Annotated in this window: 39 protein-coding genes, 1 tRNA gene and 1 pseudogene; 24 read left to right on the forward strand and 17 right to left on the reverse strand. The window is 65.0% G+C overall.

Features of this window, described 5'->3' with window-relative positions; translation table 11 throughout:
• Window positions 1–1,300, reverse strand: a pseudogene (locus KBA48_RS17370) (sensor histidine kinase); the annotation flags it as partial.
• Window positions 1,301–1,462: 162 nt separating this feature from the next.
• Here KBA48_RS17370 and hslV point away from each other — a divergent pair.
• From hslV to KBA48_RS17385, 3 genes are all read left to right on the forward strand, one after another.
• On the forward strand, window positions 1,463–2,023 hold the full coding sequence (gene hslV, locus KBA48_RS17375; protein WP_292908629.1) for an ATP-dependent protease subunit HslV: 561 nt from the start codon (window positions 1,463–1,465) through the stop codon (window positions 2,021–2,023).
• Entirely contained in the window at window positions 2,023–3,345 is a 1,323-nt protein-coding gene (gene hslU / locus KBA48_RS17380) for an ATP-dependent protease ATPase subunit HslU (RefSeq protein ID WP_292908631.1), read from the forward strand. Before hslV ends, hslU begins: the two co-directional genes overlap by 1 nt.
• Window positions 3,346–3,509: 164 nt before the next feature.
• A complete protein-coding gene (locus KBA48_RS17385; protein ID WP_292908633.1) occupies window positions 3,510–4,214 on the forward strand; it encodes an extensin family protein in 705 nt (234 codons plus the stop codon).
• Window positions 4,215–4,340: 126 nt separating this feature from the next.
• Here KBA48_RS17385 and KBA48_RS17390 read toward each other — a convergent pair.
• Window positions 4,341–4,430: transfer RNA gene (locus KBA48_RS17390), tRNA-Ser, on the reverse strand.
• 344 nt (window positions 4,431–4,774) lie between these two features.
• Between KBA48_RS17390 and rplU the strand changes: the two genes are divergently transcribed.
• The 12 genes from rplU (at window position 4,775) to KBA48_RS17450 (ending at window position 17,324) form a co-directional block, all read left to right on the forward strand.
• The gene (gene rplU, locus KBA48_RS17395) at window positions 4,775–5,086 is read left to right on the forward strand and encodes a 50S ribosomal protein L21 (RefSeq protein WP_054165740.1); all 312 of its coding nucleotides are present in this window, start codon (window positions 4,775–4,777) and stop codon (window positions 5,084–5,086) included.
• A gap of 35 nt (window positions 5,087–5,121) precedes the next feature.
• A complete protein-coding gene (gene rpmA, locus KBA48_RS17400; protein ID WP_292908641.1) occupies window positions 5,122–5,409 on the forward strand; it encodes a 50S ribosomal protein L27 in 288 nt (95 codons plus the stop codon).
• A gap of 205 nt (window positions 5,410–5,614) precedes the next feature.
• Window positions 5,615–6,670 (forward strand): GTPase ObgE, encoded by a 1,056-nt coding sequence (obgE, locus tag KBA48_RS17405; protein WP_292908643.1) that lies wholly within the window; start codon window positions 5,615–5,617, stop codon window positions 6,668–6,670.
• Window positions 6,671–6,952: 282 nt separating this feature from the next.
• Window positions 6,953–8,344, forward strand: a complete 1,392-nt coding sequence (gene miaB, locus KBA48_RS17410; protein ID WP_292908645.1) for a tRNA (N6-isopentenyl adenosine(37)-C2)-methylthiotransferase MiaB — start codon at window positions 6,953–6,955, stop codon at window positions 8,342–8,344.
• Window positions 8,341–9,327 (forward strand): PhoH family protein, encoded by a 987-nt coding sequence (locus KBA48_RS17415; protein ID WP_292908647.1) that lies wholly within the window; start codon window positions 8,341–8,343, stop codon window positions 9,325–9,327. Before miaB ends, KBA48_RS17415 begins: the two co-directional genes overlap by 4 nt.
• A 2-nt stretch (window positions 9,328–9,329) precedes the next feature.
• A complete protein-coding gene (gene ybeY, locus KBA48_RS17420; RefSeq protein ID WP_292908649.1) occupies window positions 9,330–10,001 on the forward strand; it encodes an rRNA maturation RNase YbeY in 672 nt (223 codons plus the stop codon).
• A 10-nt stretch (window positions 10,002–10,011) separates the two neighbouring features.
• Window positions 10,012–10,947, forward strand: coding sequence for a hemolysin family protein (locus KBA48_RS17425; RefSeq protein WP_367273842.1), 936 nt, complete (start codon window positions 10,012–10,014; stop codon window positions 10,945–10,947).
• A 138-nt stretch (window positions 10,948–11,085) separates the two neighbouring features.
• The gene (gene lnt, locus KBA48_RS17430) at window positions 11,086–12,687 is read left to right on the forward strand and encodes an apolipoprotein N-acyltransferase (protein ID WP_292908651.1); all 1,602 of its coding nucleotides are present in this window, start codon (window positions 11,086–11,088) and stop codon (window positions 12,685–12,687) included.
• 156 nt (window positions 12,688–12,843) lie between these two features.
• Entirely contained in the window at window positions 12,844–13,293 is a 450-nt protein-coding gene (locus KBA48_RS17435) for a helix-turn-helix transcriptional regulator (protein WP_292908653.1), read from the forward strand.
• 204 nt (window positions 13,294–13,497) lie between these two features.
• On the forward strand, window positions 13,498–14,667 hold the full coding sequence (metK, locus tag KBA48_RS17440; protein ID WP_292908655.1) for a methionine adenosyltransferase: 1,170 nt from the start codon (window positions 13,498–13,500) through the stop codon (window positions 14,665–14,667).
• A gap of 105 nt (window positions 14,668–14,772) precedes the next feature.
• On the forward strand, window positions 14,773–15,483 hold the full coding sequence (locus tag KBA48_RS17445; RefSeq protein ID WP_292908657.1) for a tRNA (guanosine(46)-N(7))-methyltransferase TrmB: 711 nt from the start codon (window positions 14,773–14,775) through the stop codon (window positions 15,481–15,483).
• Between the two features lie 152 nt (window positions 15,484–15,635).
• Entirely contained in the window at window positions 15,636–17,324 is a 1,689-nt protein-coding gene (locus KBA48_RS17450) for a methyl-accepting chemotaxis protein (protein WP_292908659.1), read from the forward strand.
• A gap of 53 nt (window positions 17,325–17,377) precedes the next feature.
• Here the strand turns inward: KBA48_RS17450 and KBA48_RS17455 are convergent, their stop codons facing one another.
• The 11 genes from KBA48_RS17455 to KBA48_RS17505 all read right to left on the reverse strand — a co-directional run bounded on the left by KBA48_RS17455 (window position 17,378) and on the right by KBA48_RS17505 (window position 27,933).
• Window positions 17,378–17,563, reverse strand: coding sequence for a hypothetical protein (locus tag KBA48_RS17455; RefSeq protein WP_292908661.1), 186 nt, complete (start codon window positions 17,561–17,563; stop codon window positions 17,378–17,380).
• A 68-nt stretch (window positions 17,564–17,631) separates the two neighbouring features.
• The gene (locus KBA48_RS17460; protein ID WP_292908663.1) at window positions 17,632–18,513 is read right to left on the reverse strand and encodes an SPFH domain-containing protein; all 882 of its coding nucleotides are present in this window, start codon (window positions 18,511–18,513) and stop codon (window positions 17,632–17,634) included.
• A gap of 67 nt (window positions 18,514–18,580) precedes the next feature.
• Window positions 18,581–19,540, reverse strand: a complete 960-nt coding sequence (locus KBA48_RS17465) for a peptide ABC transporter ATP-binding protein (RefSeq protein ID WP_292908665.1) — start codon at window positions 19,538–19,540, stop codon at window positions 18,581–18,583.
• A 208-nt stretch (window positions 19,541–19,748) separates the two neighbouring features.
• Window positions 19,749–20,708 carry an ABC transporter ATP-binding protein gene (locus KBA48_RS17470; protein ID WP_292908667.1) on the reverse strand — a complete coding sequence of 320 codons (960 nt, stop codon included), beginning with the start codon at window positions 20,706–20,708 and terminating at the stop codon, window positions 19,749–19,751.
• A gap of 10 nt (window positions 20,709–20,718) precedes the next feature.
• On the reverse strand, window positions 20,719–21,579 hold the full coding sequence (locus tag KBA48_RS17475; protein WP_292908669.1) for an ABC transporter permease subunit: 861 nt from the start codon (window positions 21,577–21,579) through the stop codon (window positions 20,719–20,721).
• Between the two features lie 154 nt (window positions 21,580–21,733).
• Window positions 21,734–22,744, reverse strand: coding sequence for an ABC transporter permease subunit (locus KBA48_RS17480; RefSeq protein ID WP_292908671.1), 1,011 nt, complete (start codon window positions 22,742–22,744; stop codon window positions 21,734–21,736).
• Window positions 22,745–22,754: 10 nt separating this feature from the next.
• Window positions 22,755–24,362 carry an ABC transporter substrate-binding protein gene (locus KBA48_RS17485; protein ID WP_292908672.1) on the reverse strand — a complete coding sequence of 536 codons (1,608 nt, stop codon included), beginning with the start codon at window positions 24,360–24,362 and terminating at the stop codon, window positions 22,755–22,757.
• 107 nt (window positions 24,363–24,469) lie between these two features.
• Window positions 24,470–25,948 (reverse strand): FAD-linked oxidase C-terminal domain-containing protein, encoded by a 1,479-nt coding sequence (locus KBA48_RS17490; protein WP_292908707.1) that lies wholly within the window; start codon window positions 25,946–25,948, stop codon window positions 24,470–24,472.
• Window positions 25,949–26,027: 79 nt separating this feature from the next.
• Complete coding sequence (locus KBA48_RS17495) at window positions 26,028–26,534, reverse strand: hypothetical protein (RefSeq protein ID WP_292908673.1); 507 nt, start codon at window positions 26,532–26,534, stop codon at window positions 26,028–26,030.
• A 169-nt stretch (window positions 26,535–26,703) separates the two neighbouring features.
• Entirely contained in the window at window positions 26,704–26,829 is a 126-nt protein-coding gene (gene ykgO, locus KBA48_RS17500; protein WP_029014073.1) for a type B 50S ribosomal protein L36, read from the reverse strand.
• 138 nt (window positions 26,830–26,967) lie between these two features.
• Window positions 26,968–27,933 (reverse strand): methyltransferase domain-containing protein, encoded by a 966-nt coding sequence (locus tag KBA48_RS17505; protein ID WP_292908681.1) that lies wholly within the window; start codon window positions 27,931–27,933, stop codon window positions 26,968–26,970.
• A gap of 444 nt (window positions 27,934–28,377) precedes the next feature.
• On the opposite strand from KBA48_RS17505, the gene KBA48_RS17510 reads away from it, so the two are divergent.
• From KBA48_RS17510 to KBA48_RS17520, 3 genes are all read left to right on the forward strand, one after another.
• Window positions 28,378–28,998 (forward strand): cold-shock protein, encoded by a 621-nt coding sequence (locus KBA48_RS17510; RefSeq protein ID WP_292908683.1) that lies wholly within the window; start codon window positions 28,378–28,380, stop codon window positions 28,996–28,998.
• Window positions 28,999–29,342: 344 nt separating this feature from the next.
• Entirely contained in the window at window positions 29,343–31,109 is a 1,767-nt protein-coding gene (ggt, locus tag KBA48_RS17515) for a gamma-glutamyltransferase (protein ID WP_292908685.1), read from the forward strand.
• Window positions 31,110–31,140: 31 nt separating this feature from the next.
• Window positions 31,141–31,470, forward strand: a complete 330-nt coding sequence (locus KBA48_RS17520) for an SMR family transporter (RefSeq protein WP_292908687.1) — start codon at window positions 31,141–31,143, stop codon at window positions 31,468–31,470.
• Window positions 31,471–31,486: 16 nt separating this feature from the next.
• Here the strand turns inward: KBA48_RS17520 and KBA48_RS17525 are convergent, their stop codons facing one another.
• The gene (locus KBA48_RS17525; RefSeq protein WP_367273843.1) at window positions 31,487–33,166 is read right to left on the reverse strand and encodes an aminotransferase class V-fold PLP-dependent enzyme; all 1,680 of its coding nucleotides are present in this window, start codon (window positions 33,164–33,166) and stop codon (window positions 31,487–31,489) included.
• 313 nt (window positions 33,167–33,479) lie between these two features.
• Here KBA48_RS17525 and KBA48_RS17530 point away from each other — a divergent pair, with 313 nt between their 5' ends.
• The 4 genes from KBA48_RS17530 (at window position 33,480) to KBA48_RS17545 (ending at window position 37,311) form a co-directional block, all read left to right on the forward strand.
• A complete protein-coding gene (locus tag KBA48_RS17530) occupies window positions 33,480–34,142 on the forward strand; it encodes an alpha/beta hydrolase (protein WP_292908689.1) in 663 nt (220 codons plus the stop codon).
• A 90-nt stretch (window positions 34,143–34,232) separates the two neighbouring features.
• Window positions 34,233–35,402, forward strand: a complete 1,170-nt coding sequence (locus tag KBA48_RS17535; protein ID WP_292908691.1) for an FAD-binding protein — start codon at window positions 34,233–34,235, stop codon at window positions 35,400–35,402.
• On the forward strand, window positions 35,402–36,706 hold the full coding sequence (gene glcF / locus KBA48_RS17540) for a glycolate oxidase subunit GlcF (protein WP_292908709.1): 1,305 nt from the start codon (window positions 35,402–35,404) through the stop codon (window positions 36,704–36,706). Before KBA48_RS17535 ends, glcF begins: the two co-directional genes overlap by 1 nt.
• Window positions 36,706–37,311 (forward strand): class I SAM-dependent methyltransferase, encoded by a 606-nt coding sequence (locus KBA48_RS17545; RefSeq protein ID WP_292908693.1) that lies wholly within the window; start codon window positions 36,706–36,708, stop codon window positions 37,309–37,311. Before glcF ends, KBA48_RS17545 begins: the two co-directional genes overlap by 1 nt.
• Before the next feature lie 61 nt (window positions 37,312–37,372).
• Here the strand turns inward: KBA48_RS17545 and KBA48_RS17550 are convergent, their stop codons facing one another.
• The 3 genes from KBA48_RS17550 to efp all read right to left on the reverse strand — a co-directional run bounded on the left by KBA48_RS17550 (window position 37,373) and on the right by efp (window position 39,961).
• Window positions 37,373–38,323, reverse strand: coding sequence for an alpha/beta fold hydrolase (locus KBA48_RS17550; protein ID WP_292908695.1), 951 nt, complete (start codon window positions 38,321–38,323; stop codon window positions 37,373–37,375).
• Between the two features lie 122 nt (window positions 38,324–38,445).
• Window positions 38,446–39,276 carry an inositol monophosphatase family protein gene (locus KBA48_RS17555; RefSeq protein ID WP_292908697.1) on the reverse strand — a complete coding sequence of 277 codons (831 nt, stop codon included), beginning with the start codon at window positions 39,274–39,276 and terminating at the stop codon, window positions 38,446–38,448.
• Between the two features lie 118 nt (window positions 39,277–39,394).
• Entirely contained in the window at window positions 39,395–39,961 is a 567-nt protein-coding gene (efp, locus tag KBA48_RS17560; protein WP_292908699.1) for an elongation factor P, read from the reverse strand.
• Window positions 39,962–40,179: 218 nt separating this feature from the next.
• Here efp and lspA point away from each other — a divergent pair, with 218 nt between their 5' ends.
• Window positions 40,180–40,731, forward strand: coding sequence for a signal peptidase II (gene lspA, locus KBA48_RS17565; RefSeq protein ID WP_292908701.1), 552 nt, complete (start codon window positions 40,180–40,182; stop codon window positions 40,729–40,731).
• A 76-nt stretch (window positions 40,732–40,807) separates the two neighbouring features.
• Window positions 40,808–41,308 carry a DUF3035 domain-containing protein gene (locus KBA48_RS17570; protein ID WP_292908703.1) on the forward strand — a complete coding sequence of 167 codons (501 nt, stop codon included), beginning with the start codon at window positions 40,808–40,810 and terminating at the stop codon, window positions 41,306–41,308.
• The last annotated feature ends 159 nt before the right edge of the window (window positions 41,309–41,467 follow it).

The following is a 41,467-nucleotide window of genomic DNA, read 5'->3' on the forward strand; positions in this document are numbered from 1 at the left end:
CATCCTCGGCCACGAACATCAGCCCGCCAAACGGATGCGGCACCACCAGCGACCGCAGGGTGCGCCCGTCGGGCAGATGGATCAGTTCCTCCATCGGCTCGATCAGCGAGGTGAACAGACCAAGCTGCTGCTTCTTCCAGCGCGGGAAATCCGCTTCTTCCGTCAGTTTGCGCCGGGCGCGCAGATCCTCCAGAACCTCGCCATAGGTCGGTTCGTCGGACAGCCAGCCCGTATCCATGTCCCATAGCCGCGCATAGGCGTGGTTATGGAACTTGATGCGCATGTCAGGGCCATAGATGGCGATGGCGGAGCCCAACTGGTGAAGCACCTCCCCATGCGCGTCGACATGGCGGGTCAGTTCGTCCTTCAGCGTGCGCTCGCGGGTGCGATCCACGGCCAGACCGATCATGCCACCCTGGGGCAGGGGGATTTCCGTCAGTTCAAACAACCGGCGGTCGCCATCGACGACCAGGAACCGTTCCTCGCTTTGCGCCCCCCCCGTGTCCCGCACCCGCTGTGCCAGATCGCGGGGGCCGCCGAACAGACCGCCGCCCGGCAGTTCGCGCCGGGCTTCCAGCACATCGTTGGGCGTACTGTCCAGAAGGGCCGCATAGGCGGCATTGCACCAGTCCAGATCCAGCGACGCCCCCCGCCGCCAGAGGGGAACGGGAAGGGTGGACAGCAGCACGCGCGCCCGGTCCAGTTCCGCCGCCTGGGCGCATTGCTGCTCCTGCCGGCGGACCTGTTCCTGGCCCTGGGCGGTGATGTCGCGCAGCCAGAGAACATGCAGGACGGTGCCGTCGGCGCCCTCGCCCCGCCGGCCGCTGGCCTGGAAGAATTTCGATCCGTCGGCCAGCCGGACATTGATCTGGAAGGGCTGGCCGCTGTCGGTCAGGTGGCGGAAGGATCCGTGCAGGGCGGCGGCGTCGCTGGGGGCCAGCGCCTGTTCCACCTCATCCAGCCGCCGCACCTGCTCCACGCCCAGAAGCGCGCCGAATCCGGGCGCCACCGCAAGGTCGCCGCCGGCCCCCATGGCGAACCAGGGATCGGGCGATGCGTCCAGCAGCGCCAGCAGACGCCCGCTCTCGGCCTTCGCCTCCTGCATGTCCAGCTCGCTGCCCCGGCTCCAGGCCAGCAACCGCAGGAACATGGCCGCGATGGTCAGCAACAGGGCCAGCGTCAGCAGCCCGAGCACGGGGGATTGTGCCTCCCACAGGGGAAGCAACATCCAACCGATCCCGGCCAGCCCCAGCAGGGCCGCACCGGCGATCGCAACGACATGGGCGACAGCGGGCTTCACAAGGCGGTACTCTAGGGGGTGAATTCATGGGAATGCAAGCGGTGGACGGAGGGGGGCGGGAATACGGGTGCGCTCCACCCGTCCGGTGCTTGACGGCGCCGATCGCCTGCCCACATAGCAAGACGTATTTCATTTCCTCTTCCCCATCCTTGAGTGATCCTGATGACCGGCAATCCAAACCCCCACGACCCGATCCAGTGGCATGGCACCACCATCCTGTCCGTCCGCAAGGGCGGCCATGTGGTGATCGCCGGCGATGGCCAGGTGTCGATGGGGCAGACGGTGATGAAGTCCAATGCCCGCAAGGTCCGCCGCCTGGCCGGCGGGTCCGTCATGGCCGGATTCGCCGGTGCCACGGCCGATGCCTTCGCCTTGTTCGAACGGCTGGAAGCCAAGCTGGAACAGCATCCGGGCCAGTTGACCCGCGCGGCCGTGGAAATGGCCAAGGATTGGCGCACCGACCGCTATCTGCGCCGGCTGGAGGCGCTGATGGCCGTGGCGGACAAGGATGTCTCGCTGGTCATCACCGGCAATGGCGACGTGCTGGAGCCGGAGGACGGCATCATCGGCATCGGCTCCGGCGGCTCCTACGCCCTGGCGGCTGCCCGCGCCCTGATCGACATTGAAAGTTTCGATGCCGAAATGATTGCCCGCCGCGCCATGAAGGTGGCGGCCGACATCTGCGTCTATACCAACCATTCCGTCACGCTGGAGAAGATGTGATGAGTGCGACCGCCTTCTCCCCGCGTGAGATCGTTTCGGAGCTGGATCGATATATTGTCGGCCAGAACGAGGCCAAGCGCGCCGTGGCCATCGCGCTGCGCAACCGCTGGCGCCGTCAGCAATTGACGGGCCAGATGCGTGAAGAGGTCTACCCCAAGAACATCCTGATGATCGGCCCGACCGGCGTGGGCAAGACGGAGATCGCGCGCCGTCTGGCCAAGCTGGCCCAGGCGCCGTTCGTGAAGGTGGAAGCCACCAAGTTCACCGAAGTGGGCTATGTCGGCCGCGATGTGGAACAGATCATCCGTGATCTGGTGGAAGCCGCCATCGTCATGACCCGCACCCGCCTGCGCCAGGAGGTGGCCGCCAAGGCCGAACTGCATGCCGAGGAACGGGTGCTGGACGCTCTGGTCGGCGAAAGTGCTTCGGCGGAGACGCGGGCCAAGTTCCGCAAGCAATTGCGTGAAGGCAGCCTGAACGAACGCGAGATCGAAATCCAGGTGGCGGACAATGCCGTTCCCGGCATGCCGACCTTTGACGTTCCCGGCATGCCGGGGGCGCAGATGGGCATGGTCAATCTGGGCGATATCTTCGGCAAGGCCTTTGGCGGCGGACGCACCAAGACCCGCAAGATGAGCGTGTCGGAAAGCTATGACCTGCTGATGGCGGAGGAGAGCGACAAGCTTCTCGATAATGAGAAGGTGGTGGCCGAAGCCATCCATTCGGTGGAGCAGAACGGCATCGTCTTTCTGGACGAGATCGACAAGATCTGCGCCCGCAGCGAACATCGCGGCGGTGGCGACGTGTCGCGCGAAGGCGTGCAGCGCGACCTGCTGCCCCTGATCGAGGGCACGGTGGTGTCGACCAAGCATGGGGCGGTGAAGACCGACCATATCCTGTTCATCGCGTCGGGCGCCTTCCATGTCGCCAAGCCCAGCGACCTGTTGCCCGAACTTCAGGGCCGCCTGCCCATCCGCGTGAACCTGCAGCCCCTGACCCAGGCCGATTTCCGCCGCATCCTGACGGAGCCGGAATGCAGCCTGATCAAGCAGTATGTCGCGCTGTTGAAGACGGAAGAGGTGGAACTGGTCTTCACTGATGACGCCATCGACGAACTGGCACGTCTGGCGGCCGACATCAACCGCACCGTCGAGAATATCGGCGCCCGCCGTCTGCACACTGTGATGGAACGCCTCCTGGAGGAAATCAGCTTCGCCGCGACGGAGAAGAGCGGAGAGGTGATCACGGTGGATGCCGCCTATGTGCGGACGCAGTTGGATGGGCTGTCGCAGAACACCGATCTGTCGAAGTTCATTTTGTAAGGGACTGTCCTTCGGGGTGAAGGGGTGCTCGCAAACGGGCGCCCCTTTTTGCTTGAAGGGGGCGGTGACGGGGAGGCGTGCATGGGGGGCACCACCAAAGACGGTGCTGGTCACCGCGCCTGGTGGCCCCCATATCGCGTCGGGTGAAACGGATATGGATCATCATGCCCCTGCTGTTGGCGGCCGGGGCGGGTTTATATGCCGCCGGGCATTATGGTCGGCTGCAGGAGCTTGTTCCTGCCCGCTGGAACCCTTGGGCACTGCCCGACCCGGCAGAACCGCCGGGCTGGTTCACCAGTTGGCAGCTTGCACGGCTGGCGGATGATGCGCCGGCCTGCCTCGGCTGGCTGGAACGGGCGGGGGTGGCCGTGTCACCGGTGCCCGACCGCGACGGACCGGAACCGGGTTGCGGCCTTTCCGGTGCCGCCACCCTGAACCGTTCGCACCTGCGCTATCAAAGCCGGGTGACGGCCACTTGCCCGGTCCTCGCGGGGCTGGTCCTCTATGAACGGCACGTGTTGATTCCAGCGGCGGAACGCCATCTGGGCAGCAAGCCCGTATCCGTCCGTCACCTGGGCACCTATGCCTGCCGGGCCGTCCGCACTGATCGCGGGGAAGGCGGACGGCGCAGCCAGCATGCCACCGCGAATGCCATCGACATTGCCGCCATCACCCTGGCGGACGGTCGCGAAACCGTGCTGGCGCGGGATTGGGCCGAAGGTGATGGTGCCGGTCCGCGCGCCCTGTTCTGGCGCGACGCGCACAAGGGTGCCTGCGGCATCTTCCGCACCGTGCTGGGGCCGGAATACAACGCCCTGCACCGCGACCATTTCCATCTCGACATGGCCCGTTTCGGCATCTGCCGGTAAGGTGTGTCTTTGCAGGCTTTCAGGGCGCTCCGCGCGGCCCCGGTATATCAGCGCGGTCCATCGCTGGCCGAAAACAGACGGATAACTGTCTTCGGCGCCAGTAATATCAACTATTTTTGGAATAAATGGCGGAGAGGGTGGGATTCGAACCCACGGTACCCTTGCGGGTACTTCGGTTTTCGAGACCGACGCGTTCGACCACTCCGCCACCTCTCCGCATGACCCCGCCGCGCATGATTTCCGGTGGTCGACCGGGGCGCCCTGGCGAAGTGGCGCGGAACCTACACAAACCGTTCGCGGGATGCAACAGTCCTTTTTCATGCCGCCCATACAATATATAAGGAACTCCATGCGGCGGATGGACCCCACCCTTGCAGGGCATGGGGGGCGAAGACTCAAGGAAAAGAGTCGGTTCCTGGTTGACAGCCCGTCTCGGACAGGTATATTCCGCCGCCTCTGGAAACGGAGCCTCTTTGGCTGCCGTATTCCTTTTTGCGGCAGAATGGAAGGGGCCATCCCATTGGCGGGGGTTCCCGGATCTTTAAGAAGTGGTGGTTAGAATGTTCGCAGTCATCCGCACCGGCGGTAAGCAGTACAAGGTCGCGGCCGGCGACGTCATTCGGGTTGAGAAGCTGGCCGGTGAGGCTGGCGCCTCCCTGAAGCTGGACGAAGTCCTGCTGGTCAGCAACGAGGGCACCACCACTGTCGGTACGCCCCTGATCGCCAACGCCGTCGTCACGGCTGACGTCGTCGCTCAGGACCGCAACGACAAGATCATCATCTTCAAGAAGAAGCGCCGCCAGAACTACCGCCGGAAGAACGGCCATCGTCAGGAAGTGACGGTGCTGCGCATCACCGGTATCCAGGCCTGAGCGCCTTTTTGAAGCTTCAGTGAGGAGTTAGATCCATGGCACATAAAAAGGCAGGCGGCTCGTCCCGCAACGGTCGCGATACCGCTGGTCGCCGTCTGGGCGTGAAGCGCTTCGGCGGTGAGCTGGTTCTGGCCGGCAACATCCTGGTCCGTCAGCGCGGCACCAAGTTCCATGCCGGCGAGAATGTCGGCATCGGCAAGGACCACACGCTGTTCGCTCTGGTCCACGGCAATGTCGAATTCAAGACCGGCCTGAAGGGTCGCACCTTTGTCGCCGTCAACGAAGTCAGCTTCGATGACGAGCCGGCTGCTGCGGCTGAGTAAGGTCGTCGTCGGCCCCTGGCCGATGTTCGGAATGTGACGGGTCGGGGGAGCGGGCAACCGTTCCCCCGATTTGTTTTGAGTTTTTGATGTTCCCTCAGGCGCCGGGCGGGCTCATCTGCTCCCTTGGCTTGCGCGACCATGGGGTCGCGGGGTGGCGGTCGCCGCCCTGGGTGCCTCCCGTTTCTGTTGTAAAGTCGGTGCCGCCATGAAGTTCCTTGATCAGTGCAAGATCTATTTGCGAAGCGGTGATGGCGGCCCGGGTGCGGTGGCGTTCCGGCGCGAAAAGTTCATCCCCTTCGGCGGTCCCGATGGCGGCAATGGTGGGCGTGGCGGCGATGTGGTGATCGAGGCTGTGGACGGCCTGAACACCCTGATCGATTACCGCTATCAGCAGCATTTCAAGGCCAAGAAGGGCGACCATGGTATGGGCTCGTCCCGCAACGGTGCCCGTGGTGCCGATGTGGTGCTGCGCGTGCCCGTCGGCACCCAGGTGCTGGACGAGGATCAGGAAACGGTGATCGCCGACATGACCGAGGCCGGTCAGCGCATCGTTCTGCTGAAGGGCGGGGATGGCGGTTACGGCAATGAGCATTTCAAGACCAGCACCAACCGTGCGCCCCGCAATTTCGGCCCCGGCTGGCCGGGGGAGGAGCGCTGGGTTTGGCTGCGCCTGAAGCTGATCGCCGATGCTGGCCTGTTGGGCCTGCCCAATGCCGGCAAAAGCACCTTCCTGGCCGCCGTGTCCCGCGCCCGGCCCAAGATCGCCGATTACCCCTTTACGACCCTGGTGCCCAATCTGGGCGTGGTGAAGGCCGGTGAGGAAGAATTCGTCATCGCCGACATTCCGGGCCTGATCGAGGGCGCGCATGAAGGCCATGGCCTGGGAACCCGTTTCCTGGGCCATGTGGAACGCACGCGCGTGCTGCTGCACCTGATCGACGGCACGCAGGAAGACGTGCAGCTTGCTTATCGCACCATCCGGCGCGAACTGCGCATGTATGGCGGCGGTCTGGCCGACAAGAAGGAGATCGTCGTCCTGAACAAGGTCGACGCCCTGACCGAGGAAGAGATCGAGTTCAAACGCACCAAGCTGCGCCGGTCGGCCAAAAAGCCCGTCTTCGTGATGTCGGGTGCAGCGGGCGAAGGCGTGCAGGAAGTGCTCTACGCCCTGCTGAACATCATCAAGGAAGGCCGTGCCGAAGAGGGCATGGCGGCTGAGGAAGCGGCCTATCGGGCGCGGTATCAGCCGATTGAGGAGTGAGGACGGGAAACCGTCGCTCCCTCACCCTCCCACCCGCTGAAGCGGGCGGGCCCCTCCCTCTCCCGCTATCGTGGGCGAGGGGCGGAACCGGGCATTGTTCATGTCTCCAAAGCTTGGGAGGGTGTGGGGACGGCACCGCCCCCGCCCCATGCAACCCCATCGCCCCCGTCAATCCGTCCTGCGACGTTGACTCTGGCGGCTACATCCCTATCTTGCACCGGTTAAGCGGCTGGCCCTGCCTCCGTGCCCCTTGTCATGCGGAAAGGCCCCGGTTTCGGGGTGATGGCGTTGAAGAAGAAGCTGTTCATCAAGACCTATGGCTGCCAGATGAATGTCTATGACAGCGATCGCATGGCCGATGTCCTGGCACCCCTGGGGTATGAGCCGACGGATCAGCCCGATGGCGCCGACATGGTGATCCTGAACACCTGCCATATCCGCGAAAAGGCATCGGAAAAGGTCTATTCCGAACTGGGGCGCATCCGGCATTTGCAGAATGAAAAGGCGTCCGGGGGCGGGCGCATGGTGGTGGCCGTGGCCGGCTGCGTGGCGCAGGCGGAGGGGGCGGAGATCATGATGCGCGCGCCCCATGTGGACATGGTGTTCGGGCCGCAGACCTATCACCAACTGCCCGAGATGGTGACGCGCGCCGTGCGCGGCGCCGGCGGCGTGGTGAATACCGACTTCCCTGTTGAGAGCAAGTTCGACCTGCTGCCGGAGGAGAGCGCCAAGCCGCAGGGACCGGCGGCGTTCCTGTCGGTGCAGGAAGGCTGTGACAAGTTCTGCACCTTCTGCGTCGTCCCCTATACGCGCGGGTCGGAATATAGCCGCCCGGTGGGCCAGGTGCTGAACGAGGCCCGGCGGCTGGTGTCGCATGGCGTGCGGGAGATCACCCTGCTGGGCCAGAATGTGAACGCCTTCCATGGCGAGGCGGCGGACGGCAGCGTCTGGGGCCTGGGTCGGCTGATCCGCGCCCTGGCGGAAATCGACGGGCTGGAGCGTATCCGTTATACCACCAGCCATCCGCGCGACATGGATGATGACCTGATCGACGCGCACGGGACCGTGCCGCAACTGATGCCCTTCCTGCATCTGCCGGTACAGTCGGGCAGCGACCGTATCCTGGCCGCCATGAACCGCAAGCACACGGGCGATGATTACCGTCGCCTGATCGACCGGCTGCGCACCCGCCAGCCCGATCTGGCCCTGTCGTCCGATTTCATCACGGGTTTTCCCGGTGAAACGGACCAGGACTTTGCCGATACGCTGCGCCTGATCAATGATATCGGCTTTGCCCAGGCCTACAGCTTCAAATATTCCGCCCGTCCCGGCACGCCGGCCGCCGGCCTGGAAGGCAGGCAGGTGGACGAGAAGGTGAAGGATGAGCGGTTGCAGGCGGTGCAGCAATTGCTGAACGCCCAACAGGTGGCCTTCAACCAGACCATGATTGGCCGTACCCTGTCGGTGCTGTTCGACCGCGTGGGCAAGCTGGAGGGGCAGTTGCTGGGCCGCAGCGCCTATATGCAGTCGGTCTATGTGCAGGCGCCGGCCCGGTTGATGGGCCAGATGGTGGATGTGCATGTCACCGGCGCCTTTGCCAACAGCCTGTCCGGCCATGTCGTGACCGGTGAAACCGTTACCCAGGCCGCCCCGGCGGTGGAGGCACACGCTTGACCAACCTGGAACTGTCGTTCGACGATAACCGCCTGCTGCCGCTGCTGTTCGGGGAGCATGGCCAGTTCCTGACACGGCTGGAAAAGCAGACGGGCACGCGGCTGGTGTCGCGCGGCAATGTCCTGTCCATCGCGGGCGGGGATGAATCGGCGCAGGCCGCGCGGGCGGCGATCCTGGCGCTATGGGATCGGGTGAAGGCCGGCATGCCCGTGGGACCGGGGGAGGTGGATGCCGCTGCTCGCCTGGCCATCAGCGCGGACGTGCAGACCAGCGGCAATGCGCTGGCCCAACTGTCCGACCCGCGCGCCGGGCTGAAGACCAAGCGCCGCACCATCACCCCGCGCAGCGCCACCCAGGCAAAGTATCTGGAGGCGCTGGCCGAGAGTGAGCTGGTGTTCGGGCTGGGCCCCGCCGGTACCGGCAAGACCTATCTGGCCGTGGCGCAGGCCGTCAGCCTGCTGATGCAGGGGGCGATTGAGCGCATCATCCTGTCGCGTCCCGCCGTGGAGGCTGGGGAGCGGCTGGGTTTCCTGCCCGGCGACATGAAGGAGAAGGTGGACCCCTACCTGCGCCCGCTTTACGACGCGCTGCATGACATGTTGCCGGGGGATCAGGTCACCAAGCGGCTGGAGACGGGCGTGATCGAGGTGGCGCCGCTGGCCTTCATGCGCGGCCGCACGCTGGCCCATGCTTTCGTCATCCTGGACGAGGCGCAGAATACCACGCCCATGCAGATGAAGATGTTCCTGACCCGTCTGGGCGAGGGCAGCCGCATGGTGGTGACGGGCGACGTCACCCAGATCGACCTGCCCGCCGGTCAGAAATCCGGCCTGCGTGAGGCGTTGACCATCCTGCGTGGGGTGGAGGGTGTGTCCTTCGTGGAGTTCGGGGACCAGGATGTCGTGCGTCACCCGATGGTGGGCCGGATCGTCCGGGCCTATGACGCGGCCGACCGCGCCCGCAAAGCTGCCGAGGGGGCGTGAACATGCCGGATCGGGTCGATATCGCGCTATCCATCGAGGATGAGCGCTGGGAAGCATCGGTTGCCGACGTGGAAATGCTGTGCGAGCGCGCGGCACGATCCGCCCTGGATGCCGCGCACGGGCAGGACCCGGACTGGCTGCCGGTCGGACCCGTCGAGATGTCGGTGGTGCTGGCCGATAATGATACGGTTCAGGAACTGAACAAAAACTATCGTGGCAAGGACAAGCCGACCAACGTCCTGTCCTTCGCGCTCTATGCCGATGGCGGCGGCGAAGATGCGGAAGGCGAGTGGGACGAGCCCGAAGAACAGGATGATGAGGCCGTTGACGAGGCCGATGTGGAATTCCTGTCGCCAGACGACCCGGTTCCTGTAATATTGGGCGATGTGATTCTGGCGTTTGAAACGGTGGAACGCGAGGCGCGCGAACAGAGCAAGCCTTTTGCCGACCATCTGACCCACCTCGTGACCCACGGCGTTCTGCATCTTCTGGGTTACGACCATATCGAGGATTCCGAGGCCGAACAGATGGAACGGCTGGAAACCCAGATCCTGTCGGGGCTTGGCATCGCCGACCCCTATGCCGGGCGCCCGGAAGGAAGCCGTGCGCCTGATGATCCCGGCGGCTCCGCCGCTGATGATCCGGGGGGTGAACCTCCGGACCCGTCCCCTTAACCCCAGAAAGATGATGGCCGACCTCAGCGACAGTCGATCGCCCCGCGAAGACGGGGCGGAAGAAAACGGAACCCTCGCCCAGCACCTGCGTGGCTGGCTGCGATCAATCCTCGGGGTACGCGGCGGTGATACGCTGCGCGACACGATCGAGGAACTGATCGAGGAGACGGGTCCCAAAGAACCCTCCATGGCGGAGGGAGAGCGGGCCTTGCTCGCCAATATCCTGAAGCTGCGCCACCGCACCGTGGCCGATGCCATGGTGCCGCGCGCCGATATTGTCGGCGTGTCCCTGGACATCTCGCTGCCCGACCTGATCAAGCGTTTCTCCGAAGAGGCGCACAGCCGCATGCCCGTCTATCGGGAAGAGCTGGATGACGTGGTCGGCATGGTCCATATCAAGGACGTCCTGGCCTGTGTGGCCGGCGCCCGCACCTTCGACATGCAGGCCATCACGCGGGAGGTGATGATCGTCGCCCCCTCCATGCCCGTCCTGGACCTGCTGCTGAAGATGCGGCAGAAGCGCCAGCATCTGGCGCTGGTGGTGGATGAGTTCGGCGGCATCGACGGTCTGGTCTCCATCGAGGATCTGGTGGAGGAGATCGTGGGTGAGATCGAGGACGAGCATGACGATGCGGCGGCCAGCGCCCTGGCCCCCCGCGCCGATGGCACCGTCGATGTCGATGCCCGCATCCCGGTCGAGGAGTTCGAGGCCCAACTGGGCAATTATTTCGACGCCGACGAACTGGAAGAAGTGGACACGCTGGGGGGCCTGGTCTTTGCCATGGCGGGCCGCGTGCCGTCGCCGGGCGAGGTTCTGAAACACCCGAGCGGTCTGGCCTTTGAAATCCTGGACGCTGATCCCAGGCGTATCAAGACGCTGCGTGTCCATAATCTGGTCATGAACAGCGGTGATGATGCGGACGAGCCGCAGCGGGCGGTTGGGTAACCGTTCGTCGCAAGCCGGATCACGTAAAAACTCGTCCTGACGGCGATGGTTCATGACCATTGCGCCGTCGGGGCAGTTGCCTTGCGCGTGATACGGAGTGTGCATCCTGCCCACCTTCTCCTGCCTGGACCCTGCTTCATGAGCCATACCGCCGTTTCGCCCCGTCTCGCCCTTCTGGCTGGCCGGTTCATCGAGGCGCGGGGGTGGAAAAGGCTGGGGTTGGCGGCCGTGGCGGGGGCGGGGGCGACCTTGGCCCTGCCGCCGGCCCATGCCCTGCCGTTGCTCTGGATCGCCTTTCCTGTGCTGGCTTGGCTGTTGCGTGGGTCCGACCGGGGCCGGACAGACTTCGCCATCGGCTTCGCCTTCGCGGTGGGGCACCATGTGCCCGGTCTGTATTGGATCAGCGCTGCCCTGTTCACCGATATCGGCCGGTTCTGGTTCATGCTGCCCTTCGCGCTGCTGGGATTGCCGGCCCTGTTGGGCCTGTTCCTGGGCGCGGGCACGGCGGCCTATGGCTGGGCCCGGCGGCGCTTCGGCCTGACGGGCTGGGCGGAGGCGGTGGCCCTGGCGCTGGCCTGGGTGGCGGTTGAATATGCGCGCGGACACCTGTTCACCGGCTTTCCCTGGAACCTGATCGGCTATGGCTGGACGCCGGTTCTGCCAGTCCTGCAATTCGCTTCCGTGGCCGGGATTTACGGCCTGTCGCTGCTGACGGTGCTGGTGGCGCTGCTGCCGGCGGCGCTGGCGGGGCCGCGACCGTCCTGGCGGCCGGCGCTGGCCGGATTGGCTGTTCTGGCGCTGGTGGCCGGCTGGGGTGGCTGGCGCATGGCGGGCCAGGGGTTGGGCGATGTGCCGGGGGTGACCCTGCGCATCGTGCAGCCCAACATCCCCCAGGAGTTGAAATGGAAAGAAGAGGCGAAGATCGGCAATCTTCGCCGTCTGATCGACCTGTCGGGGGCGGAAGGGTGGGATCGTGTCACCCATGTGATCTGGCCGGAAACGGCCGTGCCCTACTTCCTGTCTTCCGACAGTGCCAATCCAGATCAGTTGCCCCTGACCCGGCTGCTGACCCAGATTGCCCCGCCCGGCGGTGCCCTGATCACGGGGGCCAACCGGCTGGCCACCGACCCGCAGGGCAATTTCATTTACTTCAACAGCCTGTTTGCCCTGACCCAGGGCGGGCAGGTGGCGGCCAGTTTTGACAAGTTCCATCTGGTACCGTTCGGGGAATATCTGCCCTTGCGGTCCCTGCTGCCCACGGGGGTCAAGGCGGTGGCGGCGGGGGCGGATTTTTCCGCCGGACCCGGTGCCCGCAGCGTATCCGTGCCGGGGGCACCACCGGCCAGCCCGCTGATCTGCTACGAGGTGATTTTTCCGGGTGCCGTCATGCCACGTGGGGCGGAACGGCCGCATTGGCTGCTCAACCTGACCAACGATGCCTGGTATGGGCAGACGGCCGGTCCACACCAGCACTTTGCCATTACCATTGTGCGCGCGGTGGAGGAGGGGGTGCCGCTGGTGCGCGCGGCCAACACCGGCATTTCGGGCGTCATCGACGCTTACGGGCGTGTCCGGGGTGCTCTACGTCTCGGGGATAGCGGAAATCTGGATATTTCACTACCGCAACGCGCCATTTTCGTGCCATTGTATGCAGACTATGGTGATCTAGTTCCCGCGTTGCTCTGGCTTGGCCTGTTGGTCGCCGTGGCAGGGTGGGGGTGGCGTGCAGGGCGTGCGTAAGCGCCGCTTACTGGGCCAATGATAACGTCGTTGTGTCATATCCTTCGACGGGTGCAAATAGATACGCCACCATACCAAGGAATATAGGTTAATTGCTTGACGACATGCAAACGTATGTCGCAGGATCGGGCTAACGCCAATCTGGAGGTTGTCCGCATGCAAACCGAAACCCGTGGCCGTCGTGGTGGCGGCCGCCCTAAGTTGGGCAAGCCGAATCCGATCGATGTTCATGTCGGTACGCGTGTGCGCCTGCGCCGCACGTTGCTGGGCATGAGCCAGGAGAAGCTGGGCGAGGCGATTGGCCTTACCTTCCAGCAGGTCCAGAAGTATGAGCGTGGGGCGAACCGTATCGGCGCCTCCCGCCTGTTCGACCTGAGCCGGGTGCTGGATGTGCCCGTGTCGTTCTTCTTCGATGACATGCCCTATCCCGACGGCACGCCGAACCCCGCCCCCACCCCCATGCCGGAAGCGGGCGAACCCGACCCGATGGCCAAGCGGGAGACGTTGGAACTGGTGCGAGCCTATTACCGCATCACCGATCCGGCCGTGCGCAAGCGCATCTTCGAGTTGACCAAGGCCGTGGCCGGACCCGCCGACGCGCCGTGATGGCGTGCGGTTAAGGCCCCGGTCGGCGTCTGACGGTACAGGCAGCCCGGCGGTTGGCGGATTACAGCCATTCATAGGCCTTTTTTTGCATCCGCAGCGCTTGACCATGCTGGAAAAGATTGCGACAAACACGCTGCGCCCGTGAAACCGGGGCGGCGTGTTTTGTTTTTCACACCGTACAACTGTTTAGCCGAGGCGATCCAAGTGGCCAAATCGAACTACGTCTTCACGTCCGAGTCCGTGTCCGAAGGTCATCCGGACAAGGTTTGCGACCGCATCTCCGACGCCGTCGTCGATCTCTATCTGGCCCAGGATCCCTATGCGCGCGTCGCCTGTGAAACCCTGGCGACGACCAATCGTATCGTGATCGCCGGCGAGGTTCGTGGTCCCGAGGGTCTGCTGGCCCAGGTGGAAGATGTGGCCCGCGCCGCCGTCAAGGATATCGGCTACGAGCAGGATGGCTTCCACTGGAAGAATGCCGAGGTTTCGGTGTTCCTGCATGCGCAGTCCGCCGACATCGCCGTCGGCGTCGACGCCGCGGGGAACAAGGATGAAGGCGCCGGTGACCAGGGCATCATGTTCGGTTACGCCTGCACCGAGACGCCGGCCCTGATGCCGGCCCCGATCTATTACAGCCACATGCTGTTAAAGAGCCTGGCGGACGTGCGCCATTCGGGCGCCACCCCCTGGCTCGGCCCCGATGCCAAGAGCCAGTTCTCCCTTCAGTACCGCGACGGCAAGCCCGTTGGCGCCACCTCCGTCGTGCTGTCGACTCAGCATAGCGAGAGCGTCGCGCAGGAAGAGATCCGCGAGACGGCGCGCAAGCATGTTCTCTCCATCCTGCCCGAAGGCTGGATGTGCCCGGAAGAGGCCTTCTATGTGAACCCGACGGGCCGTTTCGTCATCGGCGGTCCCGATGGTGATGCCGGCCTGACCGGCCGCAAGATCATCGTGGACACCTATGGCGGTGCCGCCCCGCATGGCGGCGGCGCCTTCTCCGGCAAGGACCCGACGAAGGTTGACCGTTCGGCCGCCTATGCCGCCCGCTATCTGGCCAAGAACGTCGTTGCCGCCGGTCTGGCCGACAAGTGCACGATCCAGCTCAGCTACGCCATCGGCGTGTCGCACCCGCTGTCGGTCTATATCGACACGGCTGGCACCGGCCGCGTGGATGAGGACAAGCTGTCCGACGTGCTGCGCCAGTTGATGAACCTGTCGCCGCGCGGCATCCGTGAGCATCTGAAGCTGAACCGCGCCATCTATGCGCGCACCGCCGCCTATGGCCATTTCGGCCGCGAGCCGGATGCCGATGGCGGCTTTAGCTGGGAAAAGACCGATCTGGTCGCCGATCTGAAGTCGGCCTTCGGCGCCTGATCCCCTTACCGGACGGTTCAACCCGTCCGGCACCGTACCGCAACGGCCCGCCCTCCGGCGGGCCGTTTGCCATTCCGCCCCCCTCCTGAACATCCGAGTCGCGCCATGTCCGACGACAGCATTCCCCACCGCAAGGTTCTCTATGGCCGCCGTCACGGCCGGCCCCTGCGCAAGCATCGGCAGGAGGTGATGGAAACGCTGCTGCCGAAGATGAAATTGTCGGCGCCGGCGGAAGGGGAGCGTCTGGATCCCGCCACCCTGTTCGATGAACCCAAGCGTGATCTGTGGTTCGAGGTCGGGTTCGGCGGCGGGGAGCATCTGGCCTGGCAATCGGAACGCCATCCCGATATCGGCTTCATCGGGTGCGAGCCCTTCGTCAACGGCGTTTCCTCCCTGCTGAAACATGTGCAGGAGGGGGGGCAGACCAATATCCGCGTCGTTCCCGACGATGCCCGCCCCATCCTGGACGCCCTGCCCGATGCGTCTGTTGGACGGGCCTTTGTCCTGTTCCCCGATCCCTGGCCCAAGGCCCGCCATGCCTTCCGCCGCTTCATCGGGCCGGTCAATCTTCCGCGCCTGTCGCGCGTGCTGAAGGATGGGGCCGAACTGCGTATTGCGTCGGATGATCCGCAGTTGCAGCGCTGGATGCTGGAGCATACCTGGCGCCATCCCGATTTCGAATGGACGGCAAGAACCGCGGAAGACTGGCGCGTACGTCCCGAAGATTGGCCGCAGACACGCTATGAAAAGAAGGCGCTGGATGTTGGTCGGGTACCCATGTTCCTGCGTTTCATTCGCAAGAACAGGGCGGCCTGACCTTTTGCACGTACCCAGTGCAGGCGCTTTTAACCGTACCTAACCGTTTGGACCCAACAAAATCGCGGGGCACAGCGTCATCATCCCGGCCATATGATTTCTGTTCCGGACGAAACGATCCGGTGCTGTTGGTATGGCAGGTGGAGGGACGAATGAAGCAGCTCCGTGATTTGCGCATTGCGATGAAGGTCAATCTGGCCATGGGCATGCTGGCCGTTGTGGCCATCGTCATGGCCGTGATGGGCCTGTCCGCATTGTCTGTCTACCAGGGTGAGGTGGAACGGATGGGGCGTGATACAAGGCGCGCCGTCCTGTCCGAACAGATCAACGGCCTGATCAATGGCGTCGTCATGGACAGCCGCGGCATCTACATGTCCCGCGACGCGGCCGAGGTGGAGAAGTTCGCCAAGTCGATGACGGCCAGCCTCGACCTTCTGGACAAACGGTTGGGCGAGTATCAGGGCCTGGCCCAGGGCGCGCAGAAAGCCGCCATGGACGAGGCCGTGGCCAAGGGCCGCGAGTTCGTCACCTTCCGGCGCGAACTGGTCCGTCTGGGACAGACGGAGGGGGCCGCGTCCGCCCGCACCTATGGCGACAATGATGCCAACCGCGCCAACCGTCAGGCCTTCAACAAGGCCATGGTCGCCCTGTCGGAGCAGCAGGTGGGCCGGGTCACCACCGTCATCGGTGAACTGGACAGTTTTGCGACGCAAGAGCGCCTGATGATGTTGACGATTGCCGTCGTCGGTATCGTGGGGTCGGTCGGGTTCGCTCTTTGGCTGGTCTCACGCCAGGTAACGGGGCCGTTGGTGGCCGTGACGGGCACGGTGCGGCAGATGGCCGGTGGCGACCTGTCGGCTCATGTGCCGGAAACCGGCCGGGGTGACGAAATTGGTCAGATCGCCGATGCGCTGGACGTGTTCAAGCGCGGTCTCGCCGAGGCCAAGCGGCTGGAGGCGGCGCAGAAGGCCGAACAGGCCGCCAAGGAGGAGCGTCAGCGCCGCCTGGAGAAGCTGACCAGCGACTTTGCCGCCAAGCTGGGTGATGTGTCCACCGCCCTGGCCCGCTCTGCCCAGGACATGCGCGACAGCGCCGAGGGGTTGACCGGTGCCGCCAAGTCTGCCGCGACCCAGGCCGCCGAAGTGGCCAGCGCTTCGGATGAAAGTGCAGCCGGCGTGCAGAGTGTGGCCGCCGCGACGGAACAGATCAACGCCTCCATCGCCGAGATCGCGCGCCAGGTGGTGGAAGCCAACAATGTCGCCCGCGCCGCCGTGGAGGATGCCGGTGAAACCAGCCGCACCATGGATGGGCTGCAGGGTGCCGCCGGTCGTATCTCCGAGGTCGTGGGCCTGATCCAGGGCATCGCCGCGCAGACCAACCTTCTCGCGCTCAACGCCACCATTGAGGCGGCGCGGGCGGGAGAGGCGGGCAAGGGCTTTGCCGTTGTTGCGTCGGAGGTGAAGGCGCTGGCCATGCAGACGGGCAAGGCGACGGAGGACATCACCTCCCAGGTGGCCAGCATCCAGCGGGAGACAAGCGCCGCCGTGACCGCCATCGCCCGCATCGCCAACACGATCGACAAGATCGGGGAAATCACCACGGCCCTGGCCGCCGCCATCGAGGAACAGCAGGCCAGCACGAACGAGATCGCCCGCACCGTCCAGGATGTCGCCAATGGCACCCAGGCCGTCTGCGACGCGGTCCAGGGCGTCAGCCAGGCGGCCGCCAATACCGGTGGGGCTGCGGCCACGGTGCATGGCACGGCGTCGGACGTGACGCGCCAGTCCGTCGTGCTGAATACTGAGGTTGACCGGTTCGTGAAAACCATCATCGCGGCGTAATGCGGTCGCGATGATGGATAGGGGGGCGGGCCGGCAGATACCGGTCCGCCCCCCTATTCCTTTTCCTCCACCGCCAGCGTCGGGGCTGGCGGTTTCAGGCGGCCGGCCTGACGTAACTGTGCGCGCAGCACATATTCGATCTGGGCGTTCAGGCTGCGCAGATCGTCATCGGCCCAGCGCTGCATGGCCTCCAGCACGTCTGCGCCGATGCGCAGGGGATATGCCTTCTTCTCCGCCAAGACCTGTCCTCTGGTTCTTCAGTTCCTCAAGCGCCGGCGCCGCACCCGCGGCTTGGCGCCAGGGACGATCAGTACAGCGAGCCCGCATTTACCACCGGCTGCGTTGCCCGGTCGCCGCAGAGCACGACCAGCAGGTTCGACACCATGTGCGCCTTGCGTTCATCATCCAGATGTACCACGGAGCGGGCGGCCAACTGATCCAGCGCCATTTCCACCATGCCCACGGCCCCTTCCACGATCTTGGAACGGGCGGCGACGATGGCACTGGCCTGCTGACGCTGCAACATGGCGCTGGCGATTTCCGGCGCATAGGCGAGGTGACTGATCCGCGCCTCCACCACCTTGATCCCGGCTCTTGCCAGCCTTTCCTGGATGGCGCGCTGCAAATGGTCGGACACTTCCTCCCCATGGCCGCGCAGCGACAGGATGCCACCGCCATGGTCGTCATAGGGGTAGGAGGTGGCGATCAGGCGCAGGGCCGATTCGGCCTGGATCGAGACATAGCCCTTATAATCTTCGACATTGAACAGGGCTTCGGCCGTGTCCGTCACCTGCCAGACGACGATGGCGCCGATCTCGATGGGGCTGCCATCGGCGTCGTTCACCTTCAAGGTGCCCGTCTCGAAATTGCGTACCCGCAGGGAGACGCGGTGCTTGGCAAAGAACGGGTTGACCCAGCGCAGGCCCGGCGTGCCGACCGTGCCCCGGTAGTCACCGAACAGGGTCAGGGCCACGGCCTGATTCGGCTGCACAATGAACAGCCCGCACATCAGGATGATGCCGGCCACCACCGGCACCAGCCAGAACAGCGACACAGGCCCGGTTCCGCCCTTCAACCCGATGATCATCATCACGGGCGAGACCAGGACCAACGCCAGACCAAACAACAGCATGCCCAGCCCGGACGCCACCGTGATGGGTCGATCCCCGACCTGTTGGTTCTCCTGCATTCCATCCTCCCCGCTTCAAAGTGATATAATTTTGATATCATTTTGAAGCGGGTTTGTCAGGAGGGATTCAGGCCACGAGGTGGCAGGCCACCATCCGGCCATCCGCCACGCGCGGTTCCGGCGTCTCCTGGGCGCAGCGGGGCTGGGCGAGCGGGCAGCGTTTATGAAAGGCGCAGCCGGTGGGCGGGTCCATGGGGCTGGGCAGTTCACCCGACAGGGGCGGCACGTCGGGGCCGCCGCCGCGATGGACACGCGGCATCGCGGCCAGCAGGGCGCTTGTATAGGGATGGCGCGGATCGGCGAAGATCGCGTCCTTCGGCCCCTGTTCCACGGGCCGCCCCAGATACATCACCATCACCTCATCCGCGATATGGCGGACGACCGACAAATCATGGCTGATGAAGACATAGGCGAGGCCGAACTCGTCCTGCAGATCCATCATCAGGTTCAAAACCTGCGCCTGAATGGAGATGTCCAGCGCCGACACCGGCTCGTCCGCCACCACCACACGCGGGTCCAGCATCAGGGCGCGGGCAATGGCGATGCGCTGCCGCTGCCCGCCACTGAACATGTGCGGATAGCGGTCGGCCTGATCGGGGCGCAGGCCGACCTTTTGCATCATGGCGATGGCGCGGTCACGCCGCTCGGCCTTGGGCGTATCGGTGTTGATCAGCAGCGGTTCGGCCAGGATATCCGCCACCTTCTGCCGTGGGTTCAGGGAGCCATAGGGGTTCTGAAACACCATCTGCACGGCCCGGCGCAGGCTTTTTTCCTCCGCCTTGGGCACAGAAGTGATGTCGCGCCCGTCGAAATGGATGGTCCCTTCCGTCGGCGCTTCGATCCTTGTCAGCAGGCGGGCCAACGTGGATTTGCCACAGCCGCTTTCGCCCACGATTGCCAGGGTTTTCCCGGCATGGACAGTGAAGCTGGCGCCATCCACCGCCTTCACCGTGGCCGACGCGCGGAACAGGCCGCGTTTGACCCGGTAATGGCGCTTCAGGTCGCGGGCTTCCAGGATGATGGTCATGGGGTGCCTCCGGCGTGGCGGGGGCGGACCAGGAGATGGCGCTCCCTTACCCTCCCATTGGCGGGCGCCAACGGGCCCCTCCCTCTCCCACCTTTGTGGGCGAGGGGCGGAACTTCATTGTGAGCCGAATATCGCCCCTCGCCCGCCTGCGGGAGAGGGAGGGGCCCGCCCGCGTCAGCGGGGGGGAGGGTGAGGGAAAACTCGGTCATCATTGTCCCCCCACCCGCACGCACCGCGTCCAGCCATCTCCATCCCCCCTCAAGGGCGGGCGGGTACCGCAGCGATCGTCGGCAAATCCGCAACGCGGCTGGAACAGGCACCCCGCCGGCCGGTCGCTGATGCCCGGCACGGTGCCGGCAATGGTGGGCAGACGCCGCCGCCCCACGGCCCGTTCGGGCAGCGCGTCCAGCAGGGCCGCCGTGTAGGGGTGGCGCGGATTGGTGAACAGGCTGTCGGCCGGGCGGTTCTCCACCACCTGGCCCGCATACATCACCTGTACCCGATGGGCGCTTTCGGCCACCACACCCATGTCATGGGTGATCAGGATCATGGCCATGCCGCGTTCCCGTTGCAGATCGCGCAACAGGTCCAGGATCTGCCGCTGAATGGTGACATCCAGCGCCGTGGTCGGTTCATCAGCGATCAGCAGGCGCGGGTTGCAGGCAATCGCCATGGCGATCATCACCCGCTGGCTCATCCCGCCCGACAATTGGTGCGGAAAGGCCGACAGGCGCGTCTCCGGGGCGGGGATGCCCACCTGTTCCAACAGCGCGATGCAGCGCTGGCGCAGCGCCTTGCCCGACAGGCCCTCATGCTGGGCCAGCGTCTCCCCGATCTGGAAGCCGACCGTGAAACAGGGGTTCAGGCTGCTCATCGGTTCCTGGAAGATCATGGCCACCTGCCCGCCATTCAGGCGGCGGCGCGCCCTTGGCGACAGGGTCAGCAGGTCCTGGCCGTCAAACTGCATGTGGCCTGCCGTCACGCTGGCATTGTCGGCCAGCAGGCCCAGCACGGCCAGGGAAGTGACGGACTTACCCGATCCGCTTTCACCCACGATGCCCAGTACCTCACCCGGTTCCACGGACAGGTCGATGCCATCGACGGCGCGGAACGGGCCGCGCGCTGTGGCGAATGTGACGGACAGGTCCTTGATGTCGAGAAGCGGCATATCCGTCCCCTCAGCGCTTCAGCTTCGGGTCCAGCGCATCGCGCAACCCGTCGCCCATCAGGTTGAAGGCCAGCACCGTGATCAGGATGGAAAGCCCCGGAAAGGTCACCACCCACCAGGCGCGTTGCAGAAATTGCAACGAGGATGACAGCATCGTCCCCCATTCCGGCGTCGGCGGCTGTGCGCCCAGGCCCAGGAAGCCCAGGGCCGCCGCATCCAGGATGGCGGTCGAAAAGCCCAGGGTCGCTTGCACGATCAGCGGGGCGGCACAGTTGGGCAGGATGGTGACCAGCATCAGACGCGTGTCACTGGCCCCCGCCAGCCGCGCCGCCGTTACATATTCCCGGCCCCGCTCTGCCATCACCGACGCGCGGGTCAGGCGGGCATAATGTGGGACGATCACCACCGATACCGCGATGGCCGCATTGACCAGCCCCGGCCCCAGGATGGCGGCGACCACAATGGCCAGCAGCAGGGAGGGCAGGGACAGCAGGATATCCATGAACCGCGCAATCAGCGTGTCCGACGCCCCACCATAGAACCCGGCCAGAAGCCCCAGCGCTACCCCAACCGCCAGCGACAGGGTGACCACCAGCAGCCCGATGAACAGCGACAGCCGCGCCCCATGGATCAGGCGGGACAGCATATCGCGCCCGATATCATCGGTGCCTAGCGGGAAGGCCCAGTTTCCGCCATCGATCCAGGCCGGCGGCAGCAGCACGAAGTCACGGAACTGTTCGGCCGGATCATAGGGGGCGACGATATCGGCGAAGATGGCCACGAAGGACAGAGCCAGGACGATGAACAGCCCCAGTACGGCCCCGCGGTTGCGGCGGAAATGGCTCCAGAATTCCAGGAAGGGCGTGGTCATGGCGTGATGTCCTCGCCCGATCTGGTTCCCTCACCCTCCCGGGCCTTGCGGCCCGGGCCCCTCCCTCTCCCGCCAGCGGGCGAGGGGCGAAATCTCCACCCCTCGCCCACGACGTGGGAGGGTGAGGGAACCACGCACACCATCATCCCATCCCTCATTTCGCGTGCCGGATGCGGGGGTTGAGCAAGCCGTAAATCAGATCGACCGCCAGATTGACCAGCATGACGACACAGGCCACCAGCAGCACCCCGCCCTGCAGGGCGGGATAGTCCCGCCGGTTGATACTTTCGATCAGCCATTTGCCGATGCCGGGCCAGGCGAAGATGGTTTCCGTCAGGATGGCGCCGGCCAGCAGCGTGCCGACCTGCAAGCCGATGACGGTGACCACCGGGATCATGGCGTTGCGCAGGGCATGCAGGCCCACGATGCGGAACAGGCCCAGCCCCTTGGCCCGGGCCGTGCGGATATAATCCTCGCCCAGCACCTCCAGCATCGATGACCGCGTCATGCGCGCGATGACGGCCAGCGGGATGGTGCCCAGCACGATGGATGGCAGCACAAGATGATGCAGGGCATCCATAAACGCCCCTTCCTCCTCCGACATCCAACTGTCGATCAGCAGGAAGCCCGTCACCGGCTCCACATAGTATGCGGCCGACAGCCGCCCGCTGACCGGCGTCCAGCCCAGGATGACGGAGAAGAACAGGATCAGCAGCAACCCCCACCAGAAGATGGGCATGGAATAGCCGGTCAGGCTGGCCGCCATCACCCCATGATCCAGCGGCCCGCCGCGCTTCACCGCGGCCAGCACCCCCGCCGGCAACCCGATGATCAACGCGAACAGGATGGCGCAGAGCGACAATTCGATGGTGGCCGGGAACAGTTCGGCAAATTCATGCAGCACGGGCGTCTGGGTGATCAGCGACCGGCCCAGATCGCCCGTCAGAACCCCGCCCAGATAATCGGCATATTGTTCCAACAGCGGCTTGTTCAGGCCCAGTTGCGCCCGCATCTCCTCCAGCCGTGCCGGATCGATCCCGCGCTCACCCAGCCGCACCTCGATCGGGTCGCCGGGCACCAGCCGGATCAGGAAAAAGGCCAGCAGTGTGACGCCCAGGAAGGTGGGGATCAGCAGGGCGATGCGGGTGGCAATGAATTTCAGCATGGGGGCCCCCTCACTCCGCCAGATCCACTCCGTCGAACTGATGCCTGTTGAAGGGGCTTTGCTTGTAGCCGATGACCTTTTTTGACACGGGCTCGAACACCACCGCGTGCGCGATGGTGACCCAGGGGGCTTCTTCCTTGAAGATGCGCTGCGCCTGCTCGTACAGCTTGGCGCGGGCGGCCTGATCGGGCACCTGCTTGGCCTTCAGCACCAGATCTTCATAGGGTAGGTGGCACCATTTGGCGATGTTGCTGCCGCTGGTCTTGGCCGCGGCACAGCCCAGAAGGTTGTACATGAAATTGTCGGGGTCGCCATTGTCGCCTGTCCAGCCATAGAGCGCCATTTGATGGTCGCCATCCTGGATACGTTTGCGGTACTCGCCCCATTCAAAGCTGACGATCTTCACCTTGACGCCGATCTTGGCCAGATCGGCCTGGATGATCTCGGCCATGCGCCGCGCATTGGGGTTGTAGGGGCGCTGGACGGGCATGGCGTAAAGGTCGGTCTCGAACCCGTTGGGGTAACCCGCTTCCGCCAACAAGGCCTTGGCCTTGGCGGGGTCGTAGGGATAGTCCTTGTTATCGGCCAGATAGCCGAACACGCCGGGCGGGATAGGGTTCTTGGCCGATTTGCCGCTGCCCTGGAACACCTGATCCAGAATGGATTTGCGGTCCACGGCCATGTTGATGGCCTGACGTACCCGCTTGTCATCAAACGGCTTCTTCTGGGTCTGAAAGGCCAGATAGCCGACATTCAACCCCTCCATCTCCATCAGGGTCAGGGTCGGGTCCCTGGCAATTGCCGGCAGGTCGGGCGGGTTGGGATAGGGGATCAGGTGGCATTCCCCGGCCTTCAGCTTTGCATAGCGCACGGCGGCGTCGGGCGTGATGGCGAAGACCAGATTATCCAGCGGCGTCTTGCCACCCCAATGTTCCTCAAACCGCCGATACCGGACCTGTGCATCCTTCTGATAGACGACGAAGCGGAAGGGGCCGGTGCCGACCGGGTCCTGGTCGTATCGCTCCGGCGTGCCCTTCTTCATCAGGAAGTCGGCATATTCAGCCGAGGTGATATTGGCAAAATCCATGGCCAGATCGGCCAGGAACGGCGCCTCCGGCCGGGAAAGCGTGATGCGGACGGTATGATCGTCCAGCTTCTCCACCACCTTCAGCAGGTCACCCAAACCCATGCTTTTGAAGAAGGCGTAACCGCCGCCGGAGATGGAATGATAGGGGTGGTCGGCCTTCCATTGCCGGTTCAGGCTGAACAGCACGTCATCGGCGTTGAAATCACGCGTCGGCTTGTAATCCTTGAAGGATTGCCATTTCACGCCGCGGCGCAGATGGAAGGTGTAGGTCAGGCCGTCGGGCGAGATTTCCCAGCGTTCGGCCAGCGCCGGCACGATCTTTGTGGTTCCGCGTTCAAACTCCACCAGACCATCGAAGAGGGGGCGGGTGGCATCAAAGGTGGTGCCGGATGTGTTCAACGCCGCGTTGAAATTTTCCGGGCTGCCCTCGGCACAATAGACCAGCGTCTTGGGTGCCGCCCAGGCCGGTCCGGCCATGCATCCCGCCAAGGCACCCACGATCATGGCGTAACGCCACGTTCCACGACCCATGCTGAACCCCGTCCGCCATATTCTTGTCGGGCCTCGTCAGGGTATGTCCGCCCTGCGCGCCATGCATTGCAGCGCAGTAGAACAGGGGTGGTGTGGGGCGTCAATGATCAGAAGCGGGGCAGGTCCGGGAAGGGCAATTGCCCGCCCTCCACCCGCATCCAGCCATGGTCGGCACAGCGGTGCAGGGTGGGGAACAGCTTGCCGGGGTTCAGCAGACCGCCCGGATCGAATGCACATTTCAGGCGCGTCTGCTGCTCCAGATCGGCCTCTGTGAACTGAAACGGCATCAGGTCGCGCTTCTCGATCCCCACGCCATGCTCACCGGTGAGAACCCCGCCCACCTCCACACACAGGCACAGGATGGCGGCACCAAACGCCTCCACCTTTTCCAACTCCCCCGGCTTGTTGGCGTCGAACAGGATCAAGGGGTGGAGGTTACCGTCGCCAGCATGGAAGACATTGGCGACCCGAAGGCCGAACTCCCCCTCCATCTCCGCCATGCGGGACAGCACCGTGGGCAGTGCCTTGCGCGGGATGGTGCCATCCATGCACATGTAATCGGGGCTGATCCGGCCCACGGCGGGAAAGGCGGCCTTGCGACCGGCCCAGAAGGCCAGACGCTCCGATTCGCTGCTGGACAGCCGGGGCGGGCGGCCATGATGGGCCGTCGTGATCTCCGCCACCTGTTGGATCAGCGCGTCCACCTCCGCGGCCGGCCCGTCCAGTTCCACGATCAGCAGCGCCTCCACATCGCGCGGATAGCCGACCTTCACAAAATCTTCGGCCGCATGGATGGCGGGGCGGTCCATCATCTCCATGCCCGCCGGGATGATGCCGGCCGCGATGATGGCGGCTACCGCGTCGCCGGCATCGATGGTGCGGTCGAACCCGACCAGCAGGGCGCGGGCCACGGGCGGCCGGGGCAGGATGCGCACCGTCACCTCCGTCACCACGCCCAGCAAACCTTCTGACCCGGTGATGACGCCCAGCAGATCATAATGGCCCGAATCGAGATGCTTGCCGCCCAGGCGCAGCACCTCCCCTGCCATGGTGACGAACTCGACGCCCAGCAGGTTGTTGGCCGTCACCCCATATTTAAGGCAATGCACGCCGCCGGAATTTTCCGCGACATTGCCGCCGATGGAGCAGGCGATCTGCGATGAAGGGTCGGGCGCATAATAAAAGCCACGGTCGCCCACCGCCTGGCTGATGGCCAGATTGGTGACGCCCGGTTGCACCACGACCGCGCGGTTGTCGTAATCGATCTCCAGAATGCGCGACAGTCTGGTCAGGACCAGCAGTACCCCATCGGCCAGCGGCAGCGCCCCGCCCGACAGGCCGGTTCCGGCCCCCCGCGGCACCACCTTCACGCCCATTTCGTGACAAAGGCGCAGCACGGCGGCCACCTCCGCCGTGTTGCGCGGCAGGACGACCAGCATGGGCATCTGGCGATAGGCGGTCAGCGCGTCTGTCTCATAGGCACGCAGCGATGCCTCATCCGCGATCACCCCACCGGGCACTGCGTCGCGCAGCCGGCGCAGCAACTCGGCACGCTTCGACAGGGCGGCGGGATCGGGGGTGGGCATTATCGGCATGGGCGGCCCCCAAAGGTTGAACCACCGCCAGCATGGGGCAAACCCCGGTGCGCCGGCAAGGCCGCGACAGTCAGTTGTTCAGGCCGGCATGTTTGGCCAAGCTGCTCATCTGCTCCCAGCCAGGCCCGACAAGTATGGAATGCATCATTATGCGTCGGTTGTTCGGTGTCATCCGTTCCCCGTTCGCTCCCGAAATGAAGGACAGCGTGCAGCCAGGATATCCATCGGCGTTAGAACCGAAGGAAAAGCTGACTTCGATGGTTTCTCGCCCTTCAGCATCCCGACCGGCTTTCTCCTGCATACCCAGAAAGGGCATGGCCGACACGTTACCATCGCACTTCCTCGTTTCCCGCAGCAGAAGGGGAGACTCCCCCAAGTCAACCAGGGGTCGCAGGGTCCATTGGCGGTTGCCATCCTGGGCAACCATAGCTGTTACCTGTACCCCCTGGGTCACGCACCATTGGTTCGTTCCCAGATAACATCTGATTTGTGGCGATGTCGCCCCGCTGTCGGGAACAGCCAGGCACACAAGCGAAAGCAAACCCAGTTGGATCGCCGATTTTGCCATCCTTCTCATGACGCCCCTCCGGAATTGCCCACGAGGCGGATGGCGCGGCGCAGATGTGGCATGTCCAAGGCGGTATCAGGGGCGATGCGGAACCCTCAAATGCGAAAACCGCGCCGAAAGGCGCGGTTCCTGCCCGCCGGGACTGTTACATCCCGGCGCAAACCAAATCAGCGATATCTCAGCCCTGGCGGGCCTTGAAACGCGGGTTCAGCTTGTTGATGACGTAGACACGGCCCTTGCGGCGGATGACGCGGCAAGCCTTGTGGCGGGTCTTCATCGACTTCAGCGAATTCACGATCTTCATGATAAGCACTCTGGCGCTGGAGGCGTTCTTTGCGAGGCGCGGAACATAGTCGCGGGTTGCCGCCCTGTCAACCGGACAGGCGCATCAGGCCGTGCAACCCCCTCCCGCGCCGCAAAAAACCGGCCCTTTCAGCCTGGGTCAGGTCAGTTCGGCGGGTTTCAGGGCATAGAATCGGTAATAACGCAGGCCCGAAGACAGGGCGGCGACACGCCGGGCCCACATCTCCACCTCCTCTACCACTGCCAGCTTGGTGTCATGATCCATGCTGACCGTTTCCAGATGCTTCACCAGTTCCTGGATGGCATTCAGAATCAGGGACCGGTGGGTGTCGGTATTGTCTTCTGTGATGCGGGTGTCCAGGTTGCGCTGGGCCAGTGCCGCCGCATATTGCTCTACCGTCCAGGGGGTGGGTTCCACCGGTTCGGCATGCATCCAGCCGTCGAAATCGCGTCCGCGTGCATGACCGGGGTCGATCACATAGTCGGTGAACAGCAACTGCCCGCGTGGCTTCAGCGCGGCCTCGATGCTGTCGATCAGCTTGTCCTTGTTGCGGATCGTGTAAAAAATCTCCTTGGAGAAGATGGCATCCACCCGCTTGTTCCAGGTGAAATTCTCCAGATCGGCGGACAGGATGGGGGATTGCCGCGCCAGTCCCGATTTCTGCGACCGGAACATCCCGGCCTCGGCCAGGACGGGATTGCCCTCCACCCCTGTCACCCAGGTTCCATATTGCTTGGCCATGGCGCGGGTTGCCCCGCCCAGGCCGGCACCGATATCCAGCACGCTCATGGCCGGGTTCAGGCCCAGGGGTTTTACGATGGTGGGGATGAATTCGTCACCGCCGGGAGAGGAGAAGCCAGGCCCCCAGATTTTCTCCACCACTTCGATGCGGGTGGCCGTCCATAACGGCTTGCCCTTGCGGTTCAGGTGCTTGTTGGCGCCGGGGGTGCCGGGTGCTGCTGCATCGCCGCCATGGACGGCCGCATCCTCTTCCGCGTCGCGATTGCGGCGCTGAACGTCAATGCCTTCCCACCACGCCAGGAAACGTTCCTTCAGCGTGGGAGGGGCGGCAGACAGGTCGTCGGTGCTGCGGGTAGCGGCCATGCGGTCGATAAGGCGCTGTCCTTGTTGCGACGCCTTGGAGATTACCTCTTATGCGTTTCAGGGGAAACAGTCTTGGAAGGGGCGGTTGCACGGAAAATGCAGGCTGAACCTAAGCGCCCTAATAGCCGTTGGAGAGAAAAACCGATACCAGCCCTGGTATTTCCCATTTCCGGCATGGAGAAATAGAGGCCCCGGTTGCGATAAATGCCAGCGAAGGGCTATGCGGTCCTTGCGTGGGGGAGCCGTCAGCCCTGCTATCATTCGGTAACAATCCACGGCTTTGATAGTGCATCCCGCCAATATCCGGTGTACTGTCTTGATGGGATGGCTGCTGGACAGGCTCCTCGCGGATATGCTTTCCGCGTGGCGCCGAACCGTGTACTGTCCTTGCAGCCGGTCTACCGGTGAAGTTCCCTACACTACGACAGTCGAGTTCGAGACCACATGTACGAGCGCCGTTCTCCGCAGAGCCCGCAGATCACCCGCCGGAGCGTCACCGCCACGGTCAAATGGTACAACCCCACGAAGGGCTTCGGCTTCGTGACCCTCTCTGATGGGTCGCCCGATGCCTTCCTGCATGCCTCGGTCGTCCAGGCCGTTGGCCATGACGCCCTGGCCGATGGCACGACCATCGTCTGCGATCTGTCGCAGGGTCAGAAGGGTCCGCAGGTCGCTTCGATCCACAGCGTGGACACGACGACGGCTCAGCCGGCCCGCCGTGGTCCCGGTGGCCCGGGCGGTGACCGCTTTGGCGGCGGTGGCGATCGCTTCGGCGGTGGCGATCGCTTCGGCGGCGACCGTTACGGCGACAGCCCGCGCCCGCCGCGCGTCGCCCGCAGCTTCGACAACGGCCCGACGGAAACGATCGAAGGCGTGGTCAAGTTCTTCAGCGCCGACAAGGGTTTCGGTTTCGTGACCCCCGATGGCGGCGGCAAGGACGTGTTCGTGCACATCACCGCTCTGGAGCGTTCGGGTGTCCGCGCCCTGACCCCGGAACAGCGCGTGCGTCTGCACACCAGCATGGGTCAGAAGGGTCCGCAGGCCAACCGCGTCGAGATCCTCTGATCTCTGACCCGCGATTGACCTGACGCTCTTGCGTCACGTGGTTGAAGGTTCAGCAGTGTTGTCCAGTGGGCAGCACTGCTGAACTTTTTTCTGTTTTCAGTGCCTTCCTGTCCGTTCGGCCGGACGTTCCGGTTTGAACCGGCGGGATATGGCGAAGACTGTCGTCACTGCCTGTTGATTGGCGCGTCGTGCTGCGCCTTCGGATTTGTCTGGCGGGCCCTTTGCGGCCCGTTTCCGATTCCAAGGGGTTGTTTTCCCGCCCCGTACCTGGATTTCGTATCTAGGCCTTGCCATCGGCTATTCCACTGGGCGACCATGTAAAAAACAGGTCCCCGGACAGGCTGATGCAATCCTCCCCAATCCCGACTTTTAGCCGTCGTTTCATCGCAGGGCTGTTGGCTCTGGGCCTGACGGCGCCCCTATCGCTGGCACAGCAGGCGCCGGAACCGGCATCGGCCGCCAAGGTCAAGGAACTGGTCATCGCCCGGCGCCAGATGGTGGTGGCGGCAAATCCGTTGGCTGCACAGGCGGGGCTGGCGGTCCTGCGCCAGGGGGGCAATGCCGTGGATGCGGCGGTGGCCGTGCAGGCGGTGCTGGGGCTGGCGGAACCGCAATCATCCGGCATGGCGGGTGGCGCCTTCATGCTGCTGGCTGAGCCGGGAGGCAAACTGACCACCTATGACGGGCGGGAAGTGGCGGCGGCCGGCGTGACGCCCAATCTGTTCATGGGCGCCGACGGCAAGCCCATGGCCTTCCTGGACACGCTGTCCCAGGGCCGGGCCGTTGGGGTGCCGGGGGTGGTCGCCATGTTGGCCCAGGCCCATGCCGCCCATGGCAAACTGCCCTGGAACAGCCTGTTCAAGCCGGCCATCGATCTGGCTGATGCCGGGGTGCCGGCCTGGCCGCGCATGGTGGGGGTGCTGACCGACTGGCAGCGTATGCTGGGCAAGTCGCCGGACTTGGCCCGTGTCTATTACCGCGAAGGGGGGCGGCCGCCGGTTCTGGGCGAGCGCATCCCCATGCCTGAACAGGCGATCAGCCTGCGACTGCTGGCGGCGGCCGGTCCCGACGCCTTCTATCGGGGGCCCATCGCCAAGGCGATTGTCAGCCGTCTGCAACAGGCGGCGGGTGACAGCGGCACGCCGGTCCTGACGCTGGAGGACATGGCCAATTACCGCGCCGTGGAACGGGATGGCATCTGCATCCCTTATCGTGTGTGGAAGGTCTGCGGCATGGCCCCGCCTTCGGCCGGCGGGGTGGCCGTGCTGCAGATCCTGGGCATGCTGTCGCATTATGATCTGCGTGCCATGGGCAAGGACGATCCCAAGGCCTGGCACCTGTTAATGGAGGCCAGCCGTCGCGCCCATGCCGACCGGGAGGCGCATGTCGGTGACCCGGACAAGGTGCCTGTGCCGACCCGGGGCCTGATCGATGCCGGCTATATCGCCGGCCGGGCCGCCGGCATCGACCCGGCGCGGGCCACGACCGGTCCCGTGCCGCCCGGCGAACCGCCCTTTCGTACGGGCGCGCTGTACCCCTCCGCCGATGGGCCGGACATCCCTTCCACCACCCATTTTTCAATCATCGATGATGAGGGGCGGGTGGTGTCGATGACCAGTTCGGTGGAATTTGCCTTCGGGTCGGGCCTGATCGCGGGCGGATTCGTGCTGAACAACCAGATGACGGATTTCACCTTCGTGCCGACCAAGGATGGCAAGCTGGTGGCCAATGCGCCGGGGCCGGGCAAGCGTCCGCGTTCCTCCATGGCCCCGACCGTGGTGTTTGACCAGAAGGGCACTCCCGTGCTGGCCGTCGGCTCCCCCGGCGGGACCGCCATCATCGGCTATGTGGCCGAGGCGCTGGTGGCCATGCTGGACTGGGACCTGGACCCGCAGGCGGCCGTAAACCTGCCCATCCTGCTGAACCGCAATGGCGCCACCCAGATCGAGTCGGCACCGGCGGCCGACAGTCTGGCGGCGGCCCTGACCGCGATGGGCCATCAGGTGAAGCGCGAAAATGTGAACAGCGGCATCCATATCATCCGCGTCACGCCGGACGGTATCCAGGGGGGCGCCGATCCCCGCCGCGATGGCGTGGCGATGGGGGATTGAGGCAGCCTCCGGGAGCCAGGGAGGGCCCCCCATGAAATATCTTTTCCTGGCGGTGGCGATCATCTGCGAGGTGATCGGTACCAGTTTCATGAAACAGTCCGACGGTTTCACGCGGCTGGTTCCCAGCCTTGTCACCGTGGCGGCCTATCTCGCGGCGTTCTATTGCCTGTCGTTGACGCTCAAGACGATTCCGACCGGTATCGCCTATGCGATCTGGTCAGGTGTCGGGATCGTGCTGATCGCCATCGTCGGCTGGGTGTTCCAGGGGCAGAAGCTCGACCTGCCCGCCATCCTTGGGATGGGGTTGATCGTGGCGGGTGTGCTGGTGATGAACCTGTTCTCCAAAACCACGGCGCATTGACCGGTTCCGCCGTTCCTCAGCCCAGACGGCGGGCCGCTTCCACGGCCATGGCCATGGCCTCCACCCGGCCGAGGCGGGTTGCGGCCAGCCCATGGTCGCCCAGGCGGAAGGCGTCCAGTAGCAGGCGCAGTTCGCCCGCTATCTCGTCCTTGATCTTTTTCACCGCCCTTGCGCGGGTGGCGCTGTCCGGGGCGGCTGCCACGGTCAGTTCCCATGGCCCGCCATTGACGGCGCGTGGCGGCGCGGCGTCGGCCAGTTCCAGCAGGGCGCGGGCGCGGGCGGCGGGGTCGCGCAGGGTGCTGGCCGCCTTTTCCCGCGCCGCGCGCTGGGCGTCGGCCAGTTCCATCGCCCGCTCCCCCTTTTCCTGAAACCGGGCCGGAGCCAGGATCCGGGCGAAACCCGCAGACTGCCGCTCGATGGTGGCGGCCTCCAGTTCGAAGGTCGCGGCGACGCCCAGCCGGGTGAAAGGATCAACCTTTCCCGGCGGCTGAATCGATCCACAGCCATGGCAGAACAGGGCGCGGGGCGATACGTCGCCGGCGCAATGCCAACAGGGGATAGTGGTTTCCACGATTCTGGTCCCTCGGGTGGCCGGCCGGGCGCGAGCGGCAAGCGGCAGATAACAGGAAAGGAAGCGGTCGATATCGTCGGCCGTATTGTCCCAGCCCAGGCTGACGCGGATGGCCGACCCGGCGATGCCCTCGTCCAGCCCCATGGCGGCCAGGACGGGGGAGGTTTTCACCTTGCCCGACGAACAGGCCGATCCGGCGCTGACGGCGATGCCGGCCAGATCGAAGGCCATCAACTGGCTGTTGGCCGGCATGCCGGGCAGGGCCAGGCAACTGGTATTGGCCACGCGGTGGCTGTCGGCGCCGACGATGCGCACCCAGGGGGCCGCCTGTTGCACGGCATGTTCCAGCCGGTCGCGCAGACCGGCGATGGTCTGATATGCGGCCAGCCCGTCCTGTGCCGCCACCGCTGCAGCCCCGAATCCGGCGATGCCGGCCACATTTTCGGTGCCCGCCCGCATGCGGCGTTCCTGTCCGCCGCCGCGCAGCAGGGGCAGAAGCGGCACGGACGGTGCGGCCAGCAGCGCGCCAACGCCCTGCGGCCCGCCGATCTTGTGTGCCGAGAGGGTGACAAGGTCCAGACCGAGATCGTCCATGTCGAACGGGATGCGCCCCACGGCCTGCACGGCGTCGCTGTGCAGCCAGCCGCCATGCCGGTGAACCAGGGCGGCGATGGCCGCCAGGGGCTGGATGATGCCGGTCTCGCTGTTCACGGCCTGCACGCTGACCAGGGCCGGGCCGTCGGCCAGCAGGCGTTCCAGCGTGGCAAGGTCGATCAGCCCGTCCGGGCCGACCGGGATCACGGCGCTGTCCGCCCCGGCGCATTCCAGCACCGACGGATGTTCGGTGGCGCCCAGCAGCAGGCGGCGGCCATGTGGTGCGGCCAGGGACAGCGCGTGGTTGTTGGCCTCCGTCCCGCCGCCGGTGAAGGTGACCTGCGCCGCCGTCACGCCGGCCAATGCGGCCACCCGGTCGCGCGCATCCTCCACGCTCCGCCGGGCCTTGCGGCCGAATCCATGGATGGAGGAGGGGTTTCCAACCTCCGCCAGGGCGGCGACCATTGCCTCCCTTGCGGCGGGCCGCAGGGGCGTCGTGGCGTTCCAGTCGAGGTAAAGGGGAGGGCGCATGGGCTGCTTTTCCGCCAAAGGCTTGAATTCCCCTGCGAAGAGGCTTGAATACGAATATGGGCGCTGTGGTATAGTCTGCCTCCATGCCATTGCGGTTAACGCGCTGGCACAGTCCCGTGGACGGCGGGGCGTGTCCCTTCCGGGCACGGCTCGACGGCCCACAACCGCCTGAGGCAGTCCTATAGAATGACAGGGATGGACGGTCAAGAATCGCCCTTCTACCAAGACCGCCCGGTCTTGGGTCGCTCGCGGGTCGCTGCCGACCGCCTGTTGACGCTCGCCCCTCGCATGTCTGACCGGGACCGGTGCATCGATGCCTGACGTGATCATGAACGGCCCCGCCGGCCGTCTGGAAGGTCGCTACTCTCATAGCAAAGTGCCGAATGCGCCCATCGCCCTGCTGCTGCATCCGCATCCGCAGCATGGTGGGACGATGAATAACCGCATCGTGTACACGCTGTTCCATGCCTTCACGAAGCGCGGCTTCTCCGCCCTGCGCTTCAATTTCCGGGGTGTGGGGCGCAGCCAGGGCACCTATGACCGTGGCGAAGGGGAATTGTCCGATGCCGCGTCGGCGCTGGACTGGCTGCAAACCTATAATCCCAACGCTTCGGCCTGCTGGATCGGGGGGTTCAGCTTTGGCGCCTGGATCGGCATGCAGTTGCTGATGCGCCGGCCGGAGCTGGATGGGTTCCTGTCGGTCGCGCCGCCGGCCAACATGTTCGATTTCAGCTTTCTGGCGCCGTGCCCGGCGTCGGGCCTGATCGTGCATGGCGACCGGGACGAGATCGTGCCCGAGGCGTCGGTGACCCGTCTGGTCAACAAGCTGTCGGCGCAGAAGGACATCAAGATCGACTATCGTCGCCTGGAAGGGGCGAACCATTTCTTCAACGAGAAATCGGAAGAGCTGGGCCGGATGGTCGACGATTATCTGGACGTGGCCCTGACCAAGCCGATGGGGCCGAACGCGGGGTGATCGGGCGGGCAGGGTCGATAGCGCTTCCACCTTGCCCCCCAACCATCGCCCCTGCAGAATGCCGGCATCGAACCTGACGCGGGCGGGGCCATGCTATCCGACATTATCGATGCAGTCCGCGCGGGGCAGCCGCTGCGGATCACCGGTGGCGACAGCAAGCCCGGCCTGGGGCACGCCGTCACGGGTGCGGACCTGTGCCTGTCCCCCCTTGCCGACCTGATCTCCCATGAACCGGCCGAACTGATCCTGGTGGCCCAGCCGGGCTTGCCGCTGGCTGAACTGAACCGCCTGCTGTCCGCCAACGGTCAGGCCCTGGCCTTTGATCCGCCGGACCTGGGGCCGCTTTACGGCCGGCCGGCGGGGGGCGGCACCCTGGGCGGGATCGTGGCCACGGGCCTGTCGGGGCCGGGCCGGGTGAAGGCGGGGGCTGTGCGTGACCATGTGCTGGGCATGACCGCCATTTCGGGCGATGGCCGGACCTTCCGGTCGGGCGGCAAGGTGGTGAAGAATGTCACCGGCTTTGACCTGCCCAAGCTGCTGACCGGTGCCCACGGGACCCTGGGCATCATGACGGAGATCGTGGTGAAGGTGCTGCCGGCGCCGCCCGTGTCGAAGACCCTGGTGCTGGCCGGGATCGAGGGGGCGGAGGCGACACGCGCCATGGCCGACGCATTGGGTTCGGCGGCAGAGGTGGGGGCGGCCGCCTGGACCCCGTCCTACCTGCCGCTGGATGGCCTGCTGCCCGACCGCACGCCCTGTGCGCTGCTGCGGCTGGATGGGGTGTCGGTGTCGGTGGCCGACCGGCTGTCGGCATTGGACAGATTGCTGGCGGGGCGGGCGGCCATGGCTGTGCTGGATGGGGACGAATCGGCGGCACTCTGGTCCTGTCTGCGCGATGCCATGCCGTTCGCCGAACGACCCGACCTGGATGTGTGGCGCCTGTCGGTGCCGCCCATGGCGGGGATGGGGGCGCTGTCCGCCATCCGGGCGGCGATCCCGCGGGCACTGGGCTGGCTGGATTGGGGCGGCGGCCTGGTCTGGGTCGGGGTGCCGGGGGGCATGTCCGATGCCGGCGCCGGCATCGTGCGCGGGTCGGTGGGGACCGACGGGCATGCCACCTTGATGCGGGCCCCGGACCCCGTGAAGGCAGTTGTCCCGGTGTTCCAGCTTCTGCCCGCCCCGCTTGCGGCCCTGACGGCCCGGGTGCGGGCACAGTTCGACCCCGCCGGCATCCTGAACCCCGGCCGGATGGGGGCGTGATGCAGACCAGCTTCACCCTGGCGCAACTGGCCGACAGCGGCACGGCGGAGGCCGAGAGAATCCTGCGCACCTGCGTGCATTGCGGGTTCTGCACGGCCACCTGCCCCACCTATCGCCTGACGGGGGATGAGCGCGACGGCCCGCGTGGCCGCATCTATCTGATCAAGGATATGCTGGAAAGCGGGCGGGATGCCGGGCCGGTGGAAACCCACCATATCGACCGCTGCCTGTCGTGCCTGTCCTGCATGACGACCTGCCCGTCGGGTGTGCACTATATGCATCTGGTCGACCATGCCCGCGCCCATATCGAGAAGACGGCCAAGCGGCCGGTCAAGGTGCGGCTTACGCGGGCGGCCCTGCGCCTGATCCTGCCGCATGCAGGGCGATTCCGGGCCGCGATGGGGTTGGCGCGGCTGGCCCGGCCCTTCCGCGCCGTGCTGCCGCCCGACCTGCGCGGCATGCTGGACCTGGCCCCCGACCATGTATTTGCGCGCAGCGCCCAGGAGGCGCCGGGGACCTTTCCGGCGCAAGGCGCGCGGCGGATGCGGGTGGCGCTGTTGCCCGGCTGTGTGCAACCGGCGTTGAACCCGGAAATCAATGCCGCCGCCATCCGCCTGCTGACGCGGCTGGGGGCAGAGGTGGTGGTGGCGAAGGGGATCGGCTGCTGTGGGGCGCTGACCCACCATATGGGCCGGGACGGTCACGGATTCGCGGCGGCCAATATCCACGCCTGGATGGCGGAAATGGAGGGGGCGGGCCTGGATGCCATCATCGTCACGGCCAGCGGCTGTGGCACGACCGTCAAGGATTACGGCCATATGTTCCGCGACGACCCGGCCCTTGGGGGACCGGCGGCGAAAATATCGGCCCTGGCACGCGATGTGACGGAGGTGCTGTCGGCCTTGGGCCTGCCGGACGGTACGACGGCACCACGCCCCCTGCGCGTCGTCTATCACGCCGCCTGTTCGTTGCAGCATGGGCAGAAGGTGAAGGACCCGCCGCGTGACCTTCTTCGCCGGGCGGGTTTTACGCTGCTGGACGTGCCTGACGGCCATCTCTGCTGTGGTTCTGCCGGCACCTACAACCTGCTGCAGCCGGAGCTGGCGGGCCAGTTGCGCGACGCCAAGGTAGCGGCCATCGAAGGGACAAAGCCCGACGTGATTGCCGCCGGCAATATCGGCTGCATGACACAGATCGGCTCGGGCACGGCCCTGCCCCTTGTGCATACAGTGCAATTGCTGGACTGGGCCACGGGCGGGCCGGTCCCCCCGGAATTATCGGATGACCGCAAGAAAAAGATATAATGATGCAAAAAAGATCTTGGTCGCATCAGCAAATTCTGGGGTTGTTTCCCGAGAAACCGATCAACATTCTGGATATCGGTGCCGGTAGTTTTCCTTTCAGGAAGCGCGAACAGGATAAGATAGTTACTGTTGATTTTGATTCAGCGACGGATCAAACGGTGGTTTGTGACTTCACGCGCGATTGGCCGTTTTCTGATGAGCAGTTTGATTTTATCTATGCCAGTCATGTCATTGAACATCTTTATCCGCAGGATCGTGATCGCGTCATCATGTCGATCTTTCGCAGCCTGAAGCGCGGTGGGCTGCTTTTTATCCGCGTTCCACACCAAAGCAGCATCCAGGGCACCGGCTGGGAACATTATACCTTGTATGGCCTTAACGGCTTTTATAGCCTCACCCATGGAAGGAATCCGTATCTTCCCAAAATGGAACTGGTTTCCGTGGGTGCCTGGCTTTCCGACGTCGAGTCCTTCTATGCCAGAAGACCGCTCCTCATTCGGTTGATCGAGCGCGTCCTGAACAAATCCCACCGCCTCACCGATGCGTTATTGTGTTTCCTGGTCGGTGGCGTGCCAGAGGTGCAGGCCTTGTTGCGCCGCTCCTGAGAAGAACAAGCGAGCCGCCGGAAGGCCGAGTCGGACAGGAAGGGTGCCGGGTGGCGCGCCGCTACTTCGCGCGTTTCACAAATACGGCCACCGCCTCTGCCACGCCGGGGGCCAGCGGCAGGTCCGGGTTGGCATAGGTGGCCAGATTGGCGGGGCGGCTGTCACCCTCCACGGCCTTCAGCACATGGTTCACGCCGGGCAGCAGGGTCAGTGTGGCCGCCGGTGCGGCGGCCTTCAGCCGTTCGGCGTCGGTCACGGAAACCTGGATGTCGTGCGTGCCCTGCAGGATCAGCACCGGCTTGCCGGTTCCGGCGATCAGGGTGGCCGGGTCCTGGGCAAAGACGCTGATCAGGAAGCCCTGTACCTGTGGCGCAAACAGGCGCAGCAGGGGCGGGGGCAGGTCCACCGGGTCGACCCGCTTGCCGGCCTTCAGATTGTCGATGGCCCGTTCCGCCGGGACCAGCAGCGGGGCATTGGCGGGATTGGCGCGCAACTGCTCCTTCAACACCTGATCCAATGGCCGCCCGGCCGTGGCAACCAGGACAAGGCCGCAGATATCCGCCACCTTGGCGGCCGAGGCCAGTGCCACCAGACCGCCCTCGCTATGGCCCAGCAGCCAGACGCAGGATACGCCCGTCCGCTGACGGATGGCGGCGACCCAGGCGGCGCTGTCCGCCACATAATCATCGATGGTGACGGCATTGGCGTCCGGTATGGCGGCGCTACTCGCGAACATGCCGCGTTTGTCGATGCGCACGCTGCCCACCCCCTGTGCCGCCAGGCCTTCGGCCAACAGCCGGTAGGTCGCGGCCTTCACGCCCAGCGGGTTGTTGCCATCGCGGTCCGTGGGGCCGGATCCGGGGATGATCAGGATCATCGGCGCCTGTGCGCCCGCCTCCTGCAAGGTGCCGCGCAGGGGGTCGTTCGGGCCTGCGGCCTCGATCTCCACCGGTGCCGCCTTTGCGGCCGGGATCATCAGCAGGCTGAACAATAGCAGGGCGGCGCGGCGCATGGCATTCCAGGCGATGATGGATACATCTTGCGATCGTAATATCCGGTCCGCCGTTCACACAAAGAAAAACCCCGCGCGTGCCGGGCACGTGCGGGGTTTTCGGCCGTGACAATGCGTGCAGGTTACGCCTTCGGCTTTTCCGCCGGGGCCACCTTGGGCTTGCCGGCGTTGCGCAGGACAACGGCCAGGTGTGAATGCAGGTTGGGGTTGGCGGCCAGGACGGAGCCGCTGGACAGCGGGCTCTTGCCGGGGCCGATTTCGCTGACAAAACCACCGGCTTCGGTGACCAGCAGCAGGCCGGCGGCCAGGTCCCACGGCTTCAGGTCGGCCTCAAAAAAACCGTCGAAACGGCCCGCAGCCGTATAGGCGAGGTCGAGCGAGGCCGCACCCCAGCGGCGGATGCCCGCCACCTGGCCCATCAGGGCTTCCAACTGCTGCAGGAACACGGGCGCATTGCCGTGACCCTTGAAGGGAATGCCGGTGGCGATCAGGCTGTCGGCCAATTGCCGGCGGGAGGAGACGCGCAGGCGGGTATGGTTCAGGAAGGCGCCCGCCCCCTTTTCGGCCCAGAACATCTCGTCATGCACCGGCTCGTACACGACGCCGGCGATGATCTCGCCCTCACGCTCCAGCGCGATGGAAACGGCCCAGTGCGGCAGGCCGTGCAGGAAATTGGTGGTGCCGTCCAGCGGATCGACGATGAAGCGGTGGGAAGCGTCCTTGCCCTTGATCTCCCCCGTCTCTTCCAGCAGCAGGCCGAAATCGGGCCGCGCCTTCTGAAGCTCTTCGCGCACGATGCGTTCGGCCTTCTGGTCGGCGGCGGACACGAAGTCCGACGGACCCTTGCGGGAGACCTGCAAGTGCTCGACCTCGCCGAAATCGCGCAGGATGGCCTTGCCGGCCTTCTCGGCCGCGCGGGTCATGACGTTCAGGATGGCCGAACGGGCTGCCATGGTCGAACACTCCACAATGACGAAGAAACTGCGGGATCGAAGCCCGCCTATTTAAAAGCGAAACGCCCGCGCGTTCAAACCCGCGCGGGCGTTTGATGCTGAAAACTGAGGGCGAAACTCAGTCCTTGAAGCGTTCCATATATTCGCCGGTCTCGATGTTCACGACGATCTTGGTACCGGCCTCGATATGCGGCGGAACCAGGACGCGCGCACCATTTTCCAGCACGGCGGGCTTGTAGGAAGAAGAAGCGGTCTGGCCCTTCACCACCGGGTCGGCCTCGGTGATCATCAGGACCACCGACTGCGGCAGTTCGACCGACAGCGGCGCGCCTTCGAAGGACTGCACCACGACTTCCATACCGTCCTGCAGGAAGATCTTGCCGTCGCCGATGATGTCGCCGGAGATGGTGACCTGTTCAAAGGTCTCCTTGTCCATGAAGGTGAAATTGTCATCTTCAGCGAACAGGAACGTCATCTCGTGATCGTCCAGGCGAGCGCGTTCGACGGCTTCGCCGGTGCGGAAACGCTCGATATTCTTGTTGCCGGACTTGACGTCCTTCATTTCCAACTGAATGAAGGCGCCGCCCTTGCCGGGCTGCACGATCTGGGTGCCGGTGATCACATAGAGACGGCCGTTATGCTCAAGGATATGACCCTTGCGCATGGTGTTCGCATTGACCTTCATGACAGGCTTCTCAAACTTTATAGGAATCGAGCGGCGCGGAACCTAACAGGTTGCCCCTCAACAGGCAAATGGCCAGTGTCCCCGCCCGCCGCATAGGCAACCGGCGGGCCGTGCAAGGGCCGCAGGACGGAATTTTAACACATGCCCCGACCATTTGCCGCCTTTCCGCCGTGTTTAGGGTATAAGGCACCGGGAAACGAGATGCGCAGCGCGGATGGATGATGGTTGCGGGTGAGGGGGTCGCGGATGCGGCCGTGTGGAAGAAGCTGCGATGGGTGACGGGCATCGTGGCGCTGGTCGCCCTGGTCCTGGATCAGGTAGCCAAGCAATGGGTGCTGACCAGCCTGCTGCCCTGTCTGTCGGGGCCGCCTGGGCCTTCATGCGCCGTGAATTCCCCCTTCATTGAGGTGACGGGCTTTTTCAACATGGTGGTGGCCTGGAACTTCGGCGTCAGCTTTTCCATGTTCTACAGCCAGCATGACCTGATGCCTTTTGCCTTGAGCCTGATGGCGGTCATCATCTGTGGCGCGCTGCTCTGGTGGAACCGGCACAATGACCGTGGGCTGGTGGCGGTGGCCACCGGCATGGTGGTCGGCGGGGCCGTTGGAAATGTGATCGACCGGTTCCGGTTCGGGGCCGTTGCCGATTTCCTTGACTTTCACGTCGCGGGCTGGCACTGGCCGGCATTCAACGTGGCGGATTGCTGCATCGTTGTCGGGGTGGGCCTGTTGTTGATCGACGGGCTGTTCTCCGGGGCGGAGCGGCGCTAGAGTGCCAGCCGTCAGTTGCACGGGCAGGCCCCTTACTTAAGACTCTGCTCCTCGTTCAAAGGGTACGGATCGGACCATGGTTGTGTTGAAGCAAGTGCGCAAGGCGGCCGTGCCGGCCATCACCGTTCTGGCCATGGGCGGCCTGCTGTCCGGCTGCGGCCTGTTCGGCGGTCATGATGCCCCGGATGAATTCCTGGTCGTGGCCCGCGCGCCGCTGGAAGTGCCGCCCGACTTCACGTTGCGCCCGCCGCAGCCCGGTAGCCCGCGCCCGCAGGAGATGGAGCGCGACACCCGCTCGCAGGCCAGCGTGTTCGGCGCCAGCACGGCCGGTTCCGGCGCGCTGATCGACCCGCGCACCAACCCGAAGCAGACCAACGGCGAAGGCGCCCTGCTGGCCCAGGCCGGTGCCGATGGGGTCAATCCCGATATCCGCGCCATCGTCGACCGGGAGAATCCGGGCGTTGTGGTGGGCAGCCCGACCTTCCTGGACAAGCTGATGTTCTGGAAGGATGAGCAGAATCCGGAAGTAATGCCCCCGCCCGGCGGCACCCTGTCGACCACGCGCGAAGGCAAGTAACCGCCTTTTCCCCCATCAAAGCCCCGCCCGACCGGTGGGGCTTTGTCATTTCAGGGTTCCGGCAACCCCATCATGCCGATGCGCGTCATCGCGACCGCTTCCCAAGGGCCATTGTCCGGCCTATGTTCCGGCCATGACCGACGCGACCCCGCCCCGCCC

It is taken from the genome of Niveispirillum sp. (genome assembly GCF_017996735.1).
Classification (GTDB): domain Bacteria; phylum Pseudomonadota; class Alphaproteobacteria; order Azospirillales; family Azospirillaceae; genus Niveispirillum.

Excerpts from the sequence above, each read along its gene's own strand:
- KBA48_RS17465 (WP_292908665.1), bottom strand. The coding sequence starts at position 19,540 with ATGACCATCATCCTGGAAGCCCGCGACCTGAAGCGCCATTACCGGGTC.
- KBA48_RS17475 (WP_292908669.1), bottom strand. The coding sequence starts at position 21,579 with ATGACCACGCCCTTCCTGGAATTCTGGAGCCATTTCCGCCGCAACCGC.
- KBA48_RS17445 (WP_292908657.1), top strand. The coding sequence starts at position 14,773 with ATGTCCGACGACAGCATTCCCCACCGCAAGGTTCTCTATGGCCGCCGT.
- glcF (WP_292908709.1), top strand. The coding sequence starts at position 35,402 with ATGCAGACCAGCTTCACCCTGGCGCAACTGGCCGACAGCGGCACGGCG.
- KBA48_RS17385 (WP_292908633.1), top strand. The coding sequence starts at position 3,510 with ATGCCCCTGCTGTTGGCGGCCGGGGCGGGTTTATATGCCGCCGGGCAT.
- KBA48_RS17530 (WP_292908689.1), top strand. The coding sequence starts at position 33,480 with ATGCCTGACGTGATCATGAACGGCCCCGCCGGCCGTCTGGAAGGTCGC.
- KBA48_RS17520 (WP_292908687.1), top strand. The coding sequence starts at position 31,141 with ATGAAATATCTTTTCCTGGCGGTGGCGATCATCTGCGAGGTGATCGGT.
- lspA (WP_292908701.1), top strand. The coding sequence starts at position 40,180 with ATGATGGTTGCGGGTGAGGGGGTCGCGGATGCGGCCGTGTGGAAGAAG.
- KBA48_RS17425 (WP_367273842.1), top strand. The coding sequence starts at position 10,012 with ATGATGGCCGACCTCAGCGACAGTCGATCGCCCCGCGAAGACGGGGCG.
- KBA48_RS17550 (WP_292908695.1), bottom strand. The coding sequence starts at position 38,323 with ATGCGCCGCGCCGCCCTGCTATTGTTCAGCCTGCTGATGATCCCGGCC.
- KBA48_RS17545 (WP_292908693.1), top strand. The coding sequence starts at position 36,706 with ATGATGCAAAAAAGATCTTGGTCGCATCAGCAAATTCTGGGGTTGTTT.
- KBA48_RS17490 (WP_292908707.1), bottom strand. The coding sequence starts at position 25,948 with ATGCCCACCCCCGATCCCGCCGCCCTGTCGAAGCGTGCCGAGTTGCTG.
- KBA48_RS17435 (WP_292908653.1), top strand. The coding sequence starts at position 12,844 with ATGCAAACCGAAACCCGTGGCCGTCGTGGTGGCGGCCGCCCTAAGTTG.
- KBA48_RS17480 (WP_292908671.1), bottom strand. The coding sequence starts at position 22,744 with ATGCTGAAATTCATTGCCACCCGCATCGCCCTGCTGATCCCCACCTTC.
- KBA48_RS17535 (WP_292908691.1), top strand. The coding sequence starts at position 34,233 with ATGCTATCCGACATTATCGATGCAGTCCGCGCGGGGCAGCCGCTGCGG.
- ggt (WP_292908685.1), top strand. The coding sequence starts at position 29,343 with ATGCAATCCTCCCCAATCCCGACTTTTAGCCGTCGTTTCATCGCAGGG.
- KBA48_RS17495 (WP_292908673.1), bottom strand. The coding sequence starts at position 26,534 with ATGAGAAGGATGGCAAAATCGGCGATCCAACTGGGTTTGCTTTCGCTT.
- KBA48_RS17555 (WP_292908697.1), bottom strand. The coding sequence starts at position 39,276 with ATGGCAGCCCGTTCGGCCATCCTGAACGTCATGACCCGCGCGGCCGAG.
- rpmA (WP_292908641.1), top strand. The coding sequence starts at position 5,122 with ATGGCACATAAAAAGGCAGGCGGCTCGTCCCGCAACGGTCGCGATACC.
- KBA48_RS17460 (WP_292908663.1), bottom strand. The coding sequence starts at position 18,513 with ATGCAGGAGAACCAACAGGTCGGGGATCGACCCATCACGGTGGCGTCC.
- miaB (WP_292908645.1), top strand. The coding sequence starts at position 6,953 with ATGGCGTTGAAGAAGAAGCTGTTCATCAAGACCTATGGCTGCCAGATG.
- hslV (WP_292908629.1), top strand. The coding sequence starts at position 1,463 with ATGACCGGCAATCCAAACCCCCACGACCCGATCCAGTGGCATGGCACC.
- hslU (WP_292908631.1), top strand. The coding sequence starts at position 2,023 with ATGAGTGCGACCGCCTTCTCCCCGCGTGAGATCGTTTCGGAGCTGGAT.
- KBA48_RS17450 (WP_292908659.1), top strand. The coding sequence starts at position 15,636 with ATGAAGCAGCTCCGTGATTTGCGCATTGCGATGAAGGTCAATCTGGCC.
- KBA48_RS17505 (WP_292908681.1), bottom strand. The coding sequence starts at position 27,933 with ATGGCCGCTACCCGCAGCACCGACGACCTGTCTGCCGCCCCTCCCACG.
- KBA48_RS17485 (WP_292908672.1), bottom strand. The coding sequence starts at position 24,362 with ATGGGTCGTGGAACGTGGCGTTACGCCATGATCGTGGGTGCCTTGGCG.
- ybeY (WP_292908649.1), top strand. The coding sequence starts at position 9,330 with ATGCCGGATCGGGTCGATATCGCGCTATCCATCGAGGATGAGCGCTGG.
- KBA48_RS17470 (WP_292908667.1), bottom strand. The coding sequence starts at position 20,708 with ATGCCGCTTCTCGACATCAAGGACCTGTCCGTCACATTCGCCACAGCG.
- obgE (WP_292908643.1), top strand. The coding sequence starts at position 5,615 with ATGAAGTTCCTTGATCAGTGCAAGATCTATTTGCGAAGCGGTGATGGC.
- KBA48_RS17570 (WP_292908703.1), top strand. The coding sequence starts at position 40,808 with ATGGTTGTGTTGAAGCAAGTGCGCAAGGCGGCCGTGCCGGCCATCACC.
- KBA48_RS17525 (WP_367273843.1), bottom strand. The coding sequence starts at position 33,166 with ATGCGCCCTCCCCTTTACCTCGACTGGAACGCCACGACGCCCCTGCGG.
- rplU (WP_054165740.1), top strand. The coding sequence starts at position 4,775 with ATGTTCGCAGTCATCCGCACCGGCGGTAAGCAGTACAAGGTCGCGGCC.
- KBA48_RS17510 (WP_292908683.1), top strand. The coding sequence starts at position 28,378 with ATGTACGAGCGCCGTTCTCCGCAGAGCCCGCAGATCACCCGCCGGAGC.
- efp (WP_292908699.1), bottom strand. The coding sequence starts at position 39,961 with ATGAAGGTCAATGCGAACACCATGCGCAAGGGTCATATCCTTGAGCAT.
- ykgO (WP_029014073.1), bottom strand. The coding sequence starts at position 26,829 with ATGAAGATCGTGAATTCGCTGAAGTCGATGAAGACCCGCCACAAGGCT.
- lnt (WP_292908651.1), top strand. The coding sequence starts at position 11,086 with ATGAGCCATACCGCCGTTTCGCCCCGTCTCGCCCTTCTGGCTGGCCGG.